Source organism: Marinobacter sp. R17 (genome assembly GCF_003789045.1).
Classification (GTDB): Bacteria; Pseudomonadota; Gammaproteobacteria; order Pseudomonadales; family Oleiphilaceae; genus Marinobacter_A; species Marinobacter_A mangrovi.
In genome coordinates, this window is sequence record NZ_RHGZ01000017.1 from 56,045 (window position 1) to 106,030 (window position 49,986).

The window sequence follows — 49,986 nt, forward strand, 5'->3', positions numbered from 1 at the left end:
GGCCACCTCGCCGTCGAGTCCCAGCACCTCACACAGCGCTGAGGCCTTGTCTTCGGTCATGCTGTTGGCACCGAAGCAGACGGACGTTGTGAAAACCGGCGACAGGCCGACGGCCTCGGCGATGGTTTCCCAGGTCATCCCTTTGCTGTTCTTGGCGTCCAGAATCCTGGCGGTCATCAGTTCTTTGTTCATGACACTCTCCCCATTGTTGGTCGTATGCACTGTGGTGGTGCCTTAAAAACAGGCGTTCGGCCGGAAAAGGCCCGGTCCGTCGTCGTGCCAGGGAGAGTTTGCAATTGATGCGCCACGGCGACGCAAAGAGAGCGGGAGGCACCGGCGGCCCGGGTGGGACGCCGGTGTTCAGTGAGATCAGCCGGGCCAGGTATCCAGTACGTCTTCCAGATCCGTGCTGTCCACCAAAGGATCGTCGAGATCCACCACGATTTCGGAGCGGGCCAGGGTCCAGGCCCTGCCGGTGATATCGCTGTCCATGGCCCGGTGCCCGGCAACGGTCGCCTCACCCAGCACCTTACCCACAAACGAGCTGCCCCGGGGCGAGACGGTCTCGATCCACTGACCTTCGTGGATGTCGCCGGCGTCGTACATCAGCGCCAGTCGTGCGGACGTCCCGGTCCCGGTGGGACTGCGGCAAATCACGCCGGGATGCACATAGGTCGCCGACGGCGTTCGATAACCCTCGCTGCCCACCGGCTCCAGAGGGCCCATGAAATGGGCGAACGGCAATGGGCCGACCTCGCCCAGCTCCGGATGCTGTTGGGTCACCTGCGGTCGCGCCGCCGTCACCAGGGCATGACCAAAGGCGGCCAGGGCCGGCATTTCATCCGCCGTGAGTTTGAAGCCGAAATGGGCCGCGTCCACCAGCGCGAAATAGGCGCCGCTCCAGACCAGGTCATAGCGCACCTGACCGTAATGCGGCACATCGACAACCTGATCCCGGGCCTCCACATAGGCCGGCTCGCCCTGGGTGGTGATCGACTGGACCCGACCATTCTCGTTGTAGGCCTTGATGTGCGCCAATCCGGCCGGCGACTCCAGCACGATCGACTGCTCGCCCTCCTCCATCGGTATAATCCCGCTCTGCAGAACGGCCGTGGCGGTGCAGATGGTGTTGGAGCCTGAGTACAGCGGATACCCCATCGCCTCCATGATGATGTAGCCCGCCTGGGCCTTGGGATTGGAGGGCTCCACGATCAGGTCCAGGGACATGTAGGGATCGCCGTAGGGCTCAGACAACAGCAGCCGCCGGAAGCCGTCGCCGTGCTGCTGGATATAGCGCATTTTCTCGAGCACCGAGTCTCCGGGCAGTTGCCCCACGCCGTAGGTGATGATGCGGCTGACATCGCCGCCTGACTGCATATCGATCAGGCCGATGGACCGCATCCGGTGCCGCGTACCGTCGTTTTGCATAGGTCGCTCCCACTTTATCCGCGGGCGGTCGAAAATGACCATCCGCTTTCACATGTCATAGCCGAACGGGCATGCCCGTTGATGGCACGCCGGCAAGGCCCTGAACGCTCAGGACCATTCCGAGCTCTTCCGGGACTTCCAATCAGATCCCACCCGCAATGCCCATGAACAGACGCTGGCCGCTCGATAGTCGCGCCACCAGAGCGGACAAGGCTCCCTGTCAGGTTAGGTTATTTTTCTGCCAAGGGTATAGGGGGCGATGCCAATCCAAAGGTCTGATGATGCAGATAAAACCGGAACCAGGCCGTGGCCTGAATCCTGCATTGCACGCTGTAAATCGCCGTCGTACCGCCAACGCTTGCCGCCGGTACGGATTTCATTCACCCGGTTCACCGGGATTCTGGAGCCGCCATGGACATCAGCAGTATTTTTTCCGGCCCCACCAGCAGTAACGCCAGTACGCAATCGGATACCACCGGCGCCACCGACTCAGGCGCGTTCGACCAACTGTTCGCCCAGGCGATGTCGGCCTCCGGCAGCGACAATACCGCCCAGACCACACAGACCGTCGGCAGCCTGGCGGCCAATGCCCTGGGGGCCTCCGTGGCGGACAGTCTGGGCGCAGTGCTACCCGTGGCAGCCACGGAGACCGCGGCCGGGACAACCACAGACAGCGACTCTGCCGATGCCGACGTCCCGACCGGTACATTCACCAACAAGAGCGACCGCGGCCTCTTCGAAGACGGCGACAGCCTGTCCGCTGGCGATCTGGTGGATATCGTGAATCCGCTGCAGCACATTCCCATCGTCGGCACCTACTACCGGGAGCTGACGGGTGACGAGATTGGCTACGCCCCGCAGGTCGCGGGCTGCACGCTCTATGGCGGCGCGCTCGGCGCCCTGTCGGCCCTGGGTAGCATCGGTTTTGAAGCCGCAACCGGCGAAGAACCGGTGGAATACGCCACCGATAGGGTGACCGGCGGTTCGTCGGACAGGACGGCCCGGGGCTGACGCCCGGGCGGCAAGATCATGCCGCTAACGGGCAATGACGCGGTAGACCGGACGCAGTCTGGGGATCTGCTTCAACACCACCTGCAGGACGGTCATCAGCGGCACGGCCATCACGACGCCGATCGCGCCCCACAGCCAGCCCCAGAAGAAAATCGACAGGAAGATCACCACGGGATTGATGGACATCCGGAAACCGTGGATATAGGGCTCCAGGAAAAATCCCACCACCGAGGTCAGGGCCAGATAGCCCACGGGCGCGATCATCATCATCCAAAGCTGGTCCAGCGTGGTCAGCGAGATCACCGCCAGCAGGCCCACCGTACCGATCACGCCCAGGTAGGGAACGAATCGGGCCAGCCCCGCAATCAGCCCCCAAACGACCGGCGAAGGCAACCCCACGGCCCAGCACATCAACCCGGTCAGGACACCCACCAACAGGTTACTGGCGCTGATCACCATCAAATATTGGGCAATCTGGGATTGGGAATCCCGCACCACCCGAAGCACCATGCGCCGGTCCCCCCTGGGAAGCTGGCGCACGAAGTTGCGGATCAGGCTGTCACCACTGACCAGCAGGAAGTAACTGAGTGCCAGAGCCAGGGCCAGGCCGGTCGCCCCGTTGCGCAACTTGGTGAACATCGTCTGCTGCCAGGAGTTGGACTGCACCACCACCTTGGTGGGCTCATCCCCCTTGGACAGCTCTTCCATTTTCTTTTCGACCTTTCGGGCCGATTCGGTAACGCGTTCCAGGCTCGTGGTGATGCCCTTGCCACCCACCAGCAATCGCGACATACCTTCCGGGGCTTTCTCGACCCATTCCATGATGGGTGACGACACCGCCCAGCCTACGCCGGCCATACCGGCCAAAAGCCCCAGGATCAGTACCAGGGCCGTCACGCCGCGAGGTACCCTCCAGCGCTTGCGGGCGCCCCGCACGGCTGGCGCCATCAGCAGGCTGGCGAGTATCGCCAGTGTAATCGGCAGGATGATCTGGTGGGCAACGTAGAGCGTGTAGAGAATCCCGAGCGTGAACAGACCGTAGATGGGCGTCGCCAGGTTGTTCGGGATGGTCAGTCCGGCGAGGGTGCGCGTGTCGGGTGTGACGTCGTTGTCTTCGTTATCGGAACCGGACTGTCGGGACTCGTCGGTCATGCAGGGGGAACTCCTTGTGGGCTGCGGTGCCGTCTGTTTTTGTCGCCACAGTCTAGCGGAGTCGACCACCGCGAATCCATGCGGATGACGCGGTGGTCATGTCGCGGCACTTATTCCTTGCCGCGATAGAAGCGCTGGATGCTGGAGAAGTCCAGGCGACCATTGCCCTGCTGACCATGCAGCGCGTACAAGTTGCGGGCCAGTGATCCCATCGGAATCGGTGCCTTGTTTTTCACGGCGTTGTCGAACGCCAGCCCCAGATCCTTGTTCATCAGGTCCACCAGGAAGCCGCCCTGATAGTCGTTGGAGGCCGGCACGCCCTCCATCACTCCCGGCCAGGGATTGTAGACATTCAGCGCCCAGTTGCCGCCGGAACTCTGGCGCATGATCTCGGACAGGACCGCCGGATCCAGGCCATTCTTCACGCCCAGTGCCAGCGCCTCGCAGGTGCCGTTCATCAGGATCGCCAGCAGCATGTTGTTGCAGATCTTGGCCACCTGCCCGGCGCCGTGGGGACCGGCATGGAAGATGTTCTTGCCCATGCCCTCGAGAACCGGCTTGGCCCGATCGAACGCCGCGTCTTCGCCACCGCAGATGAACGTCAACGTGCCCGCTTTGGCGCCACCCACACCGCCTGAGACCGGTGCATCCAGAAACGCGATGCCCTTCTCGGTGGCCTTCTCGGCCACGCCCCGGGCGGTTTCCGGCGCGATGGTGGAGGAATCGATGACCAGCGTGGACGACGTCAGGATGTTGAGCAGCCCTTCGTCGCCGAGGTAGACCGCTTCCACATGCTCACCGGCCGGCAGCATGGTGATCAGGACTTCCGCGCCCTCGGCGGCGGCATGGACGGTATCGGCGGTGCGGGCACCGTCGTCCACCAAAGCCTTGACCGCATCGGCAGAAAGATCGAAGACCGTGACGGCGTGCCCGGCCTTGATGAGGTTGTGGGCCATCGGGCCGCCCATGTTGCCCAATCCGATAAAGGTGATGTTGGCCATGTTTCGTTCTCCTGTTGTTTTTGTTCGGGAATCGCCCGTTGGGTGGTCAACGTCCCGGCTGCCCTGCGGGCAGCTCCGAAGCTAAAGCGTCGGCTACATTGCCCAGCTATCTCGAGCATGTAGCAGATGCTTCAGCTTCTGAGGCGCCGCAGGCGCCCGATCACGCTCCACCACCGTCGCGGTGCTACTCGAAAAAACTCTCTACCCACGCCGGATCCATACTCTCCAGCGACGGATACCGCCAGCGGGGCTGCTTGTCCTTGTCGATCAACAACGCCCGGATGCCCTCGGCAAACTCGCCCTTCTCAAGGCAGCGGGTCGACAGCTTCAGCTCTTTGTCGAACACTGCCTTGAGCCCATCCAGCCGGGTCTCCCGCAACTGACGCTCCAGGATCGCCATGGTCGTAGGCGAGCCGGTCTTCGCGACTTTCGCGGCCTTCTGGAGCCAGACATCGTCGCCGTCATAGTCCGCAATGCGCTGCACCTGGGTGACCAGATCGTCCGCGTCCATCAGGGCATTGATCGCGTCCAGCCGTTCGCGCACGGCCGACGTCGGCATAACCGCGATGGATTCCCTTTCAAAGGTACGCAGCACGCTGTTCACCGCCGTTTCTGCGGATTCCGTCAGCTTTTCCGACTGCGCCAGTGCTTCGAGTACCGCGTCCTTGTGATCGTGGGCGATCCGCCGATCCGCCATCCCCAGGAAGCAGGCGTCCGCCGCGTTCAGGTGGACGCCAGTCAGGCCGATGAACAGCCCCAAATGACCCGGCATGTGATTCAGGAACCAGCTGGCGCCGACGTCCGGATACAGACCGATGGTCACTTCCGGCATGGCCACCCGCGACTGCTCGGTGACGACGCGATGCGAGGCACCGGCCAGCAGGCCGACACCGCCGCCCATGACAAAGCCATGCCCCCAGGCCACGACCGGTTTGGGGTACGTGTGGATCTGATAGTCCAGCGCATACTCCTCGGTGAAGAACTCAACGCCCTCGTCCGGGCCAGACGCGCCTTCGGTCATGGAGCGATACAGGGCGACGATGTCACCGCCGGCGCAGAATGCCTTGTCGCCGGCGCCTTCCAGCCAGACGGCGGCAATCCCGTCGTCCTTTGCCCACTGGTCGAGCTGGTCTTCCAGCGCCCGGATCATGGGCAGGGACAGGGAATTCAGCGCCTTGGGCTGATTCAGGGTGGCCACGCCGATGCGCTTGCCACCGGCGGCCGCCTTCTCGTCAAAGAGGATGGTTTGTTCTGACATGCTGACTCCAACCGTTACCGGTTCTTCCATTCGGGTGTGCGTTTTTCCAGGAAGGCGTTGACGCCCTCACGCTGGTCTTCGGTGGCGAACAGTTCCACGAACAGCTCGCGCTCCATGCGCCAGCCGTCGTCGTGGGACCGGCCGTCACGGGCGCTCATCACCAGCGACTTGCAGCGGGCGATGGACGACGGGCTCTGCTTGCACGCCATCTCTGCCAGCTCGATGGCCTTATCCAGCGACTGCCCGGACGGCACCACTTCTTCCACCAGACCGATATCCAGGGCCTTGTCCGCCTTCACACGTTCGCCGCACAGGATCATGCGCTTAGCCCAGCCCTCGCCCACCAGCCAGGGTAGATTCTGGGTGCCGCCGGCGCAGGGCAGCAGGCCAACACCCGCTTCCGGCAGGGCCATCTGGGCGTGTTCCTCGGCAATACGGATATCGCAGGCCATGGCGCATTCCAGGCCACCGCCCATGGCGTAGCCGTTCACCGCCGCAATCGACACGCCACGGAACCGGCTCAGGGTCGCAAAGGCGTGGCCGAATGCCTGGGCCATGCGGTTGGCACGGCCTTCGTCCCCGTCGGCAAAGGTTTTCAGGTCGGCGCCGGCGGAGAAGAATTTCTCGCCCTGCCCGGTCACCACCAGGGCAAAGATATTGCGGTCCGCGTTCAGGGCCTCAATCGTCTCTGCCAGGGCACCCAGGGACTCTTCGGTCCAGGTATTCGCCGGTGGGTTGTTGATGGTCAGGATGGCCACATGCCCGCGATTTTCGAGCTGGATCAGATCGCTCATTACCGTGTTCTCCTTATTGAATCGCTTCGACGACGCCGGACTCGAGCACCCGGCGGGCGACGATCAGTCGCATGATTTCGTTGGTGCCTTCCAGGATCTGGTGCACCCGCAGGTCGCGCACGTAGCGCTCCAGCGGATACTCGCGGATGTAGCCGTAACCACCATGCAGTTGCAGGGCCTGGTTACAGACCTCGAAGCAGGCGTCGGTGGCGAACCGCTTGGCCATGGCGCAGTGCAGCGTGGCTTCCGGGTCGCCGTGATCCAGCTTCCAGGCCGCCAGCCGTACCATCTGCCGGGACGCCACCAGGTCGGTGGCCATGTCCGCCAGCTTGAACTGAAGCGCCTGGAAGTCGGCCAGGTGACGGCCGAACTGACTGCGCTCGTGCATATAGTCCCGGGTGCGCGCCAACGCCGCCTGAGCGCCGCCCAGCGAACAGGTGGCGATGTTCAGGCGACCGCCGTCCAGCCCTTTCATGGCGAAGCGGAAGCCCTCGCCCTCTTCGCCCAGCCGGTTTTCCAGCGGCACGTAGACGTTGTCGAAGCTGACCTGACGGGTCGGCTGACTGTGCCAGCCCATCTTGTCTTCCGACTTGCCGTAGTGAATGCCCTCGCTGTTCGCCGGAACGACGAACGCGGAGATGCCTTTGGCGCCGCTGTCCGGCGCCCCGGTGCGAGCCATTACCACCAGCATTTGCGTGGCCCCGGCTCCGGAGATAAACACCTTGGAGCCGGTCAGCCGATAGCCGTCGCCCTCGCGGACCGCCTTAGTTTGCAGGTTGGCGGCATCGGACCCGGCACCGGGTTCCGTCAGGCAGTAGGAGCCCAGCCACTCACCGCTGGCCATGCGGGGGGCCACATCCTGCTTCATGGCCTCGCTGCCAAAACAGGCCACCATCCAGGTGGCCATGTTGTGGATGGTGATGTAGGCCGCCGTGGACGGACAGGCCGCCGCCAGTTCCTCGACGATGACCGAGGTGTCCAGCCGCGACAGCCCCATGCCACCGCGCGCTTCCGGCGTGTACAGGCCACAGAACCCCAGCTCCCCGGCTTCGCGGATCACTTCCAGCGGAAAGGTATGGTCGATGTCCCAACCGGCCGCGTGCGGGGCCATGGCCTTCTCGGCGAAGGCCTTGGCAGCATCACGATAGGCCAGCTGGTCTTCGTTCAGCGCGAAATCCATAACCGGCCACCCTTAATGCATGCGGATGGAGAAGTTCGGTCCGGCCACCGCGTCGCTGGAGAACCAGCGGGCCGTGATAGTCTTGGTTTCAGTGTAGAACTTCACCGCCTGCTTGCCGTAGGCATGCTGGTCGCCGTAGAACGAGCCTTTCCAGCCAGTGAAGGAGAAGAACGGCAGGGGCACCGGAATGGGAATGTTGATACCGACCTGACCCACTTCAATTTCATGCTGGAAGCGACGGGCCGCGCCACCGGAGTTGGTGAAGATCGACGTGCCGTTGCCGTAGGGGCTGTTGTTGATCAGTTCGATGGCCTCGCCCAGGTTGTCCACTTCCATGCAGCTCAGGACCGGGCCGAAGATCTCTTCCTTGTAGATGCCCATCTCGGGCTTCACACCGGCGAACAGCGTCGGGCCGACCCAGTTGCCGTCGGGCAGGCCGTCGACGGTGCAGCCGCGACCGTCCAGCAGCAGGCGCGCGCCCTCTTCCTCGCCACGACCGATCAGCTGTTCGATCCGATCCTTGGCCTTGGCACTGATGACCGGGCCGTAGCTGGCACCCGAGTCGTTCCAGGCCCCCGGACGCACTTTCGCCAGGGCCTCTTTCACTTCCGGAATCCACTCCTGGGCCTCGCCCACGAACACGGCCACGGAAATCGCCATGCAACGTTGACCGGCGGCACCGACGGATGCACCGACCAGGGCACTGATCACCTGATCTTTGTCCGCATCCGGCAGGATCACCATGTGGTTCTTGGCGCCAGCGAAGCTCTGCACGCGCTTCATGTTCCTGGTGCCGGTCTCATAGATGTATCGGCCGACCGGGACGGAACCGACGAAGGACACCGCCTTGATCGCCGGGTCGGTCAGCAGCTTGTCCACCTGCGGCTTGGCGCCGTGGATGACTTGCAGGACGCCTTTGGGCGCGCCCGCTTCGACGAACAGTTCCGCCAGACGGGTCGGGGTCAGCGGGTCCTGCTCGGAAGGCTTCAGGATGAAGGTATTGCCCGAGGCAATGGCCATCGGGAACATCCACAGCGGGATCATCGCCGGGAAGTTGAACGGGGTGATGCCGGCACACACACCCAGCGGCTGGGTGTAGGAATAGGTGTCGATTTCGCGGGCCACGTTCTCGACGGTCTCGCCCATCATCAGGGACGGGATGTTGGCCGCGTGCTCCACGACTTCGATGCCGCGCCAGACGTCGCCCTTGGCATCCTCGAAGGTCTTGCCGGTTTCCTGGGACAGGATTTCGGCGATTTCGTCATGGTGCTCTTTCAGCAGGGCCTGGTAGCGCATCATCAGGCGGGCCCGCTCGGAGACCGGGGTTTCCTTCCAGGTCTTGAAGGCTTCGCCGGCGTTGGCGATGGCACGCTGCATCTCGTCTTCGGTAGCGCAGGGCACATGGGCAATCACTTCGTTGGTGGCGGGATTGGTGACATCAATCCAGTCGTTGGTTGCGCTCTGGCAGAACTCGCCCTCAATAAAAAGTGGCACTTTTTTCATACTGATTCCCCTGTTGTTCTTGTCGGCAAGGAGGAGGTACTCAAGCGACACAAACCGCTTCAGCACCGACTTTGAAATGATCCTAGCACAGCGGGATAGACGATTAGATTGACTAAATTTCGCTCGTGATGGATTATTTTTCGAAAACACTCACAACAATAATCAGGACGGAGAATGACCCGCACGTCACAATGGCCGCTGCCCTCGGACAGCATCCGCTATGTGGTGCCGTCGCGAATGGTGCAGATGCTCGACACCCATCCGCTGACCCAGGACCTGTATCCACTCGCTTTCGGCCATTACCGGCAGGCGCGGGGCCATCACATGCATCGCCAGCATCACGACGATCACCTGCTGATCTACTGCACCGACGGATTGGCGCACCTGAATGTGGAAGGCGAAAGCCACCATATCCACGCGGGCGACCTACTGCTGTTGCCCAAAGGCGCCGCTCACCGCTACAGCGCGGACACCGACCAGCCCTGGTCGCTGCACTGGGTCCACTTCGCGGGATCGCTTGCGCCCGCCTTCTGTGAACACATGGGGTTTTCCCGGCAAACGCTGATCCGGCATGTGGGTCAGCAACCAAGGCTGCTGGTGGACTTCAACGGCCTGTTGTCGGTGCAGCAGACCGGCTTCCGCCCGTCCGGCCTGATCCACGCCGCCAACCGGCTGCGCCAGTTGCTGGCCGCCGTACCGCTGTGTGCCGAGCCCCTGGCCCACCGCCAGCCGCTGGACCTGGACAGCCTGCACGGCTTCATGAAGGAACACCTGGATGAGCGCCTGACCCTGGAAAACCTGGCGGAACTGTCCGGCCTGTCGCCGGCCCACTTCGCCACCCGCTACCGCTCGCTGACCGGCGTGGCGCCGATCCAGCACTTCCTGCACCTGAAAGTGGAACGGGCCTGCCAGTTGCTGGACAACTCGGACCTGTCGTTCCGGTCGATCAGCGACAGCCTGGGCTACGAGGACAGCTACTATTTCTCAAGGCTGTTCAAAAAGGTGATGGGGGTATCGCCGCGGGACTACCGGCATACCCGGCGGCATTGAGGGACAAATGATGGTCAGGAGCAGACCGCCCTCTTCAGTTGGCGGGAAAAACTGATAGTCTGGACCACCTGACAACAAGAACGGACCCAGACATGGCCAGCTATACCATTGAAATTCAGGAACAATACGATTTGCCGAAGGACAAGGTCTTTGCCCTGTTCTCCGACCACAAGCGACTGGGCGGCGTGCTCGGCGCCCCAATCAAGCGCATCAAGGACAGCAACCAGGCCGACCCGAATGGCGTCGGTTCCGTCCGCCGCATCGGTGTCGGCCCGCTGGGGCTGGAGGAAACGGTGATCGCGTTCGAGCAGGACGCGCTGATCGAATACACCGTGACCAGCATGAGCCCGATCCGCAACCACCTCGGCCGCATCCGCTTTGCCGATGTCGCTGGCAAGACCGTGGTGAACTACACCATCCGCTTCGACGACTTCATCCCCTTCAGCGGCAAGGTGATCAGCGCCGGTCTGGAACAGGCCATCCGGCGCGGCATGAAGAAGGTGCCGAAACTGGCCTGAGCCTGCCCCGATCATCGGGCGCCCCTGACTTCCGAACCGGTCAGCGTCGCCCGACACACCTCCCCTTCATCAACGCGCCTATCGCAAACACGCTTTCACGCTTGCCATACATATCACTTTTGATATGTCATGAAGAGCTTGATGTCTGTTTTCATACTGAACAGGCATATGATGTCCTGACAGACCGGAGCAACACCTGTGCTGGAAAACCGAATCAAGTACCGCCACCTCCAGTGCTTCCTGGAAGTCGCGCGCCAGGGCAGTGTCGGCGGTGCGGCGGATGTGCTCGCACTAACCCAGCCGGCCGTGTCCAAGAAGCTGAAAGAGCTGGAAGAGATGCTGGGCGTCCGTCTGATGGAACGCAGCAAGAAAAGCGTGGAGTTGACCCAGTTCGGTGAGGTGTTTCTGCGTTACGCCGGCGCCAGCGTGGCAGCACTGCGGGAAGGGACCAACAGTATCCTCCAAGCCCAGCAGGGTGGCAAAACCCAGTTGATCATCGGCGTGCTGCCGACGGTCGCCGCCAGCGTCCTGCCCCAGGCGGTCATACGCTTCCGCCAGGGCGGGCTGGATGTGACGCTGAAACTCGTGGCCGGCCCCAACACCCTGCTGCTCAGTCAGCTCCGCGTCGGCGAACTGGATCTGGTGGTGGGGCGACTGGCGGAGCCGGACCTGATGTCAGGCCTGTCGTTCCAGCATCTTTATTCCGAACGCGTGACGTTTGTGGTCCGCCCGGGTCATCCGCTGTTGAAAACAACGTCCCTCGATTTGAAGGCGATCAGCGACTACACAGTCCTCTATCCGCCCAAAGACTCCATTATTGCCGCGCCTGTGGAGCGCTTCCTGCTCGCCCACGGCATCGGCACCCTGCCCGACCGCATCGAGACCATTTCCGATGCCTTCGGCAAGGAGTACATCCGCCAGACCGATGCGGTCTGGATCATTTCCCGGGGCGTGGTGGCGCGGGAAATCGAGGCCGACGAATTTGCCGAATTACCGTTGGAAACCACGGAAACCCTGGGGCAGGTCGGCCTGACCACCCGCGCCGACACCCAGCCGACGCCAGCCCTGCAGCTGTTTATGAATGCGGTCAGGGATTGCGCCCGGCAGACCGACTGAGCCGCATCCAACTCATGCCAATTTCAATATACAAAAACGACAAAGGGTCATTTTACATAACAAAAGCGATGCACAAGAGTAGAGCCAAAGCCGCCAAAAACGATAGGCCCTGATTCATGCACATCCTTTCTGTCAATGGACAGACGCTCCATTACCAGCTGGACGGTCCGGCCCATCTGCCGCTGATCGTTTTCTCGAACTCGCTGGGTACCGACCTGCGAGTCTGGGAACCGCTGCTGCCTTACCTCCGCGACCAGTTCCGCTTCCTGCGCTACGACAAGCGGGGCCATGGGCTCTCGTCCTGCCCGCCGGCGCCTTACCACCCGGACGACCACATCAATGACCTGATCGGTCTGCTGGACGCACTGGAACTGTCACAGGTGAACCTGTGTGGCCTGTCCGTCGGCGGCCAGATTGCCCAGGGCGTGGCAGCACGCCGGCCCGACCTGGTGAAGAACCTGATCCTGTGCGACACCGCCCATCGCATCGGTACGGCCGACATGTGGAACACCCGCATCGACGCGCTTGTCGACCAGGGTCTCGAAAGCATGGCTGACGGCATCCTGGAGCGTTGGTTTGGGGCGCAATTCCATGACGAACAGCGCGACGCTATGCCCCTGTGGCGCAACATGCTCGTGCGCACGCCGGTCGAAGGCTACGGCGGTACCTGTGCTGCCATCCGCGATACCGACCTGGAAGCCGGTACCCGCGGGCTCAAACAGCCGACCCTGTGCGTGGTCGGTTCGGAAGACGGCTCAACGCCGCCTGATCTGGTCCGCAGCCTGGCAGACCTGATTCCGGACAGCCGTTTCGAAGTCATCAAGGGGGCCGGCCATCTGCCCTGCGTGGAACAACCGAAAGCGCTGGCCCATTTGATCATGGATTTCCTGAGTCAGCACACTCCCGCCTCAAGCCGCTACGAGCTGGGCATGACCGTGCGCCGTTCCGTGCTGGGCAACGCCCATGTGGACCGGGCCGAAGCCAACAAGACGTCGTTTGACGAGCCGTTCCAGCGCTTCATCACCGAAAGCGCCTGGGGCTCGGTCTGGAGCCGTCCAACCCTGAGCCGGCGCGACCGCAGCCTGATCACCATTGCCCTGATGGCCGCCCTGGGCCATGAGGACGAACTGGCCATGCACGTCCGGGCAACCCGGCAGACGGGCGCGTCCCTGGAGGAAGTACGCGAGACACTGCTGCACCTCGGCGTCTATGCCGGTGTGCCGGCCTCCAATACGGCCATCCGCATTGCCAAAGACGCCTACAAAAGCATCGGCGTCGCTATTGATGGAGAGACGGAACAATGAGCAAATTCACACCACGTGACTGGGCCAGTCATCCCAGCTATCTCAGCCCCGAGTACAAGTCCTCCCGCCTGCGCGGTGTCTCCCGCAACCTGGTGGAGATCGATCCGGAACTGGCCGAACTGACCGGGCCAGCTTTCGGTGAAGAGGTGCTTGGCCCGCTGGACAACGACCTGACCCGCAACGGCCGCGTCAACGGCGAACCGCTGGGTGAGCGCATCATTGTCACCGGTCGCGTACTGGACGAAAACGGCGATGCGGTGCCCAACACGCTGGTGGAGGTATGGCAGGCCAACGCGGCCGGCCGCTACGTGCACATTCGCGACCAACACGATGCGCCGCTGGATCCGAACTTCCTCGGTGCCGGCCGCTGCGTGACCGACGAGAACGGCAAGTACCGGTTTATCACCATCAAGCCCGGTGCCTACCCGTGGGGCAACCACCCCAACGCCTGGCGCCCGAACCACATTCACTTCTCCCTGTTCGGGCCGACCATCGCCACCCGCCTGGTCACGCAGATGTACTTCCCGGGCGACCCGCTGCTGGATCTGGATCCGATCTACCAGTCCGTGCCGGCTCAATCCCGTGAGCGCCTTGTCAGCCAGTTCTCCATCGACGTCACGGAAGAGAATTACGCCCTTGGCTACGTTTTCGACATTGTTCTGCGTGGCGTCAACGCCACGCCAGTGGAGGCCTGATCCCATGGTAATGAAGCAAACACCCTCCCAGACTGTGGGGCCCTACTTTGCCTATGGCCTGACGGCCCAGCAGTACCACTACCCACATTCCCAGTATGCCGACGGCTGCCTGGTGACCGATCAGACCCAGGGCGAGCGTATCCGCATTGTCGGCCGTGTGCTCGACGGCCATGGCGACGTGGTGGACGACGCCATGATCGAGATCTGGCAGGCCAACGCCGCCGGACGCTTCGACCACCCCAATGACGCCCGGGAAGCGCGCCCGCTGGATCCGGCCTTCAAGGGCTTTGGCCGTTTCGGCACCGGTACCACGCCAGACAACAGCTTCCGCTTCGACACCATCAAGCCCGGCACGATCCGCGACGGCGTGGCGCCGTTCATCAGCGTCATCGTGTTCGGTCGCGGGATCATGAACCACGCCTACACGCGTCTGTATTTCAGTGACGAATCCACGGCGAATGCCGCGGACCCGGTGCTGGAGAAGGTACCTGCGGACCGTCGCAACACCCTGATCGCGACCCGCAATGACACCGCCACCGGCGTCGAATACCGTTTCGATATCCGGATGCAGGGGGACAACGAAACCGTGTTCTTCGATTTCTGAGCGCCACTTGCAACACGGCAGCCCCGACGGATTTCTTCAGGGGCTGCCGGACCCGCTATCATGGGATAGCGGGCATCCGCCCTTCCCGATCACCAGCCATGGACGCCAACGCCCCTATGTTTCAGGTATCGCCTTTCGACTCCCCGCTCTACGGCCAGTTACTCTCCGATGCCAGAACCGCACAGCATCTGGGAGACGCCGCCCAAATCCGGGCCATGCTGACCGTCGAAGGCGAACTGGCGCTGGCCCAGGCGGAAACGGGACTGATCCCTCAGGACGCCGCCGACGCCATTGCCGCTGCGGCGGCGTCCCTGACACCGGATCCGGCCAGCCTGGCGAAAGGCGTCGCCTCGGCCGGGGTGCCGGTACCGGCGCTGGTCAAAGCGCTGAAAGAGGCCCTGCCCGCCGGGCACGCCCGCTGGGTCCACTATGGCGCCACCAGCCAGGACATCGTCGACACGGCGCTGATCCTTAACATTCGCGAGATTCTGATCGACCATCAGGCTCGCCTGCTTGCCGTCATCAACGGCCTGGCCGACCTGGCGGAGACGCATCGCGGCACCCTGATCGCCGGCCGAACCCGTACCCAGCAGGCCGTGCCTATGAGCTTCGGGCTGAAAGTGGCTCAATGGCTGGCGCCGCTGCTGCACCAACTGGATCGCCTGGACGAACTGCGTCCGCGCCTGCTCCGCCTGCAGCTGGGCGGCGCCGTCGGCACCCTGGCAGCCATGGGCGAACAGGCCGCAGACATCAACGAACGCCTGGCGAAACGCCTGGGCCTGGCCGCCGGACCCTGCTGGCACACGCAGCGGGATGCCCTGGCGGAACTGTCCGGCTGGCTTGGCCTGACAACCGGGAGCCTCGGCAAGATGGCCCAGGACTGGCTCTGGCTGGCCCAGTCGGAAGTGGGTGAGATTCGCTTCAGCAACGGCGGGGGCTCCTCCACCATGCCGCAGAAGTGCAATCCGGTGGACGCGGAAATCATCGTGGCCATGGCCCGCACCAGCGCGGCCGCCGTCGGCCAGATGCACCAGACCCTGTTGCAGGAACACGAACGCAGCGGCAGCGCCTGGACCCAGGAGTGGTTCCAGTTGCCACAGCAGCTCATGGCTTCAAGCGTTGCGCTTCGTCACGCTCTGGACGGACTCCGGTTTATCGAGATTCATGACCAGCGCATGCGCGCCAACCTGGACGCCTACAACGGCGTCATCTACGCCGAGGCCGCCACCTTCGAACTGGCCCGCTCGATGGGACGGGACAAGGCGTCCGATCTGGTCAAGCAATGCGCCGAGGAAGCCCTCTCGGGCAACCGCCACCTGCTGCAGCGGATCGAAGACCGCACCGGCGAGCACATCGACGTAGACCAGCTGGCCCAGCAATTAGTCGCAGGCGGCGCGACCGGTCGCTGGCTAACTGATATTCTGGAACAGGCCCGGCTCAAAACGGCCGCGGCCTGATCCGTCCACCATTCCACACGCCTGACGCCGACCTGTCATAACCGGGTTGGCGCCGCCGTGTGCGCAAGGAGTGCGCTTGCTTTCCATCCTCTCCACGACGGCACCGATTTTCATCATCATTGCGCTGGGATTCATTGCCGTACGGACCCGCTTATTCCCCGCAGAAGCCGTGGCGGGCCTGGGTCGATTCGTCATCTATTTCGCCCTGCCGGCACTGATCTTCAGTACCGTGTCGCAAATGGCCTTCAGCGAGGTCATCGACCGGCATTACCTGCTGGTTTACGGTCTGGGGTCGATGCTCGCTTTCGTTGCCGGCATTGGACTGAGCAAGGCGCTCAAGGGGGACAGCCTGAGTCAGGGCGCCATCAAGGGCATGGGCATGTCGATGTCCAACAGCGCCTTTGTCGGGCTGCCGGTGTTGCTGCTGGCCTTCGACGACCCGCCCACCAACGCCTTTGCGATGAACCTGATGATCGAAAATATGGTTGTCCTGCCGGTGGCCCTGATCGTGATGGAATTCAGTCAGGGGCGCGGCAACAGTGAATCCCTGGGCGCCATCATTCGCCCGGTGGCCGGCCGGGTCGTCCGCAACCCGCTGGTAATTGCGATCGTGGCCGGGGTTCTGGCCTCGCTGGCCAACGTTGAGGTACCCCAGGTACTGCAGGACAGTCTCGATATGCTGGGCCGCACGTCGGCGACCGTGGCCCTGTTCTTCGTGGGCGCGTCGTTGGTGGGCACGTCGCTGCGCGGGAATATCGGGAATATCGGGGAGATTGGCGGGGTGGCGCTGGGCAAACTGACGCTGCATCCGTTGATGATGGTGCTGCTGATCTGGCTGTTGCCGGACTTCGACCCGCAGCTGCAGACCGCTGCGATCCTGCTGGCGGCCATGCCCATGGCCAGCGTCTATCCCATCATCGGCAGCCTTTACGGCTATCGGCGACTCACTTCAAGCATTCTGTTGGCAGGCACCGTGCTGTCTTTCTTCAGTATCTCGATCGCCCTGGCCGTCCTGTTCTGAACGACCAGAGACCATCCGGAATCAGGCCGCCACCGGTTTACGAAACAGCGCCACGTCCTTGGCCGGCACTTCCAGCTCCCAACCCAGCGACTCGGCCAGCCAGCGCAGGGTGCTCTCCCGGTAGAACACGATGTGGGTCGGATCGCGCCGATAGTGCCAGTTGGCAAAGCGGGCGTCGTCGGTCTGGAAGCAGGTCATCACGCCCAGCCAGCCGCCCGGCTTGAGCAGGTTGTCGAGCTGCCGGAAGACGGTGTTCGGATCCTGCAGGTGCTCCACCACCTCGGTGCAGGTGATGAAGTCGTAGGTCTGCTCCAGGGTTTCCGGATTCGGCGCGTAGAAGGGATCGTAGAGCGACACCTCCATGCCTCTGGCGGCGAGCATCTTCGCCAGCGCCGGTCCCGGTCCACAGCCGAAATCCAGCCCGTGGGCCTCGTCCGGGGCCAGGGTCAGGATCGGGTCCGCCAGTTTGGTGAGGAAGCGCTGGTAGCCTTCATCCTCGGGATTGTTGTCGTGCAGATCGTAAACGCGTTTTTCCGCATCCCGGTCCAGCCAGTGCTCCGGCGCCATCAACGTGGCTTCACAGCGACCACAGCGCCAGTAAGGCACCTCGCCAACCACCTCCAGCAGACGCAGGTCCTCACTGTGGCAGACGGAACACCGGGTGGGTACCATCAATTTTTCGGGCATCATGACGCTCCCTGGGGCCGTTCTCTGAAACAGAGAAACCCGGTTGTTCGGTGAATAACAGTCGAGAAAGTGGGAGTGTCCACAGTCACGCGCTGCCCTGCAATACGCCTTGACCACGATATAACCAATCGCTATGCCCTGAGCGCGATTTCGTGAAGACAACCGGCCCGGTGACGCTGGATCGTGATGATCCGGACCAGCGCTCAGAGAAGGACCAAGGGCACCTGCGGTGCCTCAGAAGCTGAAGCATCTGCTACACGCTCGAGTGAGCCTCAGAATGTAGCCGACGCTTCAGCTTCGGAGCAGGCCGAAGGACTGCCCTGACTTCGGGGGAAACATCTGATCCCCCCATTTTAGAGCCGGTGGCAAGACCGCAGCCGAGCGAATCAGTCCGGTGCCCTGTCCGGCCCCACGCGGGCCAGGACCTGATTGTTCCCGCTCAGCGGCATCGCCAGGATCAGGCCTTCGCCCGAATCCGGGTAGACACCGGTCAGCGCGGTGATGTTGACCTGGTGAGAGACGAGGATAATGGGCTGTCCGGACGGCAGGCCGTTGACGTTGTCCACGGTCTCGGCCGTCTGCGCCTCCCGGTCGCCCTGGCCCGCGAAGAAGGAATTGAGCGACGGCATCACGGTGACGCGCCCCACGTCCATCAGCGTGGCCGTATCCCGGCAGCGACACCAGGCACTGGAAAAAACCTGGGCGCTGCGAATGCCCTGTTCGGCCAGATATCGCCCCCAGGCCCGCGCCTGCTCCTGGCCAACGTTGTTCAGATTACGCTGGGTACTGCAATCATTGACGTCGAAGTGGTCCGGATCGCCCACGCCAGGCGCCAGGGCATGACGCAGGATCAGGACAGCCCCACCCTGGCGCAAGGCGGTCCAAGCGGCAGCATCGTCGGCCAGAGCCAGTCTGGGGGTAACGGTCACAGCGATAAGAAGGAGTGGCCAGAGCCACCGAACGGTCGTGGAAAAACCCATGGTGCACCTCCCTGGGCAACAGGCCATCTGAGTGGCAATACGCCAAAGACCGGGTAGCCGTTCACCCTTTTTCGTCGAATTGGCGTATCCTTGCCCCGCTGATGAGGGAGAACTGATTATGGCCATATGGGTCGATGCCGACGCCTGCCCCACTCCGGTGAAGGAGATCCTTTGCCGCGCCGCCAATCGCTGGCAAATCAGCGTCACGTTTGTCGCCAACCAGCGCATCAATGTGCCGCCTTCACCCTATATAAAGACACGCCAGGTGCCGCAGGGTTTCGATGTGGCGGACAATGAAATCGTCGAGCTGCTGTGCGAGAACGACCTGGTGGTCACCCAGGACATCCCGCTGGCCGCAGAGGCCATTGAACGGGGTGCGCGGGCGCTCAATCCCCGTGGCCAGGTCTACACCCCCGACAACATCCGCCAGCGTCTGGCGATGCGAAACTTCATGGAAGAACTGCGCAACGCGGGTCAGATGACCGGCGGACCGTCCGGCTATTCCCAGACCGATCGCAAGGCCTTTGCCGATCAGCTCGACCGCTGGCTGCAGAAACACGTCAAGCGCTGAGCCTGGCCAAACAGATTTGATAATGATTCGCTTTCACGAGTGAGCGAATTCAGCTAGTCTGTGCGCCTTTTCTGACCCGTTCATACCCCCCGTTTTTCCGGGTGTTTATCGGACGGGTCTGCCCGATTCGGAGATTTTCTCATGTCCAGCTCCAGCACCAGCAGCTTCCAGGCGCTTGGCCGTTTGCTGCGTTACGCCCGCGGCTACCGTCGCCACATCATCGCTGCCACCACCTGCTCGATCATCAACAAGCTGTTCGACATCGCGCCGGAGATCCTGATCGGTATTGCCATCGACGTGGTGGTGAACAAGGAATCCAGTTTCGTGGCGTCGATCGGCTTCACCTCGGCCGAGTCCCAGATTCTCGTGCTGGGGCTGCTCACCTTCTTCATCTGGGCCGGTGAATCCATATTCGAATTCATGTTCCAGGTGCTCTGGCGCAACCTGTCCCAGGCGCTGCAGGCCGACCTGCGCCAGGACGCTTACGAACACGCCCAGCGCCTGGATATGCACTTCTTCGAGTCGCGCAGCTCCGGCCAGCTGGTAGCGACCATGAACGACGACGTGAACCAGCTGGAACGGTTCCTCGACGGCGGTGCTAACGCCATGATCCAGGTGGTGGTCACCATTCTCACGGTGGGCCTGGTGTTCTTCGTGATCTCGCCGCTGATCGCGCTGCTGGCCTTTACACCGATTCCGGTCATCGTCTGGGGCGCCTTCTACTTCCAGAAGAAAGCCGGACCGCTGTACGCCGACGTGCGGGAGAAAGTGGGCAACCTGTCCACCCGGCTGGCTAACAATCTCGGCGGTATTGCCACCATCAAGAGTTTTACGGCCGAAGCCCGCGAAGCGGAGCGTCTGCGCCAGGCCAGTGACGATTACGTCCAGGCCAATCGCAAGGCGATCCGCATCAGCTCCGCCTTCATTCCGCTGATCCGGATGGCGGTGCTGTTCGGCTTCCTGGCGACGTTCATGATCGGCGGCATGATGGCCCTGAACGGGGAGCTGAATGTGGGCGCCTACGGCGTACTGGTGTTCCTGACCCAGCGCCTGCTGTGGCCAATGACGGGACTGGCGGAAGTGGTCGACCAGTTCGAGCGGGCCATGGCCAGTACCCGCCGGATCCTGGACCTGATCGCGGAGCCCGTCCATGTTCGGGACAACGTTACCACGCCCCTGCCCCAGCCGGTGCGCGGGTCCGTGAGTTTCGATAGCGTCCAGTTCCGGTATGGCAACAGCGGCGCGGGCGTCAAAGGCATCAGCCTGGAGGTTCCGGCCGGTCATACCCTGGCCCTGGTGGGCGCCACGGGCTCCGGCAAGTCGACCCTGATCAAGCTGCTGCTGCGGTTTTACGACGTGCAGCACGGCGCGATCCGCATCGACGATCATCCCATCCAGGATGTCAGCCTGAACTCGGTGCGTCAGGCCATCGGCCTGGTCAGCCAGGATGTCTACCTGTTCGATGGCAGCATCCGCGACAACATCGCCTACGGGCGTCCGGACGCCACCGATGAGCAGATCATCGAGGCGGCCAAAACGGCCGAGGCCTGGGGCTTTATCGAGGCATTGCAGGACGGCCTGGACACCGCCGTGGGTGAGCGCGGCGTGCGACTGTCCGGCGGTCAACGTCAGCGTCTGTCACTGGCCCGCGCGCTGCTGAAAGATCCGCCCATCCTGGTACTGGACGAGGCCACCAGCGCGGTAGACAACGAGACGGAAGCCGCGATCCAGCGGTCGCTGCGGCGCATCGGCCACAACCGCACGGTCATCATGATCGCCCACCGCCTGTCGACCATCGTCCATGCGGACCAGATTGCCGTGATCCAGGACGGCGAGGTCACCGAGAGGGGCCCCCATGACGAGCTGATCGCCCAGGACGGCAGCTACGCCGCCCAGTGGCAGGTCCAGACCGGCTCGGCCGCCGAAGCGGCTCAGTTGACCACCCACTGAGCCGTCTCCGCGCAGCAGTGCATTCAAGGGGCTGAATTCAGCCCCTAGCTTCCCTGAATCCGAAACCCGACTTTCAGCACCACCTGATAGTGGGCCACCTTGCCGTCCGTCACATGGCCGCGGGTTTCGGTCACTTCAAACCATTCGATGTTCTTGACGCTCTTGCTGCATTCCGCCAACGCGTTCTCGATGGCGTCTTCAATGCCGGTTGTCGACGAACCGACAATCTCGACTTTCTTGTAGACATGATGATCTGACATCCATGATCTCCTTATGTCGCAAGGTTTTAAAAGCGTGTTCGATTGCAGTATGGCACACAGGGGGCGGGGGTTTTCAAAAGGCACCAACTGAACCTTTGCCGGTGGAAGCCATCCAAGGAACCATTGCGTATGCATCGTCAGCAGGAGGCAGACTCGATGATTCAGGGCCCTACTCATCATCCGTTTCGCACGTTCTTTTCACTGTTCGCCGGCCTCTTGCTGGCGAGCCTGGCGGAAGCAGACGTCTACGAATCCCGCTATCACGATTACCGCGTCGACACCGTTGTTGATGGACTCGACCACCCCTGGGGCCTGGCCTTTCTTCCCAACGGTGATGTGCTGGTAACGGAACGGGCCGGCCGTCTCCGGGTGGTGCGGGATGGCAAGTTGCTGGATGCACCGGTCAGCGGTGTACCGGACGTGGCGGTGGCCGGCCAGGGCGGCCTGCTGGACGTCATCCTGCATCCCCGGTTCAGCGAGAACCGCCTGCTCTTCCTGAGCTACGCTCACCAGACCCGCGAAGGCAAAACGACCCGGGTGGCCCGGGCCGAATACCGGGATGGTGCCCTGGAGAATGTGACCGTCATCTTCGAAGCCCTGCCCCGCTCCAACACCACCCGTCACTTTGCGGGGCGGATGGCCTTCGACCGGGAGGGTTACCTCTACGTACCGGTGGGCGACCGGGGCGATCAATCCCGGGCGCAGGACTTGTCGGACGATGCCGGCGGCGTTCACCGCATCACCATTGACGGAGCCCCGGCGCCAGGCAACCCCTTCCTGAATCAGGCCGGTGCGAGGCAGACCTTCTTCACCTACGGCAACCGCAATATCCAGGGCATGGCCCGGCACCCGGTCACGGGTGAGATCTGGAGCCACGAGCACGGTCCAAGGGGCGGTGACGAGGTGAACATCATTCGCGCGGGCACCAATTACGGCTGGCCGGCAATCACCTACGGCATCGACTACAGCGGTCTGCCGATTACCGATCGCACCCAGGCACCGGGCATGGCGCAGCCACTTCACTACTGGGATCCGTCCATCGCCCCATCGGGCCTGGCGATTTATGACGGTGAGATGTTCCCACAATGGCGGGGCGATCTGTTCGTCGGTGCCCTGAAGTTCCAGAAAGTGGTTCGACTGCGGGTCAACGAGCGGGAACAGGTGGTGGAAGAGGAGGATCTGCTGAAAGCGGTGGGCAAACGCATCCGCGAGGTCAAGCAGGCGCCCGACGGGTCCATCTGGTTGCTGACGGACGCCTCGGACGGTGAAATCCTGAGAGTCTCACGCCCCTGATGAGGGTGACAGGGCGTACAGCGCCGCCACGTTCCGGGCCACCCGACGCAGGTTATCGGCAGCCCGCTCCAGCGCCTCCGGCAGATCCATGGGCGTCGGCGTGATACCGAACACTGCCGTCAACCCACAGGCCAATGCCTCGTCGTAGTCGTCACCCACACTGCCGGCCAGGGCCACAACGGGCACGCCCGCCTGGGCGGCTTCCCGGGCCAGTCCGGCCAGGGTCTTGCCGCGGGCGGTTTGCCCATCGATCCGCCCTTCCCCGGTGATCACCAGATCCGCCTTCTTGAGCTGCTCACGCAAGCCTACTGCATCCATGACCACATCCACCCCGGGCTCCAGACGGCCACGTAGGAACGCGCACGCCGCCATGCCCATGCCACCGGCCGCACCGGCACCGGGCATGTCCGCCAACTTGCGGCTCACCACCTGTTCCAGCAGTGCTCCATAACGGGCCATGCCCTGGTCCAGCGCAATCAGCATTTCGTCGGTTGCACCTTTTTGGGGCCCGAACACATAGGTCGCGCCATTGGGGCCAGTCAGCGGGTTGTTGACGTCACAAATGACCCGGAAACGGGTCGCGGGTATCCGGGTGTCCAGTTCATGCAGATTGATCGAAGACACATCCAGCAGCCCCTGCCCACCCGGGCCGATGGCGTTCCCGGCGGCGTCCAGCGCCTTGACGCCCAGGGCCTGTGCCATTCCGAGACCGCCGTCGTTGGTGGCGCTGCCGCCCAGGGTCAGGATGATCTGCTCCACTCCGAGATCCAGCGCATCGATGATCAGCTCGCCGGTGCCCCGGGTGGTGGTTTTCATGGGATTGCGGCGGGCTTGCGGCAATCGTTGCAGGCCACTGGCTTCCGCCATTTCGATCACGGCAGTGCGGTCTTCATGAATCAGTCCGAAGCGGGCCTTCACCGGATTGCCGTCCGGCCCGGTGACTTCGGTGGTTTCGTAGCGGCCGCCGGCGGCGATCACCAGCGCCTCCATGGTGCCCTCGCCGCCATCCGCCAGCGGCAGCGTGGTGAACGTCGCCTCCGGTAGTGCCTGGGCCAGTCCGCCACGTATGGCATCGGCCACTTCCGAGGCCGACAGGCTTTCCTTGAAGGAATCCGGGGCAATCAGGATATGAGTCACAAGCGGTCCTCGCGGGTCGTGTTGATGGCGATCTACCCTTCAATTAAAGCAATAAATGCGCCCGCCAGTCCCGGCGTTACTCGGCGTAGCCGGTCAACTCCAGATAACCGCGACCACTGTGGGAGCCGGATACCCGGACCGGACTTTCCCAGTAGGGATACAGGCCGGTGTTCCAGAAGTTGCCGGCCATGGTGTCCACTTCGATGTCCACATCCCGACTGGGAATGGTCAGCCGCCAGCGTGACGGCACGGTGCCTGTGTCAAAGGTCGCCTGCTCCAGGGGTTGCAGAGTAAAGTCATCGCCGCTCAGGGGGACCACTTCGCCGAAGGCGCTGATCCAGGTGCCGGCGAGAAACGCCCCTTCGTCTTCCCTCAGCCGGAACGCCATGATGCGCTCGCCGGATTCCAGCTGCAGCGCCATCCAGTCCCAGCCCTGCTGGTCGGAGCGCAGGAACTGGCTGCTCCACTCCCGATCGAACCAGCCGCTGCCCTGCACGTCGAGGGTCTCCCCATTGACGGTGACCGTGCCGCGGATGGTCAGGTCCACATAGCTGAAATACATCGAGCCCTCGCCGCTGGCCGACTTGGCGCTGAAGCCCTGATCGCCGTGGCGCACCGCATCGCCGCGCTGGCTCAGGGTCAGGTCATAGCCCCAGTCATCGGTTTTGACGTGGAGTTGCCAGTCGCCATCCTCCGAGGCGGTCAGCGACCAGTCATCCAGCCACACCGAAAACGGCGACGCCGTTGCGCCGGCATGACCGATGCCGCCCCGGGCCAGTCGCTCGCTGAAATGATGGTCGTTGGGGCGTGATACGGCGGCATGGGCCATCCACACCGACTGCAGCGGCCAGGATTCCGGTGGCGGCGTCTTTGCATCCGGCGCATGCGGCTTCAGGCCCTGACGGAACTGGGTCCACTGCAGCCCAAGCGGGTCACCGTCGGCGGTGGTCAGGTTGGCGGTGAGGTACCACCACTCGATGCGATAGCGGGGATGGGGGCCCAGATCCCGCGGCAACTCGATGTGGTCGCCAGGCCCGGGCTGGACAAAATCAACCCCGGCGCTTTGCGGATCAAAGGATTGCCCCAGACCGGCAAAGCCCTGCGGCGCCTCTTCCCCCGGTTCACAGCCGGCCAGGCACATCGCGACCAGCGCTCCGATCAGCCACCTCATCGCTCCGCTCCCTGCAATTGACCCACCGTCACCGGTTCCGGCGGCCGCTCGTCCAGACGGCGCTGGATCAGCCAGGCGATGATCAGCCCGATCACCCCGGCGACGACCACCAGTTGTAACCAGAATAGCGGATAAACGGCCATCGGCAGAGACCAGCCGAAGGCCAGCGGATTGATCCGGGCCACCAGCACCCAGGTCAGCAGGATGCCCAGCGGCAGGGCCGCCAGACAGGCCATCAACGTTACCGCAACGGACAGGCCGCTGATCCGCCAGCGCAGCGCTCGCCGACCGACGCCCCAGACCCGAAGCAGGTGGAAGTACCAGCGCCGGGTGCCGAAAAACACCCAACCCAGGACCAGCAGCGAGACTCCGGCCAGCACCAGCGTCAACATGCTGATGGCACGGGTCAGCAGGAACGTCTGCTCGAAGATCCGGGTCGCCAGCCCGCGGACCGACGCCGTATCCCGCAGTTCAAGACGGACGCCGGGCAAGGCATCCGCCAGCGCGGCACGCAAATCCGCCGGTGTGGCGCCTTCGGCCAGGGCGACCGTGACACTGGTGAAGGCGGAGCGGAACGCTGCCGGAAGAGACGAGGCAGCCACCAACAGCTCGCCGCTGGGTCGGCCATAATCCGCGTAGACCGCTGCGACCGTCGCCTGATAGGCCTGCCCCGCTATCCGGTAACTGAGCCGGTCACCGGTCGCCAGCCCCAAACGGCGGGCCAGTTGCTCGTTGACCATGACCTGGCCCCGATCAAGCTGCGACCAGGGATCGGAAACGGCCGACAGGAAGGTCCAGTGGTGCAGCAATGACGAGTCGGAGGGCAGCGCCAGCAGATCCACGGAGACGGGTTGCGGTTGCGTCAGTTCTGCCCGGTCCCGCTGAACCGTATAGCGTTGAGCGACGCTCTCCAGACCACTCAGGGCACCCTCGACCCGAGGTAAATCGGCGGGCTCGCGGAGCTCCAGATAGACATCGCCCTGCAGGCGTTGATCCAGCCATTCGTAGAAGGTGGTTTCGAAGGTGCCAACCAGCGCCTGGATGGCGATCACCGTCGCCGCTGCAAACTGCAGGGCCACCACCGGCAGCCCCAGACGCCGGATCATCACGGACAGCTCGCGCACTGACCATAGCCGCAGTGGTTTGGCGGTGTGGCGGGCAGCGGCATCCAGTCCCCGGGCCAGCAAGGCCGGTGTCAGCAGCCCCACGCCGAGGAATACCAGGGCCAGTGCGGCAAAGACCAGAACCAGCGTGTTTGCCAGGATCAATCCGACGATGCCCAACAGCAGGACGACGGCGGCGAGGCGCCCACGGTCGCCCCGCCGCCGTCTCCCGGTATCGTCCTCTCGCCCGTCGAACGAGCACCACGCCAGCACCAGCCCGATCATCACCGGGATCGGCAGGCAGGCCATCCAGGTGATGGCATTGCCCACCAGGGTGACATCGAACAGGCCGCTCAGCACCCGGCCGAAGCCCTGGGCAAACACCTGCGCCATGAGCAGTCCCAGCGCCGTGCCGGGCACGGCGCCCAGCAGGGAGATCACGGTCAGTTCCACCAGGCGCATTCGATGCAGGCGGTGGGCGGGCACGCCGAAACGGGTCAGAAGCTGGGTGCTGGCTCGACGTTGGGAGAGTCCCAACAGATAGACGCTGCGGATCAGCAGCCCGGTAATCAACAACACCAGGACGCACAGGGCGTCGAGATTCAGCAGGAAGCTGTCTGCCAGTTCGCCGGTGGCCAGGCGCGGCTCCGCGGGGACGTTCCGGTAACCTGATGGAAGGTCGGTCACTGCCGTTGAGGCCATCAGGCGAAAGCCCGCTGTAGCCGGCGTGTTTGGTGAGGATTCGATGGCGCGGCCGATGTCCTCGAACGGCCCACCCTGAATGCGTTGCGGCAGTCCACTCTGGCCGCCCTCGGCAAAGCAGCCCAACGACAACGGATCGATGCCAATGACCCGCCCCTGCCCATTGGCAGGCGTAACTTCGAGCCAGGGCAGCACACAAACGCCGGCACGGCGCAGGGTGACAAAATCGGCGACCGTCACCGGAGCGCCGTCCTGGCGGCGGATTTCCTGCAGTCCCTCCAGCAGGCCGGTACCCTGTTGCAGGCTCTGCCGGGCCTGGCGCGTCAGGTCCCAGACGCCGGACCAGAGGGCGGTTGCCAGGATCAGGATCAACAGGAGGGCGACCAGTTGCAGGGGATGGCGGCGGTAATGGCTGACACTCGCCAACCAGAGGCGGCGACCGGTCATGTCAGGCTCCCAGCCTCAGCGTATGGTCGCAGCGCCCGGCAAGGGCGGGATCATGGGTAGCGAGAACCAGCGGGCAGCCCTGGGCCTGCTGGAAGGCAAACAGGACATTGGCCACCTCGGCCGCGGTGTGTCCGTCCAGACTGCCGGTGGGCTCATCCGCCAGCAACAGTCGCGGCTGCATGGCAAAGGCCATGGCGAGCGCAGCACGCTGCCGCTGGCCACCAGACACCTGGTCGGGGTAGCGGGCAGCCAGTGGACCGATACCCAGGCGCTCCAGCCACCCCATCGCGCCGGCATCCGCATGCCCGGCAATGTCTGCGCGCAAGCGGACATTCTCCAGCAACGTCAAGGCCGGCATCAGGTTGGCTTCCTGGAAAACGGTGGCAATGGCGCTGCGGCGCAACTCGCTCCAGCGCGCCGAGTCCACCGGCAGCGAATCGCCGAACAGGGTGACGGAGCCGGCCGACCAGCGTTCCAACCCACTCAGGATATTGAGCAGGGTGCTCTTGCCGGAGCCGGAACGCCCCACCAGCGCCAGCGATTCGCCGGCCAGCAGTGAGAGGTCGAAGCCGTCAAAGACCGCCACATCCTCACCACCGGAACGGAAATGCTTGCGCAGGCCCTCAACGCGAATCACAGGCTCCGGCCGCCTGTCCGGCGACGGGTCGACCGGGTCAATGCGGATCGTTGGTGCGCTCGGTTTTTTCATACTGGGGAAGGTCATCGGTGATCGTATACCAGTCTGCCTTGGAGCCAACGTACACATGGTACGCCGGAGACTGGTTCACCGGACCATCCAGAGTGCCAACCCGCAGACGCAGGATGCCGGGAATGGCGTCGACCCGGCTGTACAGCGGACTGCCGCACTCCCGGCAAAACGCCCGGTACTTGCCCGGGCGCGACTCGAATTCCTTGACGAGCTCGTCGCCCCGGGTCACCCGAAAGTGGACTTTCTGCACCGGGCTGTTGGCGGCAAATGCACTGCCCTGGGCCCGCCGGCATTGGCTGCAGTGGCACAGGGCAATGGGGCCGAGGCGGCCCGCGTATTCATACTGGATGCCACCGCACAGGCATTGACCGGTCATCATCGATTGTCTCTCCGATTGGGTTGTGCGGTGGCCCGGCGCCATTGAGCGCCGTTCCCGGGACCGTCAGGCCGGAACGATCAGGATTTTCCCGTCACGCTCTCCGGCCGCTGCAGCCGCCACCGCGTCCTTGATCTGCGAGACATCATACTCGCCCGCAATCTTCGCCTGAAGTTTACCGGTGGCAATCAGCTTGGTGAGCTGGCCGAAAACTTTCATCTGATCCTCGCGGGACGCCTGCTCGAACCATTTGGCCAGCCAGAAACCCCGGGCGGTGATGTTGCGGAACACCAGATTGCGCGGCGTGAGCTGGCAGGGTTCGCCGCTCATCATGCCGTAGTTGACCAGGGTGCCGCCCTCTTCCAGGCAGTCGGCGATGTGGTCGGTCGAGGCGCCACCCACCGCATCGATGGCCAGTTTCACGGCACCGTCACCGACCGCTTCCTTAACGCGCTTGTGGAGGTCGGGGCCGTCCACCAGCACCACGTCCGCGCCCTGCGCCTTGACGCCTTCAACCGCGGACTCGCGGCGCACCACGTTGACGGTTTTCAGACCACGGATCTTCGCCAATTGGATCAGGTAGCCGCCGACGCCGGAGTTGGCGGCATTCTGGATGACCCAGTCGCCCTCCTGCAGATCGACGAACTCGCTGAGCATCAGCATCGCGGTCGGCGGGTTGACGGTCATCATGGCCAGCTGACGGGGATCCGCTTCCTTCGGCAGGGGCACCAGTTTACGGGCGTCGACCACGGCGTGGGACACCCAGGTGCCGATGCCGACCGGTAACAGGACCGTCTGTCCCACTTCCGGCCCTTCAGTGCCGGAACCGAGCGCCACCACCTCGGCCACACCTTCGTTGCCGCCGATGGCGGGCAAAGGAGGCAACATGCCGTATTCACCGGTCAGGGTCAGCACATCGGAGGGATTAATGGGGGCTGCCAGCACCTTCACCAGAGCCTCGCCGGGCCCCGGCTCCGGGGTGTCGAGTTCGACGGCTTCGATCACATCCTGCGGTACCGGACCGCGGCTTTCGTATTTGGCCTGCAACATGAGGTGTCTCCTGTGCTTTTTTGGGTGTCATCAGAGTAGGCGGCAACCCGGATTTTGCACAGGGGCGGAAACGCCAGTTCGGTGGTGAGTCCGGCCATCGGCCTTCAAAAAAAGACGCCGCTTCCCGCAAAAAGGACTTGAACACGGGACCATTTCGCCCCAACGTAAGTAATATCCGGCCGGGTCCGGGTCGTTATCCGCGCTCTCGCTAAACCAGCATCACCGAACGAGAAGCCAGCCTCCGGACACTCCCGGGAAAGCGCTGCGTGAAGGTGAACGAACGCCCTCCCTTTGATACGCAGCGTGATTGATGACCTCGCCATTTTTACCGTTTTTACAGAGGGGAGTTGCCATGGCTCTGGATACGTTGCCGCCCATTGGAATGGGTACCTATCGTCTAACGGGTGATACGGCACGGGATGCCGTTCGCAGTGCCTTGTCGCTGGGTTACCGCCACATCGACACGGCGCAGATGTACGACAATGAGTCCGAAGTCGGAGACGGCATCACCTCCAGCGGTATCCCGCGCCGTGACATCTTCCTGACCACCAAGATCTGGCACGACAGGCTGCATTACAGCGATTTGATGAACAGCCTCAAGGACAGCCTGCAGCGGTTGAAGACGGATCACGTCGATCTGTCCCTGATCCACTGGCCGTCTCCCGGTGACGAGGTGCCGATGGAGGAATACCTGGGTGCCCTGCGGGATGCCCAGCGCGAGGGCCTGACCCGATTCGTCGGCGTATCCAACTTCACCAATGCCCAGGTGGACAATGCCCGGGTGATTCTGGGGGACACCCCGATCCTGACCAATCAGGTGGAAGTGCACCCCTTCCTGGCCAATCGCAAGGTGGTCAGCCATCTCCAGGAACTGGGCATCAAGGTGACGGGTTACATGCCGCTGGCCGTGGGCCGGGTCATGGACGATGAAACGCTGGTGGACATCGCCCGCCGACACAACGCCACACCGGCCCAGGTGGCTATCGCCTGGGTGGTTTCCCAGGGGATCGTGCCGATTCCTTCCTCCACGCGCCCGGATCACCAGAAGGCCAACCTGGAGGCTCTGGGCATTGAGCTGTCGATCGACGAAATCGATGCCATCGACAAGCTGGACCGCAACGAGCGCATTGCCAATCCGGGCTTCGCCCCGGACTGGGACTGATCAGCGTTTTGGCCGGGGGCGTTTTCGAGTCCCCGGCCACAGCCCCCACAAAGCCACACCCAGCCCGACTGCCGGCGGCACCAGCGTCGCCCGCAGCTCCAGTGCCCACTGCGTCAGACCGCTGAACAGCAACCACAGCACGGGCACCACCAACAGCACACAACGGGGCTTCCAGGGCACCGTCAGCAACGCCAGCACGGTCAACAGTGCCGTCGCATCCGGAGTCAGTCCGGGCCAGCCCATGGCTTCAACCGTTCCCGCGCTGACAGCGCTGGCCATCGACAGGGCCATCACCATCGCGCTCCCGATCAGCCCGATCCCCAGCGGCACCCGGGCCGGCGTGACCCGCCAGGCCAGCACCGCCAGCAGGATCGCTTCGGCGAGAAACGCCCAGAGCGTATACGCCATGCCCCAGTGGATGGGCTCGTAATAGCGCTGCAGGAAAAGCAGCGCCGTGAGTATCCAGCCCACACCCAGCACCGACAGCGCCAGGCGACGAGCTCGTCCCTGGGGCAACGACAGCAGACCAGCCAGCGCCAGCAGGGCAACCGGGAACAACAACTGCCAGGGCCAGAAGGCTTCGTTGAGCCGCATGAACAGGCGCAGGTAAACCTCAGGCGTGAACATCAAAAAATCGCGCAGGGCGTAATCCATAAACTACCCGAGTTCGTCGATCATGCGGCGACGCAGGGCCGGATCCGGCAGGGCCCCGTAGAGCGCGCCCATGTTTTCCTGCATGTGATCCACCCGTGTGGTGGCCGGAATGGCGCAGGTCACGGCCGGATGCGAAATGATGAATTTGAGGAAGTACTCCGCCCAGTTCGTCACGCCCGCCTCGCCGGCCCAGTCGGGCAACGGCCGGGATGCAAACCGGTCAAACAGGCGCCCGCCCTGGAAAGGTCGGTTGACGATAACGGCGATGCCCTTGTCCTGCGCCAGCGGCAACAGGCGCGCCTCCGCTTCCCGGTCCAGGACGTTGTAGGTCAGCTGGACGAAGTCCAGCGGCTCCCGTTTCATCAGCTGCTCCAGATCGTCGTGACGACGACCGTGGGAGGTAGTGACGCCGAGGTAGCGAACCTGTCCCTCGGCCTTCATCGCCCTGAGCGTCGGCAGATGACCGTCCAGCCCCAGCAGGTTGTGGACCTGGAGCAGGTCGAACTGGTCGATGCCCCAGAGTTCGCGGGAATGGGCCGCCTCCCCGCGGGTGGCGCCTTCGTCGCTGGTCCAGATCTTGGTGGCGGCGAAGACCGTCCCTTCGCGTTGGAGACGTTCCAGCAACCGGCCCATGACCGCTTCGGCGGAGCCATACATGGGGGACGAGTCCACCAGGGTGCCGCCCTCGCGGAAGAAGCGCTCGAGGACGTCGGCTCGCTGGTCCAGTAAACCCGGATCGGAGCCGACGTTGAAGGTGCGCCAGGTGCCCATGCCAATCGCCGGCAATCGTTCACCCGTCGACGGGATCGGGCGCCGGATCGGCGCGGACTGTGCCGCCAGCAAGGGCGCATGGGACAGCATGGCCAGGGCGGTGAGACCGCCCAGGAAGCGGCGACGGCTGAACGGGATCGTCATGGCGCATCCTCCTGTTTACCGGCCGCAACGCAATGCAGCCGGTGTGTCTGTCAAAGGAGATTGTACGCCTGCAGCGTCCATCAGTTCATGAGCGCTTCACCGCGTAACGGCGATCCAGGTAACGCAGGATGTCGGCGGATTCGAACAGCCCCTCACCGGTATTGGGGTCTTCGAGATACGGGACCTGGACCCGCTGATGATGGCCGAAGAAGGCCTCCCGCTTGCCCCCGGGCAAGGGAGTGTAGGGCCCCGGTTTGATACGCTGCACGGCCGGCCCGATCTCGGTCCAGTGCTCTTTGGCCAGGTTGTGCAGGCGATACGGGATCTCCAGTTCACACAGGCGCTCGCGCACCGGACGTGAATAGGGACTGCCCTCGAAACTCCACAACGACAGCGATTTTTCCGGACATTGTGACGCCTGCACCCGCGTGCCCCGCAGTCCCCGGACGGCACTGGCCAGGCTGCCCAATACCGGCTGATAGGGACGGGACCGGTAGTACGCGGGCACGGCGCGTTGGCCATAGGTCTGGAACAGGTACTCGACGATATCGGTGGATTCGTACATGACGGTGCCCGTGTTGTCGTCCACCAGCAGCGGGAACAGCTGCTTTCCGCCGATCCGCTCGGCTTCCGGCCGGAAGCGCCGACCGCCTTTCGGGCAGGGGCGAATGTCCACATCCAGCTGCAGCGCGGACAGGGCTTCCCGAACCCGGCGGCAGAAGGGGCAGCCTTCCATGTCGTAAAGTACCAGCGGCAAAGCCGGCTGCTCTGCCTGACGGACCACCATGCAACCACGCCAGGCGGTCAGCGTGGAGGTCAGTGCCGATCCGAGAATATCGAGATGAAAAGTCAGTGGATTCCCCATGGGTCCGGTCCTTTGTCGTCTTCACATCAGGCAACGCCTCGCGAGATGCTGCCGATTGCCATGAATGACCACGATTTCAACACATTACATTCTGACTGCCGTTGGCTGGATCGCCTGCTGTTTCTCGCCATCCCTGCCGTAGCCTTTACAAGTCACAACAATTTCGAGCTAAAAGATGCATTTACTGGCCAGATTTAACGTTATGTATAAAAATCAGTCATAGGCGAAGCCGTGCATTCTGGGCTATTTTATGGGCGAGTCTGGGAAAAACAGTGCTGAACAAACTGTCCTCCCCGCAGTGTCTCGATAATCGCTCTTTTGCGCTGATACTCGACATTTTCTAGAGGGTGAACATCATGCCATCCACAACCGCTTTCCTTCGGAAAAGTGGTCGGGGTCGCCCCCTGTCTCTCGCACTGACACTGCTTGCCGGACTGTCGGCCGGTACCGCCGTGGCCGACGGTCCCAGGCTCTCGCCCTGGTCGGAAAACATCGTGGATGCCACGGTGCGCGCCATGGACAGCAAGCAGGCCATGAGTGTGGCCGCCGTGCCGCTGAACGGTCCGGGTCTGCCCCAGTACATCAATGCGGACGAGCCGATGAGTCCCGGCTCGATCATGAAATTGGTGACCACCTACGGTGCTCTGGAAATCCTCGGGCCGACCTACCGCTGGGAAACCCGCTTTTCCACCGACGGCCAACTGGTGGGCCACACCCTGCAGGGTAATCTCTATGTGACGCTGTCCGGCGACCCGCATCTGGGCATGGAGCGGCTGTGGACCGCCTTTTCCGAACTGCGCGGCATGGGCATCGACACCATCGACGGGGATCTGGTGCTGGACGGCACGGTGTTCAACCTGCCCAACGGCCTGCCCGAATTCGATGACAACGGCGACAACGACTACGCGCCGTTCCTGGTACAGCCCTCGCCCTACCTGACCAATTTCAACCTGACGCATTTCCAGGTGCGGGCCGACGAACGGGGCACGACGGCCTGGGCCACCCCGGCGCTGAACGCCATCATCATCGACAACGACGTCACTGCCCTGCCCGCCGGTCGCTGTCCGTCGCATCACCATTTCGACTGGACGCCGACGTTCCATGACGACGGTACGATTACCGTGCGGGTGACCGGCAAGTTGCCGGAGGGCTGCCGAACCACCAAATACTATTCCCTGATGCCGGCCCCGGACTACACCGCGGCCACCATTCAGACCGTGTGGGCCCGGATGGGCGGCCTCATGACCGGCCGCTGGCGCACCGGTGAAACGCCGGACGACACCCGGTTGCTGATGACGTCCGACTCGCCGGACCTGGTCACGACGGTGCGCGATATCAACAAGTGGAGCAACAATGTGATGGCCCGCCAGTTGCTGCTGGCCATCGGCGCTGAAAACCGGTTACCCACCGATGCGGATGACCGTGAGGCGGGGATTCGCAAGGTAAAATCCTGGCTAGCCAGTAAAGGCGTGGACACCGAAGGCCTGGTGATCGACAACGGTTCCGGCCTGTCCCGGGCCAGCCGCATCAGTGCCCGCCAGGGTGCGCAGATCCTGCAGGCTGCCTGGAAGAGCCCCTATGCCGCCGACCTGATGTCCTCCATGCCGCTGATCGCGATGGACGGCACCATGCATCGTCGTCTGCGCAACACCGGCATGGCCGGTCTGGGGCGGATCAAGACGGGGTATCTGGAAAACGTCCGGTCGATCGCCGGCTTCACGCGGGACACCAACGACACAACCTGGGCCGTGGTGGGTCTGGTGAATCATGCACCAGCGTGGAACGGTCAGGCGCTGCTGGATAAGGTACTTTACTCGCTCTACCTGCAGCCGCCGGTGGAAACCGCTTTCTCCAAAGCCCCGACGAAGGCATCGACGGAGGTTCGCTGAGGCGAATCTCCGGTTTGTTTATTCTTCGGGACTTTATTCGTGCCAGGAAGCAAATGGGCACCCTTGCCTTCGCTGGAATTGACGGCCATCCGTGGCCGCAATTCCGACCGGCACGTCCTTGTGCCTTCTTCGGCAAGGGTCCCCATTCGCTTCCCGATCAAATCACGAGTTAACGCCTCCTTCGAGTCCGGGCCATCCGGTCCGTCTTAAACGGTCAGATAACCGCCATCCACATTGATGGCCGTACCCGTGGTGTAGGTGGACGCATCGGACACCAGGTACAGCACGGTACCGGCCATTTCGTCCGGATTCGCCATGCGGTTCATGGGGATGTGCATCAGCGCCTGCTTCTTGATGGCGTCGTTGGTGGTCAGGGCACTGGCGAACTTGGTGTCGGTCAGGCCCGGCAACAGCGCGTTGACGCGGATGTTCTGCTGGCCCAGTTCTTTCGCATACGCCTTGGTCATGGAGATGACGGCGGCCTTGGTGATGGAGTAGATGCCCTGGAAATGCCCGGGCGCCACGCCGTTCACGGAGGCCACGTTGACGATGGCGCCGCCGCCCTTCTCTTTCATCAATTTGGCCGCTTCGGCACACATGAAGAAATAGCCGCGGATGTTCACGTCGACGGTTTTCTGGAACGCCGCGAGTTCGGTGGTTTCGATCGGGCCGAAATGGGGGTTGGTGGCGGCGTTGTTGACCAGGATATCCAGCTTGCCGTGGGTCTCGCGGATGTGGGCCCAGAGGCCTTCGATCTGCTCCATCTCGCCAATGTGACAGGCGTAGGCTTCCGCCTTGCCGCCGTTGTCACGGATGCTGCCGGCGACGGCCTCGCAGCCCTCCAGCTTGCGGCTGCTGACGATTACGTGGGCGCCGTTGTCCGCCAGCAGGCGGGCGATGCTCTCACCGATACCACGACTGGCGCCGGTCACCAGCGCGGTCTTGCCGGACAGGTCAAACAGGTTGTTCTGACTCATAGGATCTCCCGTTAAATACAGACAGGAAGCGCGCCGCACTCAGCGGAACGTCACCAGTTCCGGTGCGGCGTCTTCGAGATGGGCGTAGTTATTGAAAACAGCCAGGTTGCGACGCTGGCCGGAAAACAGGATGCGGGTGACGCTGGTGTTGGCGATGACTTCGTTCAGGCCCAGCGCCCGGCGATCGTCCAGGCCCAGCAGCGACTGCACCACGACCGATATCGGACCACCGGAGCTGGCCACCAGCACGTCGCCACCGCCGGCATTGGCGATGGCTTCATCCAGAGCGGCGCAGACCCGGGTCTGGAAGTTTTCCCAGGTCTCCGAGTAATCGCCTGGAAACTCGCCGCTCACCCAGCGCTGACACGCCTCGACAAAAGCCATCTGGAAGGCCTTGGCCGGCTTGGGGTGTTGCGCCAGGTCGCGCGCCATCGCTTCGCGGTCGGCCCACTCCGGCTTGAGGGCATGCACCACCGCCTCATGGTCAAACTCGTTGAAACCGGCATTCATCTGCAGGGCTGGCAGCGGCTGGCCATAGCCTTCAGTGATTGCGGCGACGGTTTCCTGGTGGCGTTGCAGATCGCCGCTGAACACGGCGGTGGGCGTCACTTTGTCCGCCAGCCAGCGTCCCAGCACCCGGCCCTGCTCCCAGCCGGTCTTGGACAGCTGATCATAGTTGGCTTTGCCGAAACTGGCCTGGCCGTGACGGATCAGGTAGAGCGTTGCCATTACAGGTCACTCGCCTCGATCAGCCGCTGACAGCGCTTCTCCAGATAGTTCGCCGCATGGCCGAACATCGCGAAGCGTTTGTCCTGGGTCTGACCGTGGTAGAAGCGGTAGTAGATCTGCTGGATGATCACGGCGAGGCGGAACAGGCCGTAGATCTCGTAGAAATCGAAGCGGTCAGCCCGGTAGCCCGAGCGGTCCATGTAGTACTCGACCACTTCGTCACGGGTCAGCATCCCCGGTCGGTGCGTGGGCTGACGTCTCAGTATCTGGAAAGTCTGTTCGTCGTCCGCCTGGATCCAGTAGGCCAGGCTGTTGCCCAGATCCATCAGCGGATCGCCGATGGTGGCCATTTCCCAGTCCAGCACGCCGGTCACTTCGAACGGGTTGTCCGGGTTGAGCACCACGTTATCGAAGCGGAAATCGTTGTGGATGATGCACTGGGCGATGTCGTCCGGCATCTTGTCGTCGAGCCAGCTCATCACCGCTTCGAAGTCGCCCACATCCTCGGTGCGCGCCTTGCGGAAGCGGTTGCTCCAGCCGCCGATCTGGCGCTGCACGTAGCCCGGGCCCTTGCCCAGCTTGTCCAGCCCGGTGGCGACCGGATCCACGGTATGCAGGTCCACGAGCTTGTCGATCACACTGTGGCACAAGCGCCGGGTATCCTCGGCGGACAGGTCGAAGTCCTTGGGGAAATCCTGGCGCAGGATGATGCCCTTGAACCGCTCCATCACATAGAAGTCGCAGCCCAGTACGTCGTGATCGTCGCAGATGGCGATGATCTCCGGCACGTACGGATAGACCGGCTTGAGGGCCTTCATGACCCGCGCTTCCCGCAGCATGTCGTGGGCCGACCTGGCGATGTGGCCGAACGGCGGGCGACGCAGGACAAAGGAGCGATCGCCGTAGTCCACCTGGTAGGTCAGGTTCGACGCACCGCCCGGATACTGACGGATAGACGGCTCGCCGGTCAGTTCCGGCAGCGCCTGCTTCATGAACCGGTCGACCGCCTGCGCGTCGAGTTCTTCGCCTTCGCGGATATCAACCGCCTGATCAATCTGTGTCATAAATCGGTTGTCCTCCCGAACGGAGTCGTTCGTTTAGGCGTTGCCGCCAAACTTGTTCATCCAGCGCTTGCTTTCCTGGTGCATCAGCCAGTCGAAAGCCCAGGGTGCGTGGCGCTTGAGGATCCACATGCGGCGTTCCTTCACGTGCGGGAGCACCCAGAAGTCGCCGTTGGATTCGGCCCGGTAGATGTCTTCCGCCACGTCGTCCGCGGTGACGCCGGAACGCTTCATCAGCTTCTTGACGTTGGTATCCATGCCCGGCTTTTCCGAACGCATGGAGTCGGTCAGGTTGGTCGGGAAGAACGCCGGGCACACGCAGCTCACGCGAATGCCGTCGTCCCGCAGTTCCATGCTCAACGTTTCGGACAGCGCGATCACGCCGGCCTTTGAGACGTTGTAGCTGCTCATCAGCGGCGCCAGCATCAGTCCGGCCATGGAGGCGATGTTAATAAAGGCGCCCTGCTGCTGTTTCTTGAACAGCGGCGTAAACGCCTTGCAGCCACGGACCACGCCCATCACGTTGATGTCCAGGATCCACTCCCAGTCGGTCAGCGTCGTCCCCTCGATGCTGCCACTGGAAGCCACCCCGGCGTTGTTGACGACGACATCGACGCCGCCCCACTGCTTTTCCAACTGGTCCCGGACCTGCTCCAGATCGGCAATCCGGCGCACGTCGCAGGTGACGAACCGGCCTTCACCGCCGGCCTGGCGGATTTCCTCTTCAACCAGGGCGCCCTGCTCGGGATTGATGTCGCCGATACACACACGGGCGCCCTCGCGGGCATATCGCAAGGCAATGGCACGCCCGAGACCGCTGGCTCCGCCGGTGATAAAAACGCGTTTTGTCATGCTGGTGTCCTGTTGTTTTGCTGAAGCACGGAAAGGCCCCGGTCCATCCTCATGGCCGGGGCTTCTTGTGATTCCGGGGCGCTTCAGGCGTATTTTTTGAGTTCCAGTTTGGCCACCGTACCACGGTGAACTTCATCCGGCCCGTCCGCCAGGCGCAGTACCCGGGCGTAGGCGAAGAGCTGCGTCAGCGGGAAATCGTCGTCGCTGACACCGGCGCCGCCATGGATCTGGATCGCATTGTCGACGATGGTCTGCAGCATCTGCGGGATCACCGCCTTGATCATGGCCACTTCACTCAGCGCGCCCATGATGCCTTTGGTATCCAGCAACCACGCGCACTTGAGGGTCAGCAATCGCGCCTGTTCAATCGACATGCGGGCGTTGGCGATGATGTCCGGGTTGCCGCCGAGCTTAGCCAGTGGTTTGCCAAAGGCTTCCCGGCTCATGGCGCGCTTGATCAACAGCTCGAGCGTGCGCTCCGCGGCGCCGATGGCGCGCATGCAGTGATGCACCCGGCCCGGCCCCAATCGGCCCTGTGCAATCTCAAAACCGCGACCGGGCCCGACGAGAATGGCGCTCTTGGGCAGACGGACGTTGTCGAAACTGACCTCACCGTGGCCGTAGGGCTCGTCGTAGGCGCCGAACACCGGCAGCATGCGCTCGACTTTGACGCCCGGGGTGTTCTTCGGCACCAGGACCATGGAGTGCTGGCGATGCTTGGGCGCTTCCGGATCGGTCAGCCCCATGAAGATGATCATTTCGCACTTCGGGTGGCCAATGCCGGTGCTCCACCATTTGCGGCCGTTGAGGACCACGTCGTCGCCTTCCACAACCGCCGTCGCCGACATGTTGGTGGCATCGGACGACGCCACGGCCGGCTCAGTCATACAGAAGGCCGAGCGGATCTCGCCGCTGAGCAGACGCGGCAGCCACTCGGCTTTCTGCTCGTCGGAGCCGTAATGGATCAACACTTCCATATTGCCGGTATCCGGCGCGTTGCAGTTGAAGATCTCCGGGGCGATAAAGCTTTTGCCGGTTTCTTCGGCGATCAGGGCGTAGTCGGAGTTGAGCAGGCCACAACCGTGCTCCTCGTCCGGGAAGAACAGATTCCACAGGCCCTGTTCGCGAGCCTTGGCTTTCAGCTCGGCGATAACCGGCAGCTCCACCCAGCGGTTGTCGAGCCCGGCCATCTCGGCGTAGTAGTCCGCCTCAACGGGCTGGATCTCATCGCGGATGAACGCCTTGACGCGTTTCAGGTAATCCTGACCTTTTTCTGAAGGGGTAAAGTCCATAGCAATCACTCCCGGAGCAACACGTGATCATCAGGGGAAACCCGCCCAACGGGCCTCCCGGAACCACCGGACCCGTTGCGTGCCCAGTCGTTCTCCTCAAGCGTAGCCGCAGTCTACTTTTGGGCCAGCGCATTAGACCACTGAATTATTCTTATCATTTATTATAAAGTAGACTTATATCCTTACCGATTTCGGGAGCCGACCGATGAACCGCCTCGACCTGAACTTGCTCCACGTGTTCGACACGATTTTCCGGGAGGGCAGCCTGACCCGCGCCGCCCGTGCCCTGCACCTGACCCAGCCGGCGGTCAGCCATTCCCTGTCACGCCTGCGGGATCATTTCAACGACCCACTGTTTACCCGTCAGGGCAACCAGATGGTCCCCACGCCACTGGCCCGGCGCTTTGCCGAAACCATGCGCCCGGGACTGACCCAGATCCAGAGCGCCGTGAACCAGTTTCATGCTTTCGATCCCGCGCGCCAGCACAAGACGTTTTCCCTGGGGTTGCGGGATATCCTGGAATCCACTTTCCTGCCGCAACTGATGCAGAACCTGACGAGCTATCCGGAAATCGAGGTGGTCAGCCAGCGCATCGCGCGTCGTGAGATGGAAACGCAGCTGGCCTCGGGCAAGCTGGATTTTGCCGTGGATGTGCTGCTGCCGGTGAGCAATCAGACGTCACATGAGCTGCTGCGTAAAGACCGACTGGTGGTCATCGCCGGCAAACACTATCCCGGCATCGAGGAGGGGCTGTCGTTGGATCAATACCTGGCCGCGCGTCATGTGCTGGTGTCGTCACGAACCGAAGGGCCGGGAATTGAGGATTTTGAACTTTCCCGCCAGGGCGTGCATCGGCGCATCGCCCTGCGCTGCCAGCACTACTACGCCGCCTGCCGGGTGGCGGAAAACACCGACCTGCTGGTCACCATGCCGGAAACCTACGCCCGCATGATTGAGCAACAGGCCAACGTTCGCGTGCTGCCACTGCCGACCGACATGCCGGCGCTTAACGTGCATCTATACTGGCATGCGGCTTACGAGAAGGAACCGGCGCTGCTGTGGTTCCGCGAACAGCTGCACCAGGTGGCCTCAAACCGCCCCGACCAGCCATAGCAGGACAAAGAAACCGCTGGCCGCCAACGCCAGACTGACCGCCACGACCAAAAAGCCCCAACCGACGGCGGCGCCGTCGGACACGGCAACATCATGGGCCCGCGCTGTTCTGTAAAACGCCCAGGGGCCGAGGACGAAGGCCCCGAACACCATGATCACCAGCCCCACGGCCACACCGGCGAATGTCCAGGTGGCCAGTACGGTGCTGCGATCGGCCAGCTCCGCTTCCACTCCGTGACGACGCAGGAAATAGCGGGAGAACAGCCAGATCAGGCCATAGAGTGCGGCGACCAGAACGATGCCGACGATCACGACAACAGCGCGATAAATCATGCAGAACAGAACCTTACTGTGTTGAGGCGCACCAGATTAGTCCGGAAAGTGGGGCTCCGGCAAACTTTCGAAGCCGGGCCGGGCAAACAGGTAGCCCTGGAACAGCTCGATGCCAAGCGACCTCAGCCACCGGTACTCCGCTTCGGTTTCCACGCCTTCGGCAATGGTGCGCCCGCCCAGCCGCTGCATCATGGTCTCGATGCCCGCCACGATGGCCTGTTTGTTGGGTTCGTTGTCGATGTTGCGGATCAGCCCCATGTCCAGCTTGAGCAGGTCCGGTGGGCTGGCCATCAGCAGATCGTAACGCGGATAACCGGCGCCGAAATCATCCAGCGCGGTCTGGAAACCCATGCCCTGGTAGCTGCGGATGATGTCGGCCAGATGGTCTGCGGACGTCATCGCTTCATTTTCGACCACCTCGAAGATGATGTTGCGCGTATCAAATCGATAGGTCTGCGCCGCCGCCAGAGTCGTGCGTATGCAGTATTCCGCCTGATAGACCGCGTTGGGCATGAAATTAATGCTGAGCCGCGCGGACATTCCCAATCGCGATGCCAGCTTGACCGCCTTCACCCGGCAGATCTGGTCAAAGGCATAGCGGTTGCGCTCATTGACCCGCGCCAGCACCTCACCGGCCCCTTCGCCGGATGCACCGCGCACCAGTGCCTCGTAGGCGTAGACGGAGTGATCGCGCATATCGATGATCGGCTGAAACGCAAAACTGATCTCAAAATCGAGACCCTCGCCACAGGCGCATTGCTCACAATGGGATTCGTCAAAGAGGACGGCTGGTTGATTCACTCGTTACTCCGGTTTCTGCTGTCTTTTACTCAACCTTGTCATGACTCTAGCATGCCCGAGGTTCATTGCGAGGGATGGCAGGACCGTTCTGTAACGCTACACTGAGGGCATCCAGCACGGACCGGGGGTCCGTGACCCACCATCCCGCAACCTGAAGGGAGTCCCGTATGACAGCCACCAAGCGGATCGCGGTTACACCTGGCGACGGCATCGGGCCGGAGGTCGTTGAACAGGCCGTTCGCTGTCTCGATGTCCTGCGTGAACGCTACCACCTTGATCTGGAATGGGAGACTTTCGACTGGCCGTCGCATCGCTGGCACCAGGCCCATGGTGAGATCATGCCGGCCAATGCGCTGGAACAGCTGCGGGACTTTGATGCGATCCTGCTGGGCGCGCTGGGCGACCCCGGCCCGATGACCGACCCGAACCGCTATCTGCTGCCGGACAGCATCTCTCTCGCGCCATTGCTGCAGATGCGCAAGGGCTTCGACCAGTGGGTCTGCGAGCGACCGGCCCGGCTCCTGCCCGGTGCCCGCCAATACCTGGCCGACGAACGGGCGCGGGATGTGGACATGCTGGTCATCCGCGAGAACAGCGAAGGGGAATACGTGGCCCAGGGCGGCCGGCTGCGGCCCGGCAGCGAGGATGAAGTGGCCACCCAGATGGAGGTGTTCACCCGCCGCGCGACGAACCGGATTATCCGCCACGGTTTCGAGCAGGCCCGATCACGCGCACGGGCGCGCCAGGAATCCGGCCAGACGCGGCAGTTCAAGACACTCGACGGGCGCACTTGCGAGAGCCAGGTCTGCATCATCACCAAGCGCAATGCCCTGCGTTACTGGGGGGATATGTACACGGAGGCGTTTGCGGAGATTGCCGCCGAATACCCGGATGTGGCGACCCATCACGAACTGGTGGACGCCGCCTGCATGAAGTTCGTGCAGTGCCCCTGGGCCTTTGATGTGGTGGTGGCGAGCAACCTGCAAGGGGATATCCTGACGGACCTCGCGGCGGTCCTGTCCGGCGGTATGGGCGTGGCCCCCTCCTGCAACCTGAACCCGGACGACCGCTCCATGCCGTCCATGTTCGAACCGACCCACGGCAGCGCGCCGGACATTGCCGGCCAGGGTCTGGCGGATCCGACCGCGATGCTGTTCACGGCGGCGCGTATGCTCACCTGGCTGGCCGAGGAATCAGGCCCGCTGGAGGAAGCAGCCGAAGCCCTTCATAATGCGGTCGCCGCCGACCTGGCTGAACACAGCGGTCAGCGGCGCAAGACCCGGGAGATCGGCGACGCGGTCATCGCGCGCCTGAGTTGACGGGTTGAGTGGTCCGGTGGTTACGCCGCTTACTTGGCGGCGTAACCCAGTTTCTTGTCGACGATGTTGAACAGGCTTTCCCCGGCGCGCCAACGATCGAAATTGTCCAGGAACTGCTCGGTCAACGCCCCTTTCCAACCGATAAAGTCCCCCGCCATATGTGCAGTGATCAACACGTTCTCGCGATCCCACAGGGGATGCTCCGGAGGCAGGGGCTCCTCTTCAAACACGTCCAGACCGGCCCCGGCGATCTCCCCGGCATCCAGAGCGGCGACCAGATCATCGGTTTTGACGATCGGTCCCCGGCCAATATTGATAAACCGTGCGGTCCGCTTCATGGCCTGGAAGGCCTTGCGATCAAACAACCCTTCGGTTTGCGGCGTCAGCGGTGCGGCCACCACCACGAAATCCGCCAGCCCCAGCTGCTCCATCAGGTCATCGTTGCCGTGGACCGCTTCGAAATCCGGGTCGCTGTCACGCGCAGTGCGGGCCGTGCCGTGCACCTTGAGACCAATCGCGCTGCACAGGCGGGCAATCTGACGGCCGATGGAACCCGCGCCGACAACCAGAACCCGCTGCCCCTGGGCCCGCTCGGTATCCCGGTGCTTCCACTGGTGAGCCTGCTGCAGTCGGATCGAGTGGGGGAAATCCTTGCAGTACATCAGGATCGAACACAGCACGTATTCCGCGATAGTACGGTCAAAAATGCCCTGGGCATTGGTCACGGTCACGTCGCTGTCGATCAGGGCCGGGAACATCAACGCATCCACACCGGCGCTGGTGGCGTGGATCCATTCCAGCTTGTCGGCCTCCGGCCAGGCGGCCTCGAAGGCCTCCGTCCGGAAGTCCGTCACCATCATCACCCGGGAACCCGGCAGGGCGTCCCGCAGCGTCGCCTCGTCCGAGGCAAAGCGCACTTCGGCCCGCTTGCGAACCGCGTCCATACCGGGCGGTTCCTGTTCTCCGGGAGCGGTCAGGACAGTCACAATCGGCTTGTCGGCTTGGGATGTCATGGGCGGCCTCGTCGTCGGTTTGGCATTCCTTTGAAAACACGCTGAACACCCTGAGTGTGTCGGGCCTCTTTGCCCCGGTCAACCTGACCCTGGCATTACACGAAAATACGCATGCTCAGGCCCTTGCCCCCCTTTCGGATAAAAACTAATCTGCGAAGGTAAGTCTTCGTTAAGGCGTAGCACACAGGCCGGGACACCGGCGTGACGCCGTTTCGGCAAAAGCAGGCCTGATCCACGGATCCGGGCTTTATTGTCCATCTTTTCCTACCTCTGCCAGGAGATGCTTATGGCCGATGGAGCAAAGCTCAATAAAGCCAGCGACACCGCACCGCGCAAGCTGAAGTACCGCAAGACCAAGGCCCGTTGGCATCCGTCGATGCAGGCCATCCCCGTGCCGGGCATCCGCCGCATGGTGAACATGGCGGCGAGCATGAAGGACGTTATCCACCTGTCGATCGGCCAGCCGGACCTGCCGACACCAAAGCACGTGGTGGATGCCTACATCGATGCCCTCAACGCTGGCCAGACCGGCTACACCATGGACGCCGGCCTGCCTGAGCTTCTGGTCGCTCTACGCGACTACTATGGCAAGCGCTATGACCGTAAGCTGACCCGCGACAACATTCTGGTGACCTCCGGCGCGACCGAGGCCATGTACCTGGCCCTCTCCGCAACCGCGGCACCGGGTCGCCAGTTCATCGTGACCGATCCGTCGTTCCTGCTTTACGCGCCACTGATCCGTATGAACGGCGGCGAGGTGAAGTTCATCCCGACCCGCATCGAAAACAACCACCAGCTCGATCCCGACGAGGTGATCGCTGCGATGGGGTCACGCACGTTTGCGGTGGTCCTGAACTCGCCGAACAATCCGACCGGCGCGGTGTATCCACGCAGCACCATCGAAACCATCGTGGAAGAATGTGCCTACCGGGGCATCCAGATTTTCAGTGACGAGGTCTACGACCACCTGATCCTGGACAACCAGGAATACGCCAGTGTGCTGCGCTGCAGCGTCGACCTGGACAACATCATGTGCATCAGCAGCTTCTCGAAGACCTACAGCATGGCCGGTCTGCGGGTGGGCTGGATCATCTCCAGCCAGGCGACCATCAAGTCCCTGCGGCGCTATCACATGTTCACCACCTCGGTGGCCAACACGCCGTCCCAGTTCGCCGGCGTCGCCGCGCTGACCGGCGACCAGCAATGCATCCGGGACATGGTGTCGATCTATCGGGAGCGGCGCGACCGTGTGGTGGAGTTGGTGGCGCAGACACCGCACATGACCGGCTATCATCCGGGCGGCGCCTTCTTCATCTTCCCGGACCTGCCGAAGCATGTGGACGGCTCGGATCTGGCCCTGAGGATGCTCAAGGAAACCGGGGTCTGTGTGGTGCCCGGTGATGCGTTCGGGGAGAACACGGCGAACGCCGTTCGTATCAGCTTCTCGGCGCCACTGGAAACGATCGAGGAAGCCTTCGACCGGATGATTCCGTGGATGGCCAAACAGCAATTCTGACACTCTCTGGAGAAAGCCGGCCCGGTGAACGGGTCGGCCTCAACCCTCGTGATACTTGAACCCGCCCACATCCAGTGCCCCTATTGCTGGGAAACCCTGGAAGTCAGTGTCGATCCGTCCGTCCCGGAACAGGACTACGTGGAGGACTGCCAGGTCTGCTGCCAGCCCATCCTGATCCACGTGCGTTTTGGTGAAGACGGCGAATTGAGCATCGACGCCGAAGCCGAAAACGACTGAACTCAATCGCTCCAGGCTCGACGCAGATCGTCGAAGTGCTCGATGACGTAGTCGGCTCGGTCGGCATAACCCGCATTCCGCGCGTTGCGATACAGGCCACCCGCCATGCCGGCCCGCCGCGCCGTGGTCAGGTCATCGACGAAGTCGCCGATGTAGGTCATGTGTTCCGGCGCCACACCGAAGGTGTCGGCAATCTGCAGCAGGCCGGCCGGATCCGGCTTTGGAGGCGCATCGTCCCGGGTCAGGATCAGATCGATGCCCAGTGAGATCGCCGCGTTGGTCGCCGCCACCGCTTCACGACTGTTTCGGGTCAGTACGGCAACCGGGATGGTCTGTCGGTGCAGGTGCCGCACCAGGGCTTCGGCACCCGGCATCCAGCTGGCGCTTTCGGCACCGGCCATTTCAAAGCGATGAATGATGGCGTGCGCCCGGGCGGCTTCCGCCTCCGACAGGGTCGCCATATGTTCCAGCAGACCAATCCCTTCGGGAAATCCCAGTTCCCGGCGGATCGCCCGGAAATCGAGCCCGGAATCCACCAGTGTGCCATCAAGATCAAATACCACGGCGTCGTAGCGCGCCACTGTCGTCGTCATGGTTGTGCCCATTGCTCCGGCTTGTGTCGACTCCCGGCATCCGGCAGGATGAAAGTTGCTGGCCACGGCCAGACATCCCTACCGAACTGAAACGGAGTCCCGTTCATGCCATTTTTCCAGCGTGCAGTCGGCCCTATCCTGGCCTTCGCTGCAGCCCTGACCCTGTCCGGTTGTGCTTCCCTGTCGCCCTATTCGGTGAGTGAAAATACGCTCGAAGGCTACCTTCAGAATGCCGTCGCCGATTTTGACCGGCAACAGCTCAAGGCGGGGTCGCCACTGAGCGTATCACTGGACCAGGCGGATATCACGCTGGGGCCGGACGGCCGCGAAGTGGCGGTGCTGGATATCGCCGGCCAGGTGGCCGTCAATGCCTTCATGACCAAACTGCCGGTCGACCTGAAGCTCAAGGTGGAAGGCGCGCCGGTCTATGACCGGGAGGAACGGGCCGTCTACATCCGCCGGCTGAAGCTGCTGGACAGCAGCATCGACTCCCAGTTTTTCAAGGGTGACCTGAAACCGGTGACGGACAACGTCATGCGCCTGGTCGCCCAATGGCTGGAGACGGTGCCGGTCTATCGACTGGATGAGAACAGCTTCGCCGAGCGCATGATCGGCATGGCGCCGGTGGACGTGAAGGTGGTGCCCGGCAAGTTGGTGCTGGTGCCGGCGGAATGATCCCCGACGGCATTACCCTGGCCGACCTACTCCTCGCCAACCTGTTCCTGCTGGCTGGCGCCTGTCTCCAGGGCGTCGCCGGCTACGGTATCGGCACGCTGTCAGCGCCCCTGCTCTTCCTGTTGAGCCCCCTGTTCGTGCCCGGTCCGCTGGTGGTCAACGCCGTGGTGCTGGCCATTCTCCTGCTGCTGCGCAATCGCGCCAGCATCCGTTTCCGGGAGGTCCGCTATGCCATTGGCGGCAGCATTGTCGGCACGACCCTGGCGGGACTGACGCTGGCTGTGATCACCGGTGCGGCCTTCGATCTGATGTTTGGCGCATTGATTCTGTTCGGTGTTCTGCTCAGCGTGGCCGGGCTCCGCCCGGCCCTGAATCCTCGTAACAGCGTCATCGCCGGAGCCGCAAGCGGTTACATGGGCACCGTCGTGGCCGTGGGTGGCCCGCCGATTGCCATGATCTACCAGAACGAGAAAGGCCCGCTGGTGCGGGCCAATATGTCGGCGTTCTTCCTGTTTACCAGCTGTGCCAGCATCGTCGCACTGTTCTTTGCCGGGCGACTGGGTTTGCTGGAAATGAAGCTGTTCTTATTTACCCTGCCCGGCGTCGTGACCGGCTTCCTGCTGTCGGCCACCCTGGTCCGGCGCCTGCCGTTCTCCGCGATGCGGCCCCTGATTTTGGGGATTGCAGCGGTGGCTGGCGTCGGCGCCCTGATTCGCGGCTTAACCGGCAGCTGAGGCCTTGTAGGTGGCCGCACTCATCTCTTTCTGCAGTGGCAGCAGATCGAATACCCGCTGGGGATTGCTGGGATCGACCAGCGTCGTCGGCGTCAGATAGACCCGCGGCGTCTTGTACAGCAGCTTGATCGCCTGCCAGTGGGTCGGCGCAACGTAGCGCTCCGGATAATGCGTCTCCAGCCATTCGCGCAGGCGCGGTGCCTTGTTGGAGGACATCTTCGGGAAGAAGTGGTGCTCCACGTGATGACTGAAGCGGTAGTGCAGCCGGTCCAGGATCGGGTTGGTGCGCAGGCTCATGGAATTATCCAGCGGATTGTTGGTCTCGGTCTGCGGCCGCAGGAAGTGATTGGTCAGGATATAACCCTGCCCCAGCGCGTTGGCCACCATGAACGGAATCACCACGGTGAAGATCGCCAGCGGTCCTGAGACCACCGCCAAGGCCAGCCAGGCCGCAACGCACGCGAACGACTGGATGATCGCCCGACGCCGGTTGAAACCCTTGAACTGTTTACGACGTTTCGCCTGCAGCCACAGTACGATCTGCGCATGCATGGTGAAGGAATAGGTCAGGAACAGCAGGCTGTACCAGGTGCCGGATCCCGGCGCCAGCTTCGGAAACTTGCGCTGCTTGGGATCCGCCTTGTAGCGCCTTATGGTGCCGAAACTGTCCGGATCCGTATCGCCCATGTTGGTATGGGCGTGATGGATCGAGTTATGCCACTTGCGCCAGAACTCCGGCGGGGCGACCAGCGGCCCGAAACCCAGCCAGCCAAAGAAATTCTGCCAGCGGCGACTCATGCCGAGTGCACCGTGCAACACCTCATGCGCCAGCAACGCCTGGCAGCCGATGGTATGGCCCAGTACCAGCGCCAGCCCCAGGTTGGCATACCAGGGCAGTCCGGCCATCAGGATCGTCAGCACGCAGCCCCAGATCACCAGTTGTAAAGGCAGGAACCAGATCACCCGCCAGCTCTGGGTCTGGAAGGTATCGGCCGGCAGATCGCGGCGCATCTGGTCGCGCAGCGCACGTTCGTCCTGTTCGCCAAAGGTCTGGCCAGGTATGGATTCAGGTTTTACAGCCGCATTCACGGGAGCACCTCTGCATTTCAGCGTACATGTGTGCGCTGAATTTACCGAAGGCGTCAGACCTTGGCAATAGCCTGCGGATTATTTTTTGACCATATTCGGTCATTACTGATCCATATCAATAAATTAGATGACAACGATATGACAGGAATAAAAACAGGAAAAAGTACAGGCGTACGTTAAACATGAAATCCCAGGGGCGGGACTACCAGTCAGGCTTCGGCGGCGCCTCAATGGCGACCAAATCATACGCCGGGAGCCTGGAACCAATGGAGCTCTTTACGACCCCCTCAGCGACTGGCAGGCAACGCGAATATTTGAAGCAACTGGAGTATGTAGCAGATGCTTCAGCTTCTGAGGCGCCGAAGGCGCCTGGTAAAGGCTTTGAATTGGCCTGCTTGGCATTGCAACCAACGTTTCCGGTCGTCGTCGGAAGCCAGGCAGCCCTTCAGGCTGCTCCGAAGCTGAAGCATCGGCTACATGCCCGAGTTGCCTTATGCTTCATAACAAGTCAGCACCCACATCGGGATAGGGGGGAGCCTTCTGGCTCCGCCCCTCCCACACCACCCGGCAAGCGGGTCCGCACCGGGCGGTTCGAGAAGTTGAGGTTTACGAGAGACGCGGCACGCCTAACCGGTCGA

50 protein-coding genes (1 of these 50 running past the window's edge) are annotated in these 49,986 nt (G+C 62.9%); 20 read left to right on the top strand and 30 right to left on the bottom strand.

Going from position 1 to position 49,986, the window contains the following annotated elements:
• Positions 1–192, bottom strand: the 5' end (the start) of a protein-coding gene (gene cynS / locus EB809_RS13100) for a cyanase (RefSeq protein WP_123635273.1). The gene continues 249 nt to the left of window position 1, outside the view; only the first 192 of its 441 coding nucleotides appear in the window; it begins with the start codon at positions 190–192; the stop codon falls past the left edge of the window.
• Positions 193–369: 177 nt separating this feature from the next.
• Positions 370–1,428 (bottom strand): proline racemase family protein, encoded by a 1,059-nt coding sequence (locus EB809_RS13105; RefSeq protein WP_123635274.1) that lies wholly within the window; start codon positions 1,426–1,428, stop codon positions 370–372.
• A gap of 411 nt (positions 1,429–1,839) precedes the next feature.
• Here EB809_RS13105 and EB809_RS13110 point away from each other — a divergent pair, with 411 nt between their 5' ends.
• The gene (locus tag EB809_RS13110) at positions 1,840–2,439 is read left to right on the top strand and encodes a hypothetical protein (RefSeq protein WP_123635275.1); all 600 of its coding nucleotides are present in this window, start codon (positions 1,840–1,842) and stop codon (positions 2,437–2,439) included.
• A 24-nt stretch (positions 2,440–2,463) separates the two neighbouring features.
• Here EB809_RS13110 and EB809_RS13115 read toward each other — a convergent pair whose 3' ends face one another.
• From EB809_RS13115 to EB809_RS13140, 6 genes are all read right to left on the bottom strand, one after another.
• Positions 2,464–3,591, bottom strand: coding sequence for an AI-2E family transporter (locus EB809_RS13115; RefSeq protein WP_123635276.1), 1,128 nt, complete (start codon positions 3,589–3,591; stop codon positions 2,464–2,466).
• A 110-nt stretch (positions 3,592–3,701) separates the two neighbouring features.
• Positions 3,702–4,592, bottom strand: a complete 891-nt coding sequence (gene mmsB, locus EB809_RS13120) for a 3-hydroxyisobutyrate dehydrogenase (RefSeq protein ID WP_123635277.1) — start codon at positions 4,590–4,592, stop codon at positions 3,702–3,704.
• Between the two features lie 184 nt (positions 4,593–4,776).
• The gene (locus tag EB809_RS13125; RefSeq protein WP_123635278.1) at positions 4,777–5,850 is read right to left on the bottom strand and encodes an enoyl-CoA hydratase/isomerase family protein; all 1,074 of its coding nucleotides are present in this window, start codon (positions 5,848–5,850) and stop codon (positions 4,777–4,779) included.
• A 14-nt stretch (positions 5,851–5,864) separates the two neighbouring features.
• On the bottom strand, positions 5,865–6,644 hold the full coding sequence (locus EB809_RS13130; protein WP_123635279.1) for an enoyl-CoA hydratase: 780 nt from the start codon (positions 6,642–6,644) through the stop codon (positions 5,865–5,867).
• Between the two features lie 13 nt (positions 6,645–6,657).
• Positions 6,658–7,824, bottom strand: a complete 1,167-nt coding sequence (locus EB809_RS13135; RefSeq protein WP_123635280.1) for an acyl-CoA dehydrogenase family protein — start codon at positions 7,822–7,824, stop codon at positions 6,658–6,660.
• Between the two features lie 12 nt (positions 7,825–7,836).
• Positions 7,837–9,327, bottom strand: a complete 1,491-nt coding sequence (locus EB809_RS13140) for a CoA-acylating methylmalonate-semialdehyde dehydrogenase (RefSeq protein ID WP_123635281.1) — start codon at positions 9,325–9,327, stop codon at positions 7,837–7,839.
• Positions 9,328–9,501: 174 nt separating this feature from the next.
• On the opposite strand from EB809_RS13140, the gene EB809_RS13145 reads away from it, so the two are divergent.
• The 8 genes from EB809_RS13145 to EB809_RS13180 all read left to right on the top strand — a co-directional run bounded on the left by EB809_RS13145 (position 9,502) and on the right by EB809_RS13180 (position 17,092).
• Positions 9,502–10,377, top strand: a complete 876-nt coding sequence (locus tag EB809_RS13145) for an AraC family transcriptional regulator (protein WP_123635282.1) — start codon at positions 9,502–9,504, stop codon at positions 10,375–10,377.
• 92 nt (positions 10,378–10,469) lie between these two features.
• Positions 10,470–10,895 carry an SRPBCC family protein gene (locus tag EB809_RS13150; RefSeq protein WP_123635283.1) on the top strand — a complete coding sequence of 142 codons (426 nt, stop codon included), beginning with the start codon at positions 10,470–10,472 and terminating at the stop codon, positions 10,893–10,895.
• 198 nt (positions 10,896–11,093) lie between these two features.
• Positions 11,094–12,011: a pca operon transcription factor PcaQ gene (gene pcaQ / locus EB809_RS13155; protein WP_123635284.1), complete on the top strand. Its 918-nt coding sequence runs from the start codon at positions 11,094–11,096 to the stop codon at positions 12,009–12,011.
• 116 nt (positions 12,012–12,127) lie between these two features.
• Complete coding sequence (pcaD, locus tag EB809_RS13160; RefSeq protein ID WP_123635285.1) at positions 12,128–13,315, top strand: 3-oxoadipate enol-lactonase; 1,188 nt, start codon at positions 12,128–12,130, stop codon at positions 13,313–13,315.
• A complete protein-coding gene (pcaH, locus tag EB809_RS13165) occupies positions 13,312–14,010 on the top strand; it encodes a protocatechuate 3,4-dioxygenase subunit beta (protein ID WP_123635286.1) in 699 nt (232 codons plus the stop codon). The genes pcaD and pcaH overlap by 4 nt, the downstream gene beginning before the upstream one ends.
• 4 nt (positions 14,011–14,014) lie before the next feature.
• Positions 14,015–14,614 (top strand): protocatechuate 3,4-dioxygenase subunit alpha, encoded by a 600-nt coding sequence (pcaG, locus tag EB809_RS13170; RefSeq protein ID WP_123635287.1) that lies wholly within the window; start codon positions 14,015–14,017, stop codon positions 14,612–14,614.
• Positions 14,615–14,730: 116 nt separating this feature from the next.
• A complete protein-coding gene (locus EB809_RS13175; protein WP_123635288.1) occupies positions 14,731–16,071 on the top strand; it encodes a lyase family protein in 1,341 nt (446 codons plus the stop codon).
• A 76-nt stretch (positions 16,072–16,147) separates the two neighbouring features.
• On the top strand, positions 16,148–17,092 hold the full coding sequence (locus EB809_RS13180) for an AEC family transporter (protein ID WP_123635289.1): 945 nt from the start codon (positions 16,148–16,150) through the stop codon (positions 17,090–17,092).
• A gap of 21 nt (positions 17,093–17,113) precedes the next feature.
• Here EB809_RS13180 and EB809_RS13185 read toward each other — a convergent pair whose 3' ends face one another.
• Together EB809_RS13185 and EB809_RS13190 are read right to left on the bottom strand one after the other, a co-directional pair.
• A complete protein-coding gene (locus EB809_RS13185) occupies positions 17,114–17,782 on the bottom strand; it encodes a class I SAM-dependent methyltransferase (protein ID WP_190294898.1) in 669 nt (222 codons plus the stop codon).
• Between the two features lie 383 nt (positions 17,783–18,165).
• Positions 18,166–18,759 (bottom strand): histidine phosphatase family protein, encoded by a 594-nt coding sequence (locus EB809_RS13190; RefSeq protein WP_123635290.1) that lies wholly within the window; start codon positions 18,757–18,759, stop codon positions 18,166–18,168.
• Positions 18,760–18,877: 118 nt separating this feature from the next.
• Here EB809_RS13190 and EB809_RS13195 point away from each other — a divergent pair, with 118 nt between their 5' ends.
• Positions 18,878–19,330: a YaiI/YqxD family protein gene (locus EB809_RS13195; RefSeq protein WP_123635291.1), complete on the top strand. Its 453-nt coding sequence runs from the start codon at positions 18,878–18,880 to the stop codon at positions 19,328–19,330.
• Positions 19,331–19,471: 141 nt separating this feature from the next.
• On the top strand, positions 19,472–21,280 hold the full coding sequence (locus EB809_RS13200; protein ID WP_123635292.1) for an ABC transporter ATP-binding protein: 1,809 nt from the start codon (positions 19,472–19,474) through the stop codon (positions 21,278–21,280).
• Positions 21,281–21,324: 44 nt separating this feature from the next.
• Here EB809_RS13200 and EB809_RS13205 read toward each other — a convergent pair whose 3' ends face one another.
• Positions 21,325–21,540, bottom strand: coding sequence for a dodecin (locus EB809_RS13205; protein WP_123635293.1), 216 nt, complete (start codon positions 21,538–21,540; stop codon positions 21,325–21,327).
• A gap of 156 nt (positions 21,541–21,696) precedes the next feature.
• Between EB809_RS13205 and EB809_RS13210 the strand changes: the two genes are divergently transcribed.
• The gene (locus tag EB809_RS13210; RefSeq protein ID WP_123635294.1) at positions 21,697–22,833 is read left to right on the top strand and encodes a PQQ-dependent sugar dehydrogenase; all 1,137 of its coding nucleotides are present in this window, start codon (positions 21,697–21,699) and stop codon (positions 22,831–22,833) included.
• Here the strand turns inward: EB809_RS13210 and EB809_RS13215 are convergent.
• From EB809_RS13215 to EB809_RS13240, 6 genes are all read right to left on the bottom strand, one after another.
• Positions 22,822–23,970 carry a glycerate kinase gene (locus EB809_RS13215; protein ID WP_123635295.1) on the bottom strand — a complete coding sequence of 383 codons (1,149 nt, stop codon included), beginning with the start codon at positions 23,968–23,970 and terminating at the stop codon, positions 22,822–22,824. The two genes, EB809_RS13210 and EB809_RS13215, sit on opposite strands and share 12 nt — an antisense overlap.
• Before the next feature lie 76 nt (positions 23,971–24,046).
• Positions 24,047–25,141: a lipocalin-like domain-containing protein gene (locus tag EB809_RS13220; RefSeq protein ID WP_123635296.1), complete on the bottom strand. Its 1,095-nt coding sequence runs from the start codon at positions 25,139–25,141 to the stop codon at positions 24,047–24,049.
• Positions 25,138–27,393 (bottom strand): FtsX-like permease family protein, encoded by a 2,256-nt coding sequence (locus EB809_RS13225; RefSeq protein ID WP_123635297.1) that lies wholly within the window; start codon positions 27,391–27,393, stop codon positions 25,138–25,140. The genes EB809_RS13220 and EB809_RS13225 overlap by 4 nt, the downstream gene beginning before the upstream one ends.
• A gap of 1 nt (position 27,394) precedes the next feature.
• Positions 27,395–28,102: an ABC transporter ATP-binding protein gene (locus tag EB809_RS13230; protein WP_123635298.1), complete on the bottom strand. Its 708-nt coding sequence runs from the start codon at positions 28,100–28,102 to the stop codon at positions 27,395–27,397.
• A complete protein-coding gene (locus tag EB809_RS13235; RefSeq protein WP_123635299.1) occupies positions 28,068–28,481 on the bottom strand; it encodes a GFA family protein in 414 nt (137 codons plus the stop codon). Before EB809_RS13235 ends, EB809_RS13230 begins: the two co-directional genes overlap by 35 nt.
• Positions 28,482–28,544: 63 nt before the next feature.
• Positions 28,545–29,528 (bottom strand): zinc-dependent alcohol dehydrogenase family protein, encoded by a 984-nt coding sequence (locus EB809_RS13240; protein WP_123635300.1) that lies wholly within the window; start codon positions 29,526–29,528, stop codon positions 28,545–28,547.
• A gap of 352 nt (positions 29,529–29,880) precedes the next feature.
• Here EB809_RS13240 and dkgB point away from each other — a divergent pair, with 352 nt between their 5' ends.
• The gene (gene dkgB, locus EB809_RS13245) at positions 29,881–30,690 is read left to right on the top strand and encodes a 2,5-didehydrogluconate reductase DkgB (protein WP_123635301.1); all 810 of its coding nucleotides are present in this window, start codon (positions 29,881–29,883) and stop codon (positions 30,688–30,690) included.
• Here dkgB and EB809_RS13250 read toward each other — a convergent pair whose 3' ends face one another.
• The 3 genes from EB809_RS13250 to EB809_RS13260 all read right to left on the bottom strand — a co-directional run bounded on the left by EB809_RS13250 (position 30,691) and on the right by EB809_RS13260 (position 33,124).
• Complete coding sequence (locus EB809_RS13250) at positions 30,691–31,344, bottom strand: DUF6064 family protein (protein WP_123635302.1); 654 nt, start codon at positions 31,342–31,344, stop codon at positions 30,691–30,693.
• Positions 31,345–31,347: 3 nt separating this feature from the next.
• Positions 31,348–32,259: an aldo/keto reductase gene (locus EB809_RS13255; RefSeq protein WP_123635303.1), complete on the bottom strand. Its 912-nt coding sequence runs from the start codon at positions 32,257–32,259 to the stop codon at positions 31,348–31,350.
• An 85-nt stretch (positions 32,260–32,344) separates the two neighbouring features.
• Entirely contained in the window at positions 32,345–33,124 is a 780-nt protein-coding gene (locus tag EB809_RS13260) for a glutathione S-transferase N-terminal domain-containing protein (RefSeq protein ID WP_123635304.1), read from the bottom strand.
• 356 nt (positions 33,125–33,480) lie between these two features.
• Here EB809_RS13260 and dacB point away from each other — a divergent pair, with 356 nt between their 5' ends.
• Positions 33,481–35,013: a D-alanyl-D-alanine carboxypeptidase/D-alanyl-D-alanine-endopeptidase gene (gene dacB, locus EB809_RS13265; protein ID WP_123635305.1), complete on the top strand. Its 1,533-nt coding sequence runs from the start codon at positions 33,481–33,483 to the stop codon at positions 35,011–35,013.
• A gap of 206 nt (positions 35,014–35,219) precedes the next feature.
• Here the strand turns inward: dacB and EB809_RS13270 are convergent, their stop codons facing one another.
• From EB809_RS13270 to EB809_RS13290, 5 genes are all read right to left on the bottom strand, one after another.
• Complete coding sequence (locus tag EB809_RS13270) at positions 35,220–35,990, bottom strand: SDR family oxidoreductase (RefSeq protein WP_123635306.1); 771 nt, start codon at positions 35,988–35,990, stop codon at positions 35,220–35,222.
• 39 nt (positions 35,991–36,029) lie between these two features.
• A complete protein-coding gene (locus tag EB809_RS13275) occupies positions 36,030–36,719 on the bottom strand; it encodes a histidine phosphatase family protein (RefSeq protein WP_123635307.1) in 690 nt (229 codons plus the stop codon).
• Positions 36,719–37,783 (bottom strand): phosphotransferase family protein, encoded by a 1,065-nt coding sequence (locus EB809_RS13280; RefSeq protein WP_123635308.1) that lies wholly within the window; start codon positions 37,781–37,783, stop codon positions 36,719–36,721. Before EB809_RS13280 ends, EB809_RS13275 begins: the two co-directional genes overlap by 1 nt.
• Before the next feature lie 33 nt (positions 37,784–37,816).
• Positions 37,817–38,632 carry an SDR family oxidoreductase gene (locus tag EB809_RS13285; protein ID WP_123635309.1) on the bottom strand — a complete coding sequence of 272 codons (816 nt, stop codon included), beginning with the start codon at positions 38,630–38,632 and terminating at the stop codon, positions 37,817–37,819.
• An 83-nt stretch (positions 38,633–38,715) separates the two neighbouring features.
• Positions 38,716–39,924: an acyl-CoA dehydrogenase family protein gene (locus EB809_RS13290; protein WP_123635310.1), complete on the bottom strand. Its 1,209-nt coding sequence runs from the start codon at positions 39,922–39,924 to the stop codon at positions 38,716–38,718.
• Positions 39,925–40,129: 205 nt separating this feature from the next.
• On the opposite strand from EB809_RS13290, the gene EB809_RS13295 reads away from it, so the two are divergent.
• Positions 40,130–41,038 carry a LysR family transcriptional regulator gene (locus EB809_RS13295; protein ID WP_123635311.1) on the top strand — a complete coding sequence of 303 codons (909 nt, stop codon included), beginning with the start codon at positions 40,130–40,132 and terminating at the stop codon, positions 41,036–41,038.
• On the opposite strand, the gene EB809_RS13300 is transcribed toward EB809_RS13295, so the two are convergent.
• Both EB809_RS13300 and EB809_RS13305 read right to left on the bottom strand, forming a co-directional pair.
• Entirely contained in the window at positions 41,015–41,371 is a 357-nt protein-coding gene (locus tag EB809_RS13300) for a hypothetical protein (protein WP_123635312.1), read from the bottom strand. The genes EB809_RS13295 and EB809_RS13300 overlap by 24 nt on opposite strands.
• A gap of 36 nt (positions 41,372–41,407) precedes the next feature.
• Positions 41,408–42,172 (bottom strand): EAL domain-containing protein, encoded by a 765-nt coding sequence (locus EB809_RS13305; protein WP_123635313.1) that lies wholly within the window; start codon positions 42,170–42,172, stop codon positions 41,408–41,410.
• A 167-nt stretch (positions 42,173–42,339) separates the two neighbouring features.
• Between EB809_RS13305 and EB809_RS13310 the strand changes: the two genes are divergently transcribed.
• Positions 42,340–43,491 carry an isocitrate/isopropylmalate dehydrogenase family protein gene (locus EB809_RS13310; RefSeq protein WP_123635314.1) on the top strand — a complete coding sequence of 384 codons (1,152 nt, stop codon included), beginning with the start codon at positions 42,340–42,342 and terminating at the stop codon, positions 43,489–43,491.
• Positions 43,492–43,520: 29 nt separating this feature from the next.
• Here the strand turns inward: EB809_RS13310 and EB809_RS13315 are convergent, their stop codons facing one another.
• The gene (locus tag EB809_RS13315) at positions 43,521–44,504 is read right to left on the bottom strand and encodes a D-2-hydroxyacid dehydrogenase (RefSeq protein WP_123635315.1); all 984 of its coding nucleotides are present in this window, start codon (positions 44,502–44,504) and stop codon (positions 43,521–43,523) included.
• A gap of 286 nt (positions 44,505–44,790) precedes the next feature.
• Between EB809_RS13315 and EB809_RS13320 the strand changes: the two genes are divergently transcribed.
• Together EB809_RS13320 and EB809_RS13325 are read left to right on the top strand one after the other, a co-directional pair.
• Positions 44,791–46,020 (top strand): pyridoxal phosphate-dependent aminotransferase, encoded by a 1,230-nt coding sequence (locus tag EB809_RS13320; protein ID WP_123635316.1) that lies wholly within the window; start codon positions 44,791–44,793, stop codon positions 46,018–46,020.
• A gap of 51 nt (positions 46,021–46,071) precedes the next feature.
• Entirely contained in the window at positions 46,072–46,257 is a 186-nt protein-coding gene (locus EB809_RS13325; RefSeq protein WP_123635326.1) for a CPXCG motif-containing cysteine-rich protein, read from the top strand.
• Between the two features lie 2 nt (positions 46,258–46,259).
• On the opposite strand, the gene EB809_RS13330 is transcribed toward EB809_RS13325, so the two are convergent.
• Positions 46,260–46,850, bottom strand: coding sequence for an HAD family hydrolase (locus EB809_RS13330; RefSeq protein ID WP_190294899.1), 591 nt, complete (start codon positions 46,848–46,850; stop codon positions 46,260–46,262).
• Between the two features lie 105 nt (positions 46,851–46,955).
• On the opposite strand from EB809_RS13330, the gene EB809_RS13335 reads away from it, so the two are divergent.
• Together EB809_RS13335 and EB809_RS13340 are read left to right on the top strand one after the other, a co-directional pair.
• Entirely contained in the window at positions 46,956–47,525 is a 570-nt protein-coding gene (locus tag EB809_RS13335) for a DUF1439 domain-containing protein (protein ID WP_123635318.1), read from the top strand.
• Positions 47,522–48,259, top strand: coding sequence for a sulfite exporter TauE/SafE family protein (locus EB809_RS13340; protein ID WP_123635319.1), 738 nt, complete (start codon positions 47,522–47,524; stop codon positions 48,257–48,259). Before EB809_RS13335 ends, EB809_RS13340 begins: the two co-directional genes overlap by 4 nt.
• Here the strand turns inward: EB809_RS13340 and EB809_RS13345 are convergent.
• A complete protein-coding gene (locus EB809_RS13345; protein WP_123635320.1) occupies positions 48,245–49,348 on the bottom strand; it encodes a fatty acid desaturase family protein in 1,104 nt (367 codons plus the stop codon). The two genes, EB809_RS13340 and EB809_RS13345, sit on opposite strands and share 15 nt — an antisense overlap.
• Positions 49,349–49,986: the final 638 nt, after the last annotated feature.

Coding starts and splice junctions, on each gene's coding strand:
- EB809_RS13250 (WP_123635302.1), bottom strand. CDS start 31,344: ATGGATTACGCCCTGCGCGATTTTTTGATGTTCACGCCTGAGGTTTAC.
- EB809_RS13210 (WP_123635294.1), top strand. CDS start 21,697: ATGATTCAGGGCCCTACTCATCATCCGTTTCGCACGTTCTTTTCACTG.
- EB809_RS13310 (WP_123635314.1), top strand. CDS start 42,340: ATGACAGCCACCAAGCGGATCGCGGTTACACCTGGCGACGGCATCGGG.
- EB809_RS13300 (WP_123635312.1), bottom strand. CDS start 41,371: ATGATTTATCGCGCTGTTGTCGTGATCGTCGGCATCGTTCTGGTCGCC.
- EB809_RS13220 (WP_123635296.1), bottom strand. CDS start 25,141: ATGAGGTGGCTGATCGGAGCGCTGGTCGCGATGTGCCTGGCCGGCTGT.
- EB809_RS13200 (WP_123635292.1), top strand. CDS start 19,472: ATGTCCAGCTCCAGCACCAGCAGCTTCCAGGCGCTTGGCCGTTTGCTG.
- EB809_RS13115 (WP_123635276.1), bottom strand. CDS start 3,591: ATGACCGACGAGTCCCGACAGTCCGGTTCCGATAACGAAGACAACGAC.
- EB809_RS13195 (WP_123635291.1), top strand. CDS start 18,878: ATGGCCATATGGGTCGATGCCGACGCCTGCCCCACTCCGGTGAAGGAG.
- EB809_RS13255 (WP_123635303.1), bottom strand. CDS start 32,259: ATGACGATCCCGTTCAGCCGTCGCCGCTTCCTGGGCGGTCTCACCGCC.
- EB809_RS13275 (WP_123635307.1), bottom strand. CDS start 36,719: ATGGCAACGCTCTACCTGATCCGTCACGGCCAGGCCAGTTTCGGCAAA.
- EB809_RS13295 (WP_123635311.1), top strand. CDS start 40,130: ATGAACCGCCTCGACCTGAACTTGCTCCACGTGTTCGACACGATTTTC.
- EB809_RS13110 (WP_123635275.1), top strand. CDS start 1,840: ATGGACATCAGCAGTATTTTTTCCGGCCCCACCAGCAGTAACGCCAGT.
- EB809_RS13190 (WP_123635290.1), bottom strand. CDS start 18,759: ATGGGTTTTTCCACGACCGTTCGGTGGCTCTGGCCACTCCTTCTTATC.
- pcaD (WP_123635285.1), top strand. CDS start 12,128: ATGCACATCCTTTCTGTCAATGGACAGACGCTCCATTACCAGCTGGAC.
- EB809_RS13260 (WP_123635304.1), bottom strand. CDS start 33,124: ATGGGGAATCCACTGACTTTTCATCTCGATATTCTCGGATCGGCACTG.
- EB809_RS13175 (WP_123635288.1), top strand. CDS start 14,731: ATGTTTCAGGTATCGCCTTTCGACTCCCCGCTCTACGGCCAGTTACTC.
- dacB (WP_123635305.1), top strand. CDS start 33,481: ATGCCATCCACAACCGCTTTCCTTCGGAAAAGTGGTCGGGGTCGCCCC.
- mmsB (WP_123635277.1), bottom strand. CDS start 4,592: ATGGCCAACATCACCTTTATCGGATTGGGCAACATGGGCGGCCCGATG.
- EB809_RS13315 (WP_123635315.1), bottom strand. CDS start 44,504: ATGACATCCCAAGCCGACAAGCCGATTGTGACTGTCCTGACCGCTCCC.
- EB809_RS13225 (WP_123635297.1), bottom strand. CDS start 27,393: ATGACCGGTCGCCGCCTCTGGTTGGCGAGTGTCAGCCATTACCGCCGC.
- EB809_RS13205 (WP_123635293.1), bottom strand. CDS start 21,540: ATGTCAGATCATCATGTCTACAAGAAAGTCGAGATTGTCGGTTCGTCG.
- EB809_RS13145 (WP_123635282.1), top strand. CDS start 9,502: ATGACCCGCACGTCACAATGGCCGCTGCCCTCGGACAGCATCCGCTAT.
- EB809_RS13125 (WP_123635278.1), bottom strand. CDS start 5,850: ATGTCAGAACAAACCATCCTCTTTGACGAGAAGGCGGCCGCCGGTGGC.
- EB809_RS13135 (WP_123635280.1), bottom strand. CDS start 7,824: ATGGATTTCGCGCTGAACGAAGACCAGCTGGCCTATCGTGATGCTGCC.
- pcaH (WP_123635286.1), top strand. CDS start 13,312: ATGAGCAAATTCACACCACGTGACTGGGCCAGTCATCCCAGCTATCTC.
- EB809_RS13335 (WP_123635318.1), top strand. CDS start 46,956: ATGCCATTTTTCCAGCGTGCAGTCGGCCCTATCCTGGCCTTCGCTGCA.
- EB809_RS13240 (WP_123635300.1), bottom strand. CDS start 29,528: ATGTTGCAGGCCAAATACGAAAGCCGCGGTCCGGTACCGCAGGATGTG.
- EB809_RS13340 (WP_123635319.1), top strand. CDS start 47,522: ATGATCCCCGACGGCATTACCCTGGCCGACCTACTCCTCGCCAACCTG.
- EB809_RS13320 (WP_123635316.1), top strand. CDS start 44,791: ATGGCCGATGGAGCAAAGCTCAATAAAGCCAGCGACACCGCACCGCGC.
- EB809_RS13105 (WP_123635274.1), bottom strand. CDS start 1,428: ATGCAAAACGACGGTACGCGGCACCGGATGCGGTCCATCGGCCTGATC.
- EB809_RS13285 (WP_123635309.1), bottom strand. CDS start 38,632: ATGACAAAACGCGTTTTTATCACCGGCGGAGCCAGCGGTCTCGGGCGT.
- EB809_RS13140 (WP_123635281.1), bottom strand. CDS start 9,327: ATGAAAAAAGTGCCACTTTTTATTGAGGGCGAGTTCTGCCAGAGCGCA.
- EB809_RS13270 (WP_123635306.1), bottom strand. CDS start 35,990: ATGAGTCAGAACAACCTGTTTGACCTGTCCGGCAAGACCGCGCTGGTG.
- EB809_RS13280 (WP_123635308.1), bottom strand. CDS start 37,783: ATGACACAGATTGATCAGGCGGTTGATATCCGCGAAGGCGAAGAACTC.
- EB809_RS13235 (WP_123635299.1), bottom strand. CDS start 28,481: ATGATGACCGGTCAATGCCTGTGCGGTGGCATCCAGTATGAATACGCG.
- EB809_RS13290 (WP_123635310.1), bottom strand. CDS start 39,924: ATGGACTTTACCCCTTCAGAAAAAGGTCAGGATTACCTGAAACGCGTC.
- EB809_RS13185 (WP_190294898.1), bottom strand. CDS start 17,782: ATGATGCCCGAAAAATTGATGGTACCCACCCGGTGTTCCGTCTGCCAC.
- EB809_RS13150 (WP_123635283.1), top strand. CDS start 10,470: ATGGCCAGCTATACCATTGAAATTCAGGAACAATACGATTTGCCGAAG.
- EB809_RS13230 (WP_123635298.1), bottom strand. CDS start 28,102: ATGAAAAAACCGAGCGCACCAACGATCCGCATTGACCCGGTCGACCCG.
- EB809_RS13330 (WP_190294899.1), bottom strand. CDS start 46,850: ATGACGACGACAGTGGCGCGCTACGACGCCGTGGTATTTGATCTTGAT.
- dkgB (WP_123635301.1), top strand. CDS start 29,881: ATGGCTCTGGATACGTTGCCGCCCATTGGAATGGGTACCTATCGTCTA.
- pcaG (WP_123635287.1), top strand. CDS start 14,015: ATGGTAATGAAGCAAACACCCTCCCAGACTGTGGGGCCCTACTTTGCC.
- EB809_RS13130 (WP_123635279.1), bottom strand. CDS start 6,644: ATGAGCGATCTGATCCAGCTCGAAAATCGCGGGCATGTGGCCATCCTG.